This window comes from Vibrio sp. B172a (assembly GCF_030248355.1).
Taxonomy (GTDB): Bacteria; Pseudomonadota; Gammaproteobacteria; order Enterobacterales; family Vibrionaceae; genus Vibrio; species Vibrio owensii.
The window spans coordinates 57,672-115,342 of the sequence record NZ_JAHGAC010000006.1 but is presented as its reverse complement, the minus strand read 5'-3'; the positions used below and the strand labels follow the sequence as shown (position 1 = coordinate 115,342).

At 46.5% G+C, this 57,671-nt stretch carries 52 protein-coding genes (1 of these 52 only partly in view); 21 read left to right on the top strand and 31 right to left on the bottom strand.

Annotated features, from left to right (window positions below):
* Positions 1-35: 35 nt before the first annotated feature.
* The 4 genes from ribE to pgpA all read left to right on the top strand — a co-directional run bounded on the left by ribE (position 36) and on the right by pgpA (position 2,579).
* Positions 36-506, top strand: coding sequence for a 6,7-dimethyl-8-ribityllumazine synthase (gene ribE / locus KIT90_RS07910; protein WP_005440184.1), 471 nt, complete (start codon positions 36-38; stop codon positions 504-506).
* Complete coding sequence (gene nusB, locus KIT90_RS07905; RefSeq protein ID WP_005440182.1) at positions 506-973, top strand: transcription antitermination factor NusB; 468 nt, start codon at positions 506-508, stop codon at positions 971-973. The genes ribE and nusB overlap by 1 nt, the downstream gene beginning before the upstream one ends.
* 78 nt (positions 974-1,051) lie before the next feature.
* A complete protein-coding gene (thiL, locus tag KIT90_RS07900) occupies positions 1,052-2,017 on the top strand; it encodes a thiamine-phosphate kinase (RefSeq protein WP_285376114.1) in 966 nt (321 codons plus the stop codon).
* 58 nt (positions 2,018-2,075) lie between these two features.
* Positions 2,076-2,579: a phosphatidylglycerophosphatase A gene (pgpA, locus tag KIT90_RS07895; protein WP_005440178.1), complete on the top strand. Its 504-nt coding sequence runs from the start codon at positions 2,076-2,078 to the stop codon at positions 2,577-2,579.
* A gap of 90 nt (positions 2,580-2,669) precedes the next feature.
* On the opposite strand, the gene dxs is transcribed toward pgpA, so the two are convergent.
* From dxs to xseB, 3 genes are read right to left on the bottom strand one after another with little or no spacing between them, the layout of a single operon-like run.
* The gene (gene dxs / locus KIT90_RS07890; RefSeq protein WP_285376111.1) at positions 2,670-4,535 is read right to left on the bottom strand and encodes a 1-deoxy-D-xylulose-5-phosphate synthase; all 1,866 of its coding nucleotides are present in this window, start codon (positions 4,533-4,535) and stop codon (positions 2,670-2,672) included.
* Positions 4,536-4,555: 20 nt separating this feature from the next.
* Positions 4,556-5,440, bottom strand: coding sequence for a (2E,6E)-farnesyl diphosphate synthase (ispA, locus tag KIT90_RS07885; protein WP_005440174.1), 885 nt, complete (start codon positions 5,438-5,440; stop codon positions 4,556-4,558).
* A gap of 21 nt (positions 5,441-5,461) precedes the next feature.
* Positions 5,462-5,704 (bottom strand): exodeoxyribonuclease VII small subunit, encoded by a 243-nt coding sequence (xseB, locus tag KIT90_RS07880; protein WP_005427560.1) that lies wholly within the window; start codon positions 5,702-5,704, stop codon positions 5,462-5,464.
* Between the two features lie 265 nt (positions 5,705-5,969).
* On the opposite strand from xseB, the gene pomA reads away from it, so the two are divergent.
* The 7 genes from pomA (at position 5,970) to rlmM (ending at position 12,862) form a co-directional block, all read left to right on the top strand.
* Positions 5,970-6,731, top strand: coding sequence for a flagellar motor protein PomA (gene pomA, locus KIT90_RS07875; protein WP_005440154.1), 762 nt, complete (start codon positions 5,970-5,972; stop codon positions 6,729-6,731).
* A 15-nt stretch (positions 6,732-6,746) separates the two neighbouring features.
* The gene (locus tag KIT90_RS07870) at positions 6,747-7,691 is read left to right on the top strand and encodes a flagellar motor protein MotB (RefSeq protein ID WP_285376109.1); all 945 of its coding nucleotides are present in this window, start codon (positions 6,747-6,749) and stop codon (positions 7,689-7,691) included.
* A gap of 200 nt (positions 7,692-7,891) precedes the next feature.
* Complete coding sequence (thiI, locus tag KIT90_RS07865) at positions 7,892-9,340, top strand: tRNA uracil 4-sulfurtransferase ThiI (protein ID WP_032802606.1); 1,449 nt, start codon at positions 7,892-7,894, stop codon at positions 9,338-9,340.
* 521 nt (positions 9,341-9,861) lie between these two features.
* The gene (locus KIT90_RS07860; protein ID WP_009705628.1) at positions 9,862-10,782 is read left to right on the top strand and encodes a transcriptional regulator GcvA; all 921 of its coding nucleotides are present in this window, start codon (positions 9,862-9,864) and stop codon (positions 10,780-10,782) included.
* Positions 10,763-11,386, top strand: a complete 624-nt coding sequence (locus KIT90_RS07855; protein WP_285376106.1) for an alpha/beta family hydrolase — start codon at positions 10,763-10,765, stop codon at positions 11,384-11,386. Before KIT90_RS07860 ends, KIT90_RS07855 begins: the two co-directional genes overlap by 20 nt.
* Positions 11,376-11,774, top strand: coding sequence for a DUF423 domain-containing protein (locus tag KIT90_RS07850; protein ID WP_005440144.1), 399 nt, complete (start codon positions 11,376-11,378; stop codon positions 11,772-11,774). Before KIT90_RS07855 ends, KIT90_RS07850 begins: the two co-directional genes overlap by 11 nt.
* Positions 11,771-12,862, top strand: coding sequence for a 23S rRNA (cytidine(2498)-2'-O)-methyltransferase RlmM (gene rlmM, locus KIT90_RS07845; protein WP_020196461.1), 1,092 nt, complete (start codon positions 11,771-11,773; stop codon positions 12,860-12,862). Before KIT90_RS07850 ends, rlmM begins: the two co-directional genes overlap by 4 nt.
* Positions 12,863-12,939: 77 nt before the next feature.
* Here the strand turns inward: rlmM and xni are convergent, their stop codons facing one another.
* The 5 genes from xni to queF all read right to left on the bottom strand — a co-directional run bounded on the left by xni (position 12,940) and on the right by queF (position 20,329).
* Positions 12,940-13,722, bottom strand: a complete 783-nt coding sequence (gene xni, locus KIT90_RS07840; RefSeq protein ID WP_199483108.1) for a flap endonuclease Xni — start codon at positions 13,720-13,722, stop codon at positions 12,940-12,942.
* A gap of 58 nt (positions 13,723-13,780) precedes the next feature.
* Complete coding sequence (gene ppnN, locus KIT90_RS07835; RefSeq protein WP_038896248.1) at positions 13,781-15,157, bottom strand: nucleotide 5'-monophosphate nucleosidase PpnN; 1,377 nt, start codon at positions 15,155-15,157, stop codon at positions 13,781-13,783.
* Between the two features lie 219 nt (positions 15,158-15,376).
* Complete coding sequence (locus KIT90_RS07830; protein WP_009705632.1) at positions 15,377-16,942, bottom strand: diguanylate cyclase; 1,566 nt, start codon at positions 16,940-16,942, stop codon at positions 15,377-15,379.
* Between the two features lie 98 nt (positions 16,943-17,040).
* Positions 17,041-19,323, bottom strand: a complete 2,283-nt coding sequence (locus KIT90_RS07825) for a lipopolysaccharide assembly protein LapB (RefSeq protein ID WP_285376102.1) — start codon at positions 19,321-19,323, stop codon at positions 17,041-17,043.
* 160 nt (positions 19,324-19,483) lie between these two features.
* Positions 19,484-20,329 (bottom strand): NADPH-dependent 7-cyano-7-deazaguanine reductase QueF, encoded by an 846-nt coding sequence (gene queF / locus KIT90_RS07820; protein WP_285376101.1) that lies wholly within the window; start codon positions 20,327-20,329, stop codon positions 19,484-19,486.
* 107 nt (positions 20,330-20,436) lie between these two features.
* Here queF and syd point away from each other — a divergent pair, with 107 nt between their 5' ends.
* From syd to KIT90_RS07800, 4 genes are all read left to right on the top strand, one after another.
* A complete protein-coding gene (gene syd, locus KIT90_RS07815) occupies positions 20,437-20,982 on the top strand; it encodes a SecY-interacting protein (RefSeq protein ID WP_132697816.1) in 546 nt (181 codons plus the stop codon).
* Between the two features lie 2 nt (positions 20,983-20,984).
* The gene (locus KIT90_RS07810) at positions 20,985-21,761 is read left to right on the top strand and encodes a Zn-ribbon-containing protein (RefSeq protein WP_005440128.1); all 777 of its coding nucleotides are present in this window, start codon (positions 20,985-20,987) and stop codon (positions 21,759-21,761) included.
* A gap of 317 nt (positions 21,762-22,078) precedes the next feature.
* Positions 22,079-24,274 (top strand): bifunctional UDP-sugar hydrolase/5'-nucleotidase, encoded by a 2,196-nt coding sequence (locus tag KIT90_RS07805; protein ID WP_285376098.1) that lies wholly within the window; start codon positions 22,079-22,081, stop codon positions 24,272-24,274.
* Positions 24,275-24,365: 91 nt separating this feature from the next.
* Positions 24,366-25,556: a YibE/F family protein gene (locus KIT90_RS07800; protein WP_285376097.1), complete on the top strand. Its 1,191-nt coding sequence runs from the start codon at positions 24,366-24,368 to the stop codon at positions 25,554-25,556.
* A gap of 87 nt (positions 25,557-25,643) precedes the next feature.
* Here KIT90_RS07800 and KIT90_RS07795 read toward each other — a convergent pair whose 3' ends face one another.
* The 3 genes from KIT90_RS07795 to metN are packed head-to-tail and all read right to left on the bottom strand — an operon-like array spanning position 25,644 to position 28,187.
* Entirely contained in the window at positions 25,644-26,453 is an 810-nt protein-coding gene (locus KIT90_RS07795) for a MetQ/NlpA family lipoprotein (protein ID WP_285376096.1), read from the bottom strand.
* Between the two features lie 32 nt (positions 26,454-26,485).
* Positions 26,486-27,163, bottom strand: a complete 678-nt coding sequence (locus KIT90_RS07790) for a methionine ABC transporter permease (protein ID WP_009705638.1) — start codon at positions 27,161-27,163, stop codon at positions 26,486-26,488.
* On the bottom strand, positions 27,153-28,187 hold the full coding sequence (gene metN / locus KIT90_RS07785) for a methionine ABC transporter ATP-binding protein MetN (RefSeq protein WP_005440122.1): 1,035 nt from the start codon (positions 28,185-28,187) through the stop codon (positions 27,153-27,155). The genes KIT90_RS07790 and metN overlap by 11 nt, the downstream gene beginning before the upstream one ends.
* Before the next feature lie 343 nt (positions 28,188-28,530).
* Between metN and gmhB the strand changes: the two genes are divergently transcribed.
* The 4 genes from gmhB to treC all read left to right on the top strand — a co-directional run bounded on the left by gmhB (position 28,531) and on the right by treC (position 33,482).
* Positions 28,531-29,082: a D-glycero-beta-D-manno-heptose 1,7-bisphosphate 7-phosphatase gene (gene gmhB, locus KIT90_RS07780; protein ID WP_005381961.1), complete on the top strand. Its 552-nt coding sequence runs from the start codon at positions 28,531-28,533 to the stop codon at positions 29,080-29,082.
* A 74-nt stretch (positions 29,083-29,156) separates the two neighbouring features.
* Entirely contained in the window at positions 29,157-30,104 is a 948-nt protein-coding gene (gene treR, locus KIT90_RS07775) for a trehalose operon repressor TreR (protein WP_285376093.1), read from the top strand.
* Between the two features lie 175 nt (positions 30,105-30,279).
* Positions 30,280-31,704 carry a PTS trehalose transporter subunit IIBC gene (gene treB / locus KIT90_RS07770; RefSeq protein ID WP_005440120.1) on the top strand — a complete coding sequence of 475 codons (1,425 nt, stop codon included), beginning with the start codon at positions 30,280-30,282 and terminating at the stop codon, positions 31,702-31,704.
* Positions 31,705-31,796: 92 nt separating this feature from the next.
* Entirely contained in the window at positions 31,797-33,482 is a 1,686-nt protein-coding gene (gene treC / locus KIT90_RS07765) for an alpha,alpha-phosphotrehalase (protein WP_285376090.1), read from the top strand.
* Positions 33,483-33,576: 94 nt separating this feature from the next.
* Here treC and KIT90_RS07760 read toward each other — a convergent pair whose 3' ends face one another.
* From KIT90_RS07760 to KIT90_RS07750, 3 genes are all read right to left on the bottom strand, one after another.
* A complete protein-coding gene (locus KIT90_RS07760) occupies positions 33,577-34,476 on the bottom strand; it encodes a hypothetical protein (RefSeq protein ID WP_285376089.1) in 900 nt (299 codons plus the stop codon).
* Between the two features lie 131 nt (positions 34,477-34,607).
* Positions 34,608-36,134 (bottom strand): winged helix-turn-helix domain-containing protein, encoded by a 1,527-nt coding sequence (locus KIT90_RS07755; RefSeq protein WP_285376088.1) that lies wholly within the window; start codon positions 36,132-36,134, stop codon positions 34,608-34,610.
* Positions 36,135-36,224: 90 nt separating this feature from the next.
* The gene (locus tag KIT90_RS07750; RefSeq protein WP_009705643.1) at positions 36,225-36,827 is read right to left on the bottom strand and encodes a YitT family protein; all 603 of its coding nucleotides are present in this window, start codon (positions 36,825-36,827) and stop codon (positions 36,225-36,227) included.
* A 347-nt stretch (positions 36,828-37,174) separates the two neighbouring features.
* Between KIT90_RS07750 and glyA the strand changes: the two genes are divergently transcribed.
* The gene (gene glyA, locus KIT90_RS07745; RefSeq protein ID WP_005440106.1) at positions 37,175-38,425 is read left to right on the top strand and encodes a serine hydroxymethyltransferase; all 1,251 of its coding nucleotides are present in this window, start codon (positions 37,175-37,177) and stop codon (positions 38,423-38,425) included.
* 517 nt (positions 38,426-38,942) lie between these two features.
* On the opposite strand, the gene lipA is transcribed toward glyA, so the two are convergent.
* The 12 genes from lipA to leuS all read right to left on the bottom strand — a co-directional run bounded on the left by lipA (position 38,943) and on the right by leuS (position 51,514).
* Positions 38,943-39,908 carry a lipoyl synthase gene (gene lipA / locus KIT90_RS07740; protein ID WP_005438574.1) on the bottom strand — a complete coding sequence of 322 codons (966 nt, stop codon included), beginning with the start codon at positions 39,906-39,908 and terminating at the stop codon, positions 38,943-38,945.
* Positions 39,905-40,567 carry a lipoyl(octanoyl) transferase LipB gene (lipB, locus tag KIT90_RS07735; protein ID WP_005438575.1) on the bottom strand — a complete coding sequence of 221 codons (663 nt, stop codon included), beginning with the start codon at positions 40,565-40,567 and terminating at the stop codon, positions 39,905-39,907. Before lipB ends, lipA begins: the two co-directional genes overlap by 4 nt.
* 176 nt (positions 40,568-40,743) lie before the next feature.
* Positions 40,744-41,022: a DUF493 family protein YbeD gene (ybeD, locus tag KIT90_RS07730; RefSeq protein WP_005384135.1), complete on the bottom strand. Its 279-nt coding sequence runs from the start codon at positions 41,020-41,022 to the stop codon at positions 40,744-40,746.
* 126 nt (positions 41,023-41,148) lie between these two features.
* Positions 41,149-42,327, bottom strand: a complete 1,179-nt coding sequence (locus tag KIT90_RS07725; protein ID WP_005438576.1) for a serine hydrolase — start codon at positions 42,325-42,327, stop codon at positions 41,149-41,151.
* A gap of 92 nt (positions 42,328-42,419) precedes the next feature.
* Complete coding sequence (locus KIT90_RS07720; protein WP_009705646.1) at positions 42,420-43,223, bottom strand: septal ring lytic transglycosylase RlpA family protein; 804 nt, start codon at positions 43,221-43,223, stop codon at positions 42,420-42,422.
* Positions 43,224-43,226: 3 nt separating this feature from the next.
* Positions 43,227-44,348 (bottom strand): rod shape-determining protein RodA, encoded by a 1,122-nt coding sequence (gene rodA, locus KIT90_RS07715; RefSeq protein WP_020196475.1) that lies wholly within the window; start codon positions 44,346-44,348, stop codon positions 43,227-43,229.
* On the bottom strand, positions 44,348-46,273 hold the full coding sequence (gene mrdA / locus KIT90_RS07710) for a penicillin-binding protein 2 (RefSeq protein ID WP_020196476.1): 1,926 nt from the start codon (positions 46,271-46,273) through the stop codon (positions 44,348-44,350). Before mrdA ends, rodA begins: the two co-directional genes overlap by 1 nt.
* A 29-nt stretch (positions 46,274-46,302) precedes the next feature.
* Entirely contained in the window at positions 46,303-46,773 is a 471-nt protein-coding gene (gene rlmH, locus KIT90_RS07705; RefSeq protein ID WP_005447517.1) for a 23S rRNA (pseudouridine(1915)-N(3))-methyltransferase RlmH, read from the bottom strand.
* 4 nt (positions 46,774-46,777) lie between these two features.
* On the bottom strand, positions 46,778-47,095 hold the full coding sequence (gene rsfS / locus KIT90_RS07700; RefSeq protein WP_005425840.1) for a ribosome silencing factor: 318 nt from the start codon (positions 47,093-47,095) through the stop codon (positions 46,778-46,780).
* A 90-nt stretch (positions 47,096-47,185) separates the two neighbouring features.
* Positions 47,186-48,205, bottom strand: coding sequence for a DNA polymerase III subunit delta (holA, locus tag KIT90_RS07695; RefSeq protein WP_285376080.1), 1,020 nt, complete (start codon positions 48,203-48,205; stop codon positions 47,186-47,188).
* 5 nt (positions 48,206-48,210) lie between these two features.
* Positions 48,211-48,768: an LPS assembly lipoprotein LptE gene (gene lptE / locus KIT90_RS07690; RefSeq protein ID WP_054824351.1), complete on the bottom strand. Its 558-nt coding sequence runs from the start codon at positions 48,766-48,768 to the stop codon at positions 48,211-48,213.
* Positions 48,769-48,940: 172 nt separating this feature from the next.
* Positions 48,941-51,514, bottom strand: coding sequence for a leucine--tRNA ligase (gene leuS, locus KIT90_RS07685; protein WP_122068047.1), 2,574 nt, complete (start codon positions 51,512-51,514; stop codon positions 48,941-48,943).
* A 155-nt stretch (positions 51,515-51,669) separates the two neighbouring features.
* Between leuS and KIT90_RS07680 the strand changes: the two genes are divergently transcribed.
* Positions 51,670-52,140, top strand: a complete 471-nt coding sequence (locus KIT90_RS07680) for a zinc ribbon-containing protein (protein WP_005438586.1) — start codon at positions 51,670-51,672, stop codon at positions 52,138-52,140.
* Between the two features lie 51 nt (positions 52,141-52,191).
* Here the strand turns inward: KIT90_RS07680 and lnt are convergent, their stop codons facing one another.
* From lnt to miaB, 5 genes are all read right to left on the bottom strand, one after another.
* Complete coding sequence (gene lnt / locus KIT90_RS07675) at positions 52,192-53,712, bottom strand: apolipoprotein N-acyltransferase (RefSeq protein WP_027726720.1); 1,521 nt, start codon at positions 53,710-53,712, stop codon at positions 52,192-52,194.
* 37 nt (positions 53,713-53,749) lie between these two features.
* The gene (gene corC, locus KIT90_RS07670; RefSeq protein ID WP_005438590.1) at positions 53,750-54,649 is read right to left on the bottom strand and encodes a CNNM family magnesium/cobalt transport protein CorC; all 900 of its coding nucleotides are present in this window, start codon (positions 54,647-54,649) and stop codon (positions 53,750-53,752) included.
* Between the two features lie 106 nt (positions 54,650-54,755).
* Positions 54,756-55,220 carry an rRNA maturation RNase YbeY gene (ybeY, locus tag KIT90_RS07665; protein ID WP_005425552.1) on the bottom strand — a complete coding sequence of 155 codons (465 nt, stop codon included), beginning with the start codon at positions 55,218-55,220 and terminating at the stop codon, positions 54,756-54,758.
* Positions 55,221-55,222: 2 nt separating this feature from the next.
* Positions 55,223-56,320: a PhoH family protein gene (locus tag KIT90_RS07660; RefSeq protein ID WP_005438593.1), complete on the bottom strand. Its 1,098-nt coding sequence runs from the start codon at positions 56,318-56,320 to the stop codon at positions 55,223-55,225.
* Positions 56,321-56,393: 73 nt separating this feature from the next.
* Positions 56,394-57,671: the 3' portion of a tRNA (N6-isopentenyl adenosine(37)-C2)-methylthiotransferase MiaB gene (gene miaB, locus KIT90_RS07655; RefSeq protein ID WP_005438595.1), read on the bottom strand. Its footprint extends 147 nt past the window's final position; the window shows 1,278 of its 1,425 coding nt (coding positions 148-1,425); the start codon falls outside the window, past its right edge; the stop codon is at positions 56,394-56,396.

The window sequence follows — 57,671 nt, the reverse complement described above, 5'->3', positions numbered from 1 at the left end:
AATTTTCACTTATAAATAGAGTTAAAGGAAAGCTTATGAAAGTGATCGAGGGTGGCTTCCCAGCGCCAAATGCAAAAATTGCTATCGTTATTTCTCGCTTCAACAGTTTTATTAACGAAAGCCTACTTTCTGGTGCGATCGATACACTAAAGCGTCACGGACAAGTAAGCGAAGACAACATCACTGTTGTTCGTTGTCCAGGTGCCGTAGAACTACCTCTAGTAGCTCAACGTGTTGCTAAAACTGGTAAGTACGATGCTATCGTATCTCTAGGTACAGTAATCCGTGGCGGTACTCCACACTTTGATTATGTTTGTAGTGAATGTAACAAGGGTCTTGCACAAGTTTCTCTGGAATACAGCCTTCCAGTAGCATTTGGCGTATTGACTGTTGATACTATCGATCAAGCGATTGAACGCGCAGGAACCAAGGCTGGTAATAAAGGTGCAGAGGCTGCACTAAGCGCACTTGAAATGATTAATGTACTATCTGAAATTGATTCCTAATGGGGGCCAGTGTGAAACCAGCCGCACGTCGTAACGCACGTCAATTCGCGCTACAAGCGATCTATTCATGGCAAATTACTAAAGATAATGTTGCCACGATCGAAGAACAGTTTTTGTCTGGCGACAAATACGATGAAGAAGAACTTCACGCATCTGAGCCTGCACTAGCTGCTCCAGAAACAGACGTAGCTTACTTCCGTGAACTACTAAGCGGTGTTGTACTTAGCCACTCTGAGCTAGATAGCAAAATCCGTCCATACGTGTCTCGTCCAATGCAGGACCTAGACATGATGGAACTTGCTCTTCTTCGCCTTGCTATGTACGAGATGACTCGTCGCGAAGATGTTCCTTACAAAGTGGTAATCAACGAAGCGATTGAACTTGCTAAAGTATTCGCGGCAGAAGACAGCCACAAATTTGTGAATGGTGTGCTAGATAAAGCGGCGCCACACGTACGTAAGAAATAACGATTTCTTCATTAAAAAGGTCAGCACATGCTGACCTTTTTTGTATCAAAAACTTTTACATCAAAAAGTCAGTGAACAATGTCTGGTGAATTCAGTTTAATCGATAAGTATTTTGTTGGGCGTCAAAGCCAGCGTAAAGACGTACACCTCGCTGCGGGTGACGATTGCGCGTTAGTAAAGGCCCCTGCGAATGTGCAGATAGCTATTAGTACCGATACGCTGGTGGCGGGGACTCATTTTCTCGCAGAGGCGAATCCTGCTTGGGTCGCTCACAAAGCGCTTGCCTCTAATATCAGTGATTTAGCGGCAATGGGAGCAACGCCGGCTTGGGTCAGTTTTGCATTGACGATGCCAGAGCCTGACGAAGCATGGTTAGCGCCTTTCTGTGATGCGTTTTTTGACCTAGCTGATTACTTCGGGATTCAGTTAATTGGCGGTGACACGACAAAGGGGCCATTAAGTCTAACCTTGACGGTGCAAGGTTTTGTACCTGAGGGTAAAGCTCTTACTCGCTCAGGGGCAAAAGTCGGAGATTGGGTCTACGTGACGGGTAACCTTGGCGATGCGAAAGCGGGGCTCGATGTTGTGCTCGACAACACATTACGCACTCGAGTTGCTGCGCCAGAGTTAGAGAAGGCACATTATCTCAGTACGCCTCGAGTTTTAGCAGGGCAAGCGTTAGTTGGACTCGCTTCGTCGGCGATTGATATCTCTGATGGTTTGATTTCTGATATTAAACACATTCTTAAGCGTTCCGAGGTTGGAGTCAGTTTGGATGTTTCCCAACTGCCAATATCTTCAGAATTGGTTCAGTTTTTAGATGATAAGGTGAGCGCGCAGCAGTATGCTTTATCCAGTGGTGAAGAATACGAACTGTGCTTTACCGTGCCAGAACAAAACCATGGCTCACTAAAAAGTGCTTTGTCGCATACTGGGTGTAAAGTAACGTGCATTGGTCAGATACGACCAAAAGGTACGTTTGAGCTGCATGATAACAATCAACCTCTTGATTGGGATCTCAGTGGCTTTGACCACTTCAAATGATCTGAGCTAGGCTCTAGCCTAAGATTGAAACCAAACTCGTAGTATAGGTTTAAAGGAAATGACCAACCCTCTCTCTCTGATTTCATTAAAGAACCCGTGGCACTTATTAGCGACAGGTTTTGGTAGCGGCTTATCGCCTGTTGTTCCAGGCACCATGGGGACGCTTGCGGCGGTTCCATTGTTCTTGTTGCTTGCTCAATTGCCTTTCCCTATTTATGTGGTTGTTGTGCTTATCTCTTGTTTGGTTGGCATTAAAATTTGTCAGGTGACATCCGATGATATGGGTGTGCACGACCATGGTTCGATCGTGTGGGATGAATTTGCAGGTTTTTGGATTACCATGAGTTTAGTACCTGCATTGAATATTCCGCTAACAGAGTGGAAATGGTTACTCACCGGTTTCATCTTGTTCCGCTTCTTTGACATGGTAAAACCGTGGCCAATCGGTTGGTTAGATAAACGTGTTCACGGCGGCTTAGGTATCATGATTGATGATATCGTGGCGGGCATTATGGCGGGTATCGCGCTGTTCTTAGTGGCGAAATACGCAGGTTGGATGTAATACCTATCTTTAAAGAGCTAAAGCGACAGACAAACAAAAGGGATGCTATGGCATCCCTTTTCTGTATTTACTTCGTTGTATTACGTTCGCTTATTTGGCTAAGTAATCGTTGATCGACTTCTCGATGCCTTTCGTATCTAAGCCAAGCTCTTCGTGTAGCTCGTCTTGTGTGCCTTGAGGAACGAAGCGATCTGGCAAGCCAAGGTTGAGTACTGGCTTGATGATCTTATCTTTCATCATAAACTCAATCACACCCGCGCCAGCACCACCTGCAATCGCGTTTTCTTCTAGTGTAACTAGAACATCATGCTCTGCGGCTAGTTGACGAATCAAGGCTTCATCAAGTGGCTTCACAAAGCGCATGTCTGCTACCGTTGCGTTTAGGTTTTCAGCCGCTTCTAACGCGTTACCTAAGAAGGTACCGAAGCTGAGAATTGCCACTTTTTCACCTTTACGAACGATACGACCTTTACCGATTTCAAGTGCAGTGAAGTCTTTTTCGATTTCTGTGCCCATACCGCTACCGCGTGGGTAACGAACGGCACTTGGGCCTGTATGCTTATGGCCTGTGTACAGCATCTGGCGACATTCGTTTTCGTCGCTTGGAGCCATGATCACCATGTTTGGGATACAACGCATAAAGCTTAAGTCGAACGCACCTTGGTGAGTTTGACCATCTGCACCAACCAGACCAGCACGGTCGATAGCGAACATCACCGGCAAGTCCATAATCGCAACGTCGTGGATCAATTGGTCGTAACCACGCTGTAGGAAGGTTGAGTAGATCGCAACGATTGGGCTATCACCTGCAATCGCCATACCGGTAGCAAGTGTCACAGCGTGTTGCTCTGCAATGGCAACATCGAAGTATTGGCTTGGGTACTCTTTCGAGAAACGCACCATGCCAGAGCCTTCACGCATCGCTGGTGTGATTGCCATTAGCTTAGGATCTTGAGCGGCCATATCACATAGGAAATCACCAAAGATCTTAGAGAAGGTAGGCTTACCGCCGCTGCTCTTAGGTAGGCTGCTATGTGATGGGTCAAATTTTGGTACGCCGTGGTAGCCGATCGGATCCTTCTCTGCTGGCTCATAACCTTTACCTTTCTTGGTCATGATGTGCAGGAATTGAGGGCCTTTTAGCTCACGCATGTTTTTCAGCGTTTTGACGAGTTCATTCACATCGTGACCGTCGATTGGGCCGATGTAGTTAAAGCCAAGCTCTTCAAACAGAGTTCCTGGTACCACCATGCCTTTCAGATGCTCTTCAGTACGACGCACCAACTCTTTAATTGGTGGAACGCCAGACAGCACTTTCTTACCGCCTTCACGGATAGAAGTGTACAAGCTGCCAGAAAGCACTTTAGCAAGATGGTTGTTCAGTGCACCGACGTTTTCTGAGATCGACATTTCGTTGTCGTTCAGAATCACTAGCATGTCCGGATGAACGTCACCAGCATGGTTCATGGCTTCAAATGCCATACCTGCTGTAATCGCACCATCACCAATCACACTCACGACTTTACGACCTTCACCTTCTTTTTGCGCACTGATGGCCATGCCAAGACCAGCACTGATAGAAGTTGAGGAGTGACCAACAGAAAGGGTGTCGTATTCGCTCTCTTCACGCCATGGGAATGGGTGAAGACCGTCTTTCTGACGGATAGTTGGCATCTGATCACGACGACCAGTGAGAATCTTGTGTGGGTAAGCCTGATGGCCCACGTCCCAGATCAACTGGTCAACAGGGGTGTTGTAAACATAATGCAGAGCTACGGTTAGCTCTACCGTGCCTAAGCCAGACGCTAAGTGTCCGCTAGACTGACTCACTGAATTTAGCAGATACGTGCGTAGTTCATCGCACAAAGTTGGCAATGTTTCTTTCGGAAGAAGACGCAACTCCTCCGGTGTATTTGCTAACGCCAGTGTTGGGTACTTTGAAATATCAAGAGTCATATAAATGCGCGCTTATAGTGTTAGTTCTTGCGCTCGATGACATATCGGGCGAACTCTTCGAGTAACTGAGTATTGTATGGGATTGCTTCCAATGCTTGAAGCGCTTCCTGTAGCAGAGTGTGAGCTTTCTCCATTGCTCCCTCTAAACCCAGCAACGATGGATAAGTGCTCTTGTTCAACTCTTGGTCTGAACCTTGAGGCTTACCCAGTGTTTCAGTGTCACTGATGATATCAAGAATATCGTCTTGAACCTGAAACGCCAGACCGATCGCTTTTGAGTAACGTTCTAAGTGTGGCAAAACTTCTAGGCCTTTTTCACCAGCGGCTAAAGCACCTAATTTTACCGCACAGTTAATCAGCGCTCCGGTTTTATTGCGATGAATTTCTTCCAAATCTGCGAGAGAAACACGACGATTTTCTGCACCTAAATCCAACGCTTGTCCAAGACACATGCCGCTCGCGCCAGACGCTTGCGCAAGTGCCTGTACCATTTTTATACGCTGGCTTTCAGCGTTCGGATTCAGTTCACCTTCTGCAAGGATAGTAAAGGCAAGAGTTTGGAGGGCATCGCCGGTGAGAATTGCTGTCGCTTCATCAAATTTGATGTGGCAAGTAGGTTGTCCACGGCGCAGTTCGTCATCATCCATCGCAGGCAGGTCGTCATGGATAAGAGAGTAGGCGTGAATGCACTCAACCGCAGAAGCGGGAGTGTCGAGATCTTCTGGCTTACAACCCAGCATTTGACCTGTGATGTACACAAGAAATGGACGAACACGTTTTCCGCCTAGCAACAGGCCGTATTTCATCGCTTGAATCAGCGGCTGTTCTTGATGAGGAAGTTGCTCCAGCCACAGGTTTAATTGTTGGTTATTTCTTTGTTGATAAGACGTCAATGTCTCTTGCATCACATTGCTCACTACTGATAATTATTCTGACTCAGGGTTGAAGTCACTCAGTGGTGCTTCATCATCTTCGCTAAGAAGAATGCTTACGCGCTGCTCGGCGTCGCTCAGTTTAGTTTGACCAGCACGAGCCAGTGCAATGCCACGTTCAAATTTACGTAGAGCATCATCTAGGGCAAGATCGCCATTCTCTAGTTGATCAACCAAGCTATCTAGCTCTTCAATGGTCGCTTCGAAGGTCATGTTTTCTGGTTTCTTGACCGCCATCTTTTATCTGCCTTAATCAAGCCTCTAATAGAATGCACGCAAGTTACCTTAGCCTACTAAGTTGGTCAAATTTAACCTTACATAATTGTCACAAAATTAGCGCTCAACGGGTCTGATAAGACAATCTCGATCATTTAGTTCGAGCCTAAACGATCATTTTGTGATGTATTGACCAAGATTTTTCTAAAAAAACTGTTCTAGTTGTCGATACAAGTAATAATTCGCCTGACTAGGCAATATTTGAGTATAGCGAGAGGAGTGCTTTGTGGATTTAGCAACCCTAATAGGTTTGATTGGTGGTTTTGCATTCGTCATCATGGCGATGGTGCTAGGTGGCAGCATCAGCATGTTCATCGACGTCACCTCAATCCTAATCGTCGTTGGTGGTTCAACGTTTGTAGTATTGATGAAGTTCACCATAGGGCAGTTTTTCGGCGCAACCAAAATTGCGGGCAAAGCATTCATGTTTAAAGCGGACGAGCCGGAAGACTTGATCGCGAAGATTGTAGAAATGGCAGACGCAGCACGTAAAGGCGGCTTCCTTGCTTTAGAAGAGATGGAAATCAACAACAGCTTTATGCAAAAAGGCATCGATTTGTTGGTGGATGGCCATGATGCAGACGTGGTGCGTGCCGCGCTACAAAAAGACATTGCGCTAACTGACGAGCGTCACACCCAAGGTACTGGTGTATTTCGCGCATTTGGCGATGTAGCGCCAGCGATGGGGATGATTGGTACGTTAGTTGGTCTGGTTGCCATGCTTTCGAATATGGATGACCCAAAAGCGATCGGTCCTGCGATGGCGGTTGCCTTGTTGACCACGCTTTACGGTGCGGTGCTTTCTAACATGCTGTTTTTCCCGATTGCGGACAAATTGTCACTGCGACGTGATCAAGAAACGTTAAACCGTCGCTTGATCATGGACGGAGTGCTCGCCATTCAAGATGGTCAAAACCCGCGAGTTATCGATAGTTACCTGAAGAACTACCTCAACGAGGGCAAGCGCGCCCTTGAGATTGACGACTAATCTGGAGGTCATCTGATGGATGAAGATAATAAATGTGATTGTCCGCCACCCGGTCTCCCCCAGTGGATGGGGACATTCGCTGACTTGATGTCATTGCTGATGTGTTTCTTCGTACTGCTGCTTTCGTTTTCGGAAATGGACGTACTGAAGTTCAAACAGATCGCGGGGTCGATGAAGTTTGCTTTCGGTGTTCAGAACCAACTTGAGGTGAAGGACATTCCAAAAGGCACCAGCATCATTGCCCAAGAGTTTAGACCGGGTCGCCCGGAACCAACGCCAATTGATGTCATCATGCAGCAGACCATGGACATTACCCAGCAGACGTTAGAATTTCACGAGGGGGAATCTGACCGAGCGGGTGGCACTAAGCGCGACCAAGGCAAGTTAACCGGTGGTCAATCACCAGAAACGTCAACGCAAAACAACCAATCGGCGGAATCAGACATGCAACAGCAGCAGTCTGAGCAAACTTCGCAAGAGATGGACACCTTGATGGAAAGCATCAAGAAAGCGTTGGAACGTGAGATTGAGCAAGGAGCCATAGAAGTTGAAAACCTTGGTCAGCAGATAGTAATTCGAATGCGTGAGAAAGGTGCTTTCCCAGAGGGTTCTGCGTTCTTACAACCGAAGTTTAGACCGTTAGTGCGTCAAATCGCGGAATTGGTCAAAGATGTCCCGGGAATTGTTCGAGTATCAGGTCATACGGATAATCAACCGCTGGATTCTGAACTGTACCGCTCTAATTGGGATCTGTCGTCGCAGCGTGCGGTGTCGGTTGCCCAAGAAATGGAGAAGGTTAGGGGGTTCTCGCATCAACGCTTACGCGTGCGTGGCATGGCAGATACTGAGCCATTGGCCCAAAACGATTCGGATGCAAACCGAGCGCTAAACCGCCGCGTTGAAATCAGCATCATGCAAGGCGAGCCACTCTACAGTGAAGAAGTGCCAGTAATTCAATAACCAAACATTTGTTCTTATACTAAAAGCGAGCGTTGGCTCGCTTTTTTTGTCTTTCCATTTCGCTTGGGTGTATAATCTTGCGCCTTTAAAAGTGAGCTCACAAAGCTGGGTGTGAACAACTCATGATGTTGTTGCGTATGAACACCTAGTGCGGAGTTTTCACTCATTGTTGATTGCGAACCTAACCTGCGAACTAGACTATGAAATTTATTGTAAAGCCCCATCCAGAAATTTTTGTAAAAAGTGAATCTGTGCGTAAGCGCTTCACAAAGATTTTAGAGTGCAACATTCGTAACATCGTTAAGAGCCGTACGGAATCTGTCGCGGTATTCAACCGTCGTGATCACATTGAAGTGACCTCTGAGAGTGACGAGTTTCACGCTGAAGTTTTAGAAATCCTGACGCACACGCCAGGTATTCACCACATTCTTGAAGTAAAACAAACCGAATTCAAAGACTTGCACGACATCTTCGAGCAAGTGTTGGAGCTAAGCGGTTCACTGATCGAAGGTAAAACTTTCGTTGTGCGCGCTAAGCGTCGTGGCAAACACGATTTTACTTCTATTGAACTGGAGCGTTACGTAGGTGGCGGTCTTAACCAAGCGGTAGAAAGCGCTCGAGTTAAGCTAAGCAAGCCAGACGTAACAATCAACGTTGAAGTGACTAACGACAAGCTAAACCAAGTGTTGGCGCGTCATAAAGGTCTAGGTGGTTTCCCACTAGGTACACAAGAAGACGTACTGAGCCTTATCTCAGGTGGTTTCGACTCTGGTGTTTCAAGCTACCTACACATCAAACGTGGTTCAAAAGTACATTACTGTTTCTTTAACCTAGGTGGTCCAGCACACGAAATCGGCGTTAAGCAGGTCTCTCACTACCTATGGAACAAATACGGTTCTTCAGCAAAAGTACGTTTCATCTCGGTTGATTTCGAACCAGTAGTGGCAGAAATCCTAGAGAAAGTGGATGACGGCCAAATGGGCGTGATTCTGAAGCGTATGTTCATGCGTGCAGCTGGCATGATCGCTCAAAAGATGAAGATCGAAGCTTTGGTAACCGGTGAAGCGCTAGGTCAGGTATCAAGCCAGACACTAACGAACCTACGCCACATCGACAACGTGACAGACACGCTGATTCTTCGTCCGCTAATCAACTGGGACAAAGAAGACATCATCAACCTAGCGCGTGAAATCGGTACAGAAGACTTTGCGAAGACAATGCCAGAATACTGTGGTGTTATCTCTAAAAAGCCAACTGTGAAAGCGGTGAAAGGCAAGCTAGAAGCAGAAGAAGAGAAATTCGACTTCAGCATCCTTGAGCAAGTGGTTCAAGAAGCTCGCATGATGGACATCCGTGACATCGCGAAAGAATCTGAGCAAGCGGCACCAGAAGTTGAGCAAGTACAAGCAGTAGAAGGCGATGCAATCGTATTGGATATTCGTAGCCCTGAAGAGGAAGACGATAGCCCACTAGAAATCGATGGCGTTGATGTGAAACACATTCCATTCTACAAGCTGGGTACTCAGTTTGGCGATCTAGACCAAGCTAAGACATACCTACTGTACTGTGACCGTGGTGTGATGAGCCGTCTGCAAGCGCTTTACTTGCAAGAACAAGGCTTCAACAACGTGAAGGTTTACCGCCCATAATCGTGTTGTAAAACAGACAGTCACAAAAGCGCAAATTGAGAAATCAGTTTGCGCTTTTTTCGTTCTAGCGCACGCAAAATTATTCTTTGTGAAGTGATAAGATTGACCTCAATCGCATCCTTCGGAATTTGTATTGATATAACGATAATTAATCCGAAATGAGAACGGAAAAGTGATGCTGATGCCATTTTCTGAAGGAAGAAGAAGGTGAGATTTTTTAGATAAAAAAACACCGCCTAATAAGGCGGTGCAAGAAATTTGACAGACAGGTCAAAATAAATACAGGAAGTATCTGTTTTGTCACAGGGAGTGTGGACAAAACATATGGTAGAAATCTACCTAACTCGAAATACGAGTTTGCAAACACAACATCGCAACAACGAAGCCAATTGATTCACAAATGGAATCAAGCCGTTCAGGCTCGTGTTGCGGGATGAAATATAGAATTTATCTGGCTGTTCGGCAACGGACATTTTATAATGTTTCAGATAAAAAAAACTAATCCTACTTGAGGTCCCATAATGTCTCGCAGATTGCCTCCGTTGAATTCGCTTCGCGTTTTTGAAGCGGCTGCTCGTCATCTCAGTTTTACCCGTGCTGCTGAAGAGCTATTCGTTACCCAAGCGGCAGTAAGTCACCAAATAAAAGCGTTAGAAGAGTTCTTATCTTTGAAGCTTTTCCGTCGCCGAAATCGCTCTCTCTTGCTTACCGAAGAAGGGCAAAGTTACTTCCTAGACATTAAAGATATCTTCACTTCGATTGCAGAAGCGACCGATAAGGTATTGGAACGTAGTGAAAAAGGTGCATTGACCATCAGTTTGCCACCAAGCTTTGCTATTCAGTGGTTGGTTCCGCGCTTGGCTGATTTTAACGCGCAAGAACCGGACATTGATGTACGTATTAAAGCGGTAGATATGGACGAAGGTTCACTGACCGATGATGTCGATGTTGCTATCTATTATGGTCGCGGTAATTGGCCTGGTTTGCGTGCCGATAAACTCTACCAAGAGTTTTTGATCCCACTTTGTTCACCTTCGTTACTTTTAGGTAACAAACCATTAGAATCTCTAAGTGACCTTAAATTGCATACCTTGTTACATGATACCTCTCGTAAAGATTGGAAGCAGTTTGCTCGTCAGCACAATATTGAAGGTATCAATGTAAATCATGGCCCTATTTTCAGCCACTCGACCATGGTGCTTCAAGCGGCTGCGCACGGACAAGGTGTCGCACTTGGAAACAACGTATTAGCCAAACCTGAAATGGAAGCGGGACGCTTAATTGCGCCATTTGATGAGGTGTTGGTGTCAAAGAATGCCTTCTATGTAGTGTGTCACGAACAGCAAGCGGACATGGGACGTATCGCAACGTTTAGGGACTGGATGTTGGCCACTGCAAGAAAAGAACAAGAGGAAGTATTGGATGAGCCATTGGATAGTTGAGGGACCTGAAAACGGACCGCTATTTATTTTTGCTCACGGCGCTGGTGCGGGCATGGAACACGATTTCATGTCTGCCGTTGCCAAAGGATTAGTTGAGCAGGGCATACGCGTGGTGCGTTTTAATTTCCCTTACATGGTTAAGCGAGCGGAAGACGGCAAGAAGCGTCCACCCGATCGTGCACCAAAGCTTCTGGAAGCTTATGAAGAAGTGATCACTCACTTTGCTTCTCAACCTATTGTTATTGGTGGCAAATCGATGGGTGGTCGCATGTCGAGCTTGCTTGCCGACAATGAGCTGGTGGCGGGCATTGCCTGTTTAGGTTTTCCTTTTCACCCTCCAGGCAAGCCAGAGAAATACAAAGGCGAGCATCTGGCCAAAATTGAAAAGCCAACCTTAATTCTACAAGGTGAGCGCGATACATTCGGCAAGCGCGAAGAATTCGACGGCTTTGCGTTGTCAGAGCAAGTGCAAGTGCGCTTTTTGCCCGATGGTGACCACAGCTTTAAGCCTCGTAAGAGTTCGGGTTACACAGAAGCAGGCAACATTGCCTCGACGGTCGAGCAGTTAGCGGCATTTATTAAAGAGGTGTACCGTGAAAAGTAAGTGGTTACTCTCGTTTACTGGTCTTTCTGGCTTAACCTCGGTGGCGTTAGGTGCATTTGCAGCGCACGGTTTGAAAGCTAAGTTATCCCCTTATTTGTTGGGCGTGTTTGAAACCGGCGTTTTGTACCAATTCATCCATACTTTAGCTATCGCATTGTGTGCCATCTTGCTGCTGTTGAATTTGGGACAAAAAGCACAAAAGTATTTTTTCATCGCCGCGATTTGCTTTATCATCGGCATCTTTTGTTTTAGCGGCAGTCTTTACGCGCTGGCGCTGACGGGCATTAAGTGGTTTGGACCTATCACTCCTATGGGAGGGTTCTTGTTCATGATCGGTTGGTGTCTGTTCTTTTTTGCTGCGTTTAATATCAAAGAGGTCTCCAAGTGAAACAACTAATGCTCTATTGCCGTTCTGGCTTTGAGAAAGAGTGTGCTGGTGAAATTCAGGACAAAGCGACACAGTTGGAAGTGTATGGCTTCCCTCGTGTGAAGAAAAACTCAGGTTATGTTGTCTTCGAGTGTTACCAAGATGGAGACGCAGACAAGCTTGCTAAAGGTTTGGACTTTAGCGCCCTGATTTTTGCACGTCAGATGTTTGCTGTGGCGGCTGAGTTTGAAGCGCTACCAAGCGACGACCGCATCAGCCCAATCCTTGCTGAACTGTCAGAAATCGAAGAATTCCCACGTTGTGGCGATCTGCGCATTGAAACCCCAGACACGAACGAAGCAAAAGAGCTGTTGAAGTTCTGCCGTAAGTTCACGGTACCAATGCGTCAAGCGATGCGTGGTAAAGGTCTGATGTGGAACAAAGACAACGCGAAGAAGCCTGTGCTGCATATTTGCTTTGTGGCTCCGGGTCATTGTTACGTCGGCTACTCATACCCGGGCAACAACTCGCAGTTCTTTATGGGTATTCCTCGCCTTAAGTTCCCAGCAGACGCGCCAAGCCGTTCTACTTTGAAACTAGAAGAAGCATTCCACGTCTTCATTCCTCGTGAAGAATGGGATGAGCGTTTAGCGCCAGGTATGTGGGGTGTTGACCTAGGTGCTTGTCCGGGCGGTTGGACTTACCAATTGGTTAAACGTTCGATGTTCGTTCACTGTGTGGACAACGGCATGATGGCGGATAGCCTAATGGAAACGGGTCAAATCAAGCACCACATGGTGGATGGCTTTAAGTTTGAACCAGACCGTAAGAACGTTACTTGGATTGTGTGTGACATGGTTGAGAAGCCAGCACGCGTTGCGCACCTTATGGGGCAATGGCTGCTAAAAGGTTGGGCGAAAGAAGCGATCTTCAACTTGAAGCTTCCAATGAAAGGTCGTTACGATGAAGTGCTGCAAGATCTTGAAAACCTAAAAATGTTCCTGATTGAGAACAAGGTGAAATTCAAGCTGCAAGCTAAGCATTTGTACCATGACCGCGAAGAGATCACGATTCACATTCAGTGTTTGTCCAACATCTCTCCGCACTAATCTACGCATTAGTATACGATAGAGTAGAAGCAAAAAAGCGCCTGTAATAGGCGCTTTTTAATGTCTGAAGTTGGCTGCTATTGCGCTTTATTTGGTCCGGTAAAGCGAATGTCTTGTAGGTTAAAGCCGAGTTCGATATCGCATTTCAACGCCGCAACTCTTTTACATAAGCGGGCTGACTCAATATGTTCATCAAACTTCTTACGATATTTCGGTACCAGCTCTTCGCTCGCGTACGCGGCTTCAATGTCTTCGAATTGAGTTAAGATCTCTTTGGCTGCTTTAGGGCCAACACCCGGAATGCCCGGAACTTGGCTTGAGCTGATTCCCGTCAACCCCCAATAATCCGCAAGCTGAGATGGTTTTACGCCAAACTCTTTTTCGATAAACGGTTCATCTAGCCAGCGGTGTTGGAAGTAATCTCGGATCTGAAGAGTCGGGGAGAGCAGCTGGCAATAGCCTTTGTCGGTCGAGACAATCGTGACTTTTTCACCGTGACTCGCGACTTTGGTTGCAAGGGTCGCAACGAGATCGTCTGCCTCATCACCTTCAGACAGCAGTGAATCAATGCCTTGTTCCCACCACGCTTGTTGAATGGCGTCTAAGCCTTGCATCAATGGTTCTGGCATAGGTTTACGGTTCTGTTTGTAGTCTGGAAGGATTTCTGCGCGCCAACCTCGGTCTTGTTCGTGATGATCGAATACCGCAATGATGTGCGTCGGCTGCGCTTCAGACAGAATGCGAGTCAGGGTTCTACCTGTAGTGGTGATGGTTCTTGCTATGTCAGTTGGATCAGGTTGCGCTGAGTGCACGCGGCGAATCAGGTTTAGGGCATCAATGATAACAAGATGAATAGACATAATGACTTAGCAATAAAAAAGGGGCGTAATGCCCCTAGTGTAACCAAAGCTGAGTTATCTATCGACCACCATTTTCCTTATGGGCAATACGGTAACATGGCTCGTAAGCAGTACCGCCTGGTAGTTTCATGCGGTGTTGCTCTACGAAGTCTTTCAATAGCTTGTCGAGTTTGGTCATCAGTACCGGGTCACCGTTGATGGTGAATGGACCTTTGCGTTCGATCTCTCGAATCCCTTCCGCTTTGACGTTACCCGCAACGATGCCAGAGAAGGCTTGGCGAAGACTTGCAGCCAGTACTTGCGGTTGTTGGTTCAAATGCAGATCTAGACTTGCCATTGCCTCATGAGTTGGTTCGAATGGTAGCTGGAACTCAGGCTCTATTTTCAACGACCAGTTAAAGCTGTATGCGTCGCCTTTCTCTTTACGATGTTGGCGAACATCATCCATTGAACGTTTCATGATGCGCGCCACTTCCGCTGGGTCATCAATCACGATTTGGTAGTGCTTCTGACCTTCTTCACCTAATGTATCGGCAATAAACGCATCGATAGAGCGGAAGTAAGCTTCACTCTCTTTCGGGCCGGTTAAGACGATCGGCATAGGTTGGTCTGCATTTTCTGGGTGCATCATGATACCCAAGATGTACAGCAGCTCTTCGGCAGTACCAGGGCCACCCGGGAAGATCACGATGCCGTGCGCCATACGAACGAAGGCTTCGAGGCGTTTCTCGATGTCTGGCATGATCACCAGTTCGTTCACGATTGGGTTTGGTGGCTCAGCCGCAATGATTGAAGGCTCTGTTAGGCCAAGGTAGCGTTGCTCACTGTAACGCTGTTTCGCGTGACCAATTGCCGCACCTTTCATTGGGCCTTCCATCGCACCCGGACCACAACCAGTACAGATGTTTAGTTCACGCAGGCCAAGTTCGTTACCCACTTCGCGTGTGTATTGGTATTCGGTCGCGTTGATCGAGTGACCACCCCAACACACCACTAGGTTAGGTTCAATGCCCGGCGTTAGTGCACCAGCATTGCGTAAAATACCGAACACGAGGTTGGTAATGTGCGTGGCATTGGTGAGGTTCAGACGCTGGTTATCCGCGAGGTGCATGTTGACATACACGATGTCACGGAGAACCGAGAACAAGTGCTCTTGAATGCCTTTGATGATCTCACCATCGACAAATGCGTGTTCAGGTGGGTTGGCTAGTTCAAGTTTGATACCGCGCTCACGACGTACGACGTTAACATCGAACGAAAGGTATTTGTCTAATAGCTCTTTTGAGTTATCGGTGTGGCTGCCGGAGTTGAGGACCGCAAGTGTACAGTTACGGTAGAGCAGATAAAGCTCACTTGATGCGGTTTTTTTAAGACGTTCAACTTCCAGTTGTGATAGCAGATCCATGCTACCTGCGGGGCTTATATGGGTAATCATAAGGCCTCCTTGCTAATGCGTTCTTTTGAGGGAATAAACCAACTCACCTACTTAGCTTGTACGTATCGTTCTACTCAGTGGTTGGCAGACTTTGTTTTATAGCGTTTAAACAGCTTAGCAGACTAAAAGAGGAGAAACGTGATAACCCGTTGAAAATTTGAGGCAATATGACAGAACAAGACGTAAAAAGCGTTTGTTTGGTTGTTTTTTAAACGCTTTTTAACCCCAGTTCACCTGATTACCGCCGCGCTGCTTGGCGTCTTTGAGCATATTGGCAAGGCGATCTAATACGTATTCAGGGTTGTCCGCTTCTTTAAAGCAAGTAGAGACGGCCGTGAGGGTGATCATGATGTTCTGTTCACGGAACTTGAATGGTAATTTGCTGATGTCGCGCTGGATGTTTTTCATCAGCTCAAGTGTGTACTCTTCTGTTTGCTCTGGGATGAGTAAGATAAACTCTTCACCACCAAAACGAGCCACGGTTTCTGTATCAGCGACGCGTTTACTCATGGTGCGAGCAATGATCTTGAGTGCTTTATCGCCAGCGGTGTAGCCATAGCTGTCGTTAACCGCTTTAAAGTTATCAACATCAAACAGAACCACACGAAGATTTTGCTGTGAGCGAATCCAACGACGGTATTCCAACTCTAAGCGATCATTGAAAGCGGCACGGTTGTATACCTTCGTCAAAGGGTCTAACAGCATGCGTTGTGCTTGGTCTTCCAAGCGGCGACGGTAGTCTTGAGTTGTTTCAAATACCGCTTCCAGCTGATTTTTGCTGTAGCTTAAGCGTTCTTGAAGGGCTTGTTCGCGCTCTTCGGTCATTCTTAAGCGTTCAGTCAAAGAGGCCATCTTAGCCAGCAATGGTGATACTTCACCTTTCAACTCTTCGAGATCTTGCGCGTGTTCGAGAGATTCTTGGCTGCGTTCAACCAAAGTGGTCATCTCTGAGTTCAGCTCTTGGCGATGTTCAAAGTAGGTTTGATGCTGGTCGACGTTTTGATGAACCGTTTTTAGGTTGCTAGACAGTGAGGTGTTCAACTGCTCTAAGAACTGCTCTGATGATTTGCGCTCGTACTTAGTCGCTTCTACGACCAATTTGAGGGTGTTTAAAGTCAGTTCGATCAGAGATTCTGCGTTAACCCCCAACAGCAACTTCGCTCGGATATCCAACAGTTGGTCGCCAGACTCACCTTCAAAATCGAGTTCGGTGATGGTGTGCTGCAAGTCGCTTGCAAGACACTCTAGTTGGGACTTATCTGGGCCGTGTTCTAATTCACCAAGGTTAAGGCGAGAATTGGAAGTGATGATCTTGAGCGCGCGCTCGTAGATGCTCAGTAGCTTGGTGGCTTGGTCAACTTTCTTGCCTGCATGAACTTCAGAAAAGCTCATCAGATTGCGCAATTCACGTTTTAGCTGCGCAGGCAATCCGGTGATACGTTGAAGCGTTTCACCACTGTGTTTGATTTGTTCGTCGAGATAACCGTTTTGTTTTTCCATCGCCTTAGACTGCTGTTTGAGCATTCTTTCTAGCACTGCTAAGCGAGGTATCAGCGTACTGACATCTTTTTGATGTTCCAGTTCTTGCTGAATTTCGCGCAGGTAGTTGGTTACTTGAGAGTTTGAACCCTGACAAGCAGAAGACAATGATGCCACAACTCGCTTAAGAACTTGCTGCTCACGTTGAAATTTGAGCGAAGTATCACGATGAGTCAGCCTGAGTTGGTCAAGTTGACAACTCAGCTGATGAAGCTGCGACTGAATATCGGATTCCAAGATTCCCATGAAGTGACTACGGTTAAGTCCATGTACTACTGACGATTATTTGATAATAACAAAAAACTTTATAGCGTCATCACTGATCACGCTCAACCGTTGGTTAATTATCCGTTTTTTAATATTTTTTTGATGTCGTCCTCATTCTTGTACGAAGAATGAATTTTAATTAGCCCTTGGTTGATGGCGTGTTGGCATGCAGTCCTTATGTCACCGGTTGCAAAGCTCGCTGCCGGAGCATTATCAATGGCCTTCAAGAACACCCAATGACTGTGTTTATCTTTTAAGCTGACTTCACGCGCAATGTGTGTGGCGAGCAGCAATAGATCGAGTAATTCTTCATCGTTAATTGCCGTGTATGCACGTGGTAAGAATGGGTAGTCACTGATGCCCATTCGGATGATGCGGTTGACGTTGTGCTTGGCCGCGAACTCATCCACCCAGCTTTGGAATTTTTCGAACGTTGCTTCTGCTGATGCGTCACGATCGGCATTTGGTTCGATGTACAACAAGTTTGCATCGGAGAAATGGTACAAACGTGTCGGCTTCTGAATACGTTCTGCTAGGAACTCACCAAAAGCACGTTCTAACTCTAAGCCGGCTTTGTAACCATGCTGAACGTACATACTGCGCAGGAATGGCAGATCGATCATCACGAAGCGCAAACGGTCGTTCAAAGGCTCGTGAATCAATTCACCCATTTGCCATTGTTCGAATGTGTCGCTCGATTTCTTCAATGAGCGGGACAATTTCACATTCAGCATGCGTAGGTTACGCAGACGAGAACGAGAGTGGGTGAACAGGTCATTACGCAGTTTTTCAATCTCAGCGGTTTGGCGTTGATTGATGACACCACGGCGCATGATGAACAGGAACATGACCAAGACAGTAATGAACAACGCAAACGAGATTTTTTGGAATTTGCGATGCTCCATTTCGACTTGTGCCAATTTCTCAGCTTGGCCTACGTGATGAATACTTTGCTCTGCAAATTCTTTTTGTTGGCGGAACGCATCTTCACTGATTTGGTTGAGCTGCTTTTGTTCTAGGCGTACTAGGCTGGCGTATTTCTTATACGCTTGTAATGACAGTTGGTACTCGCCAGCTTGTTCATAGCCCAGACCCAATAAACGATAAGATTGTTGTTTGATAAAGCCGGTATCATCTGGGGCTTTTTCAATTAAATCGAGCGCTCGTTTAGCGTTTTCAATGACGTCTTTACTGTCGTTTTGGTGGTACGCCAAGCCAGACTGCAACAAGGCTGCTTTGGCTTCCAGTTGAGGCAGGTCTGCGTACTCCAACAGATCGGTTGAGCGGTCTAGGTATTGTTCCGCTAATGCATAGTTGTAGAGCTGTAAGTAAGTGGCCGCTAAGCTCAGACGAATCTTAATGATGCGGTTGATGTTTTTACTGGTGCTGTCATGGTCCAGTACGTTGAAGTAGTGCACCAAAGCCAGATTAAACTTGCCTTGGTAGAAATAGATGTCGCCCATTTGCTCTAGCACGTCGGCCAAAATCGGTGAACTTGGGTAGCTATCGTAATAATCAGCCGCCTGAGAGAGGTATTCTATTGCTTTGTCATAGACTCGGCGCTCTTGGAACAGGCGAGCCAGTAAGCGATTTACTTTCGCAAGGCGCGCGCCGCTATCGCTTTCAATGGATTGCCAGTAACCATAGAGCAGCTCTGAAAGGGCAAGGTTGTATTTCTTGTCGTTCAGATAAAACTCGCCAACAGCGGTGTGGTAATCAATCAGAGTCAGATCAGAACGGTTGTCTTCCAGCATGGTTTTCGCTTTTGTGTATAAGCGATCGGCATTAACGCTATCACCACTGTTGGCTGCTAATAGTGCTCGTTGCATGACCAAGCGATAACGAACACTGTCGGTTCGTTGTAATACTGGATTGGCTTCTTCAATCTGCTTTTCGATTTGGTCGAGCTTTTCTTCTGCGGCTACATAGTTTTTGTCGTACATCCAAATCATTTGGTTGCGCATCAGTTGCACATCAAGATTCATGTACGGCAATTGATATTCGTTGGCGAGGCGTTCTGCTTCATCAAGGTTATTGATGGCAGAGCGAATGTTGCCCATTGTGTAGTCGGCTTGCGCGATGATTTTGTGTGCTTCAATCGTGCTGCTTGGCGTGCGGATGCTACGGTCGGTCTCTTCACGAGACATTGAAGAAGGGCTGCCGTTGTCTTGGCGCTCTGTCAGTTCGCGTTGCAAAAGGTAGTTTTTGGCCGCTTGTTTTGCCTGTACAGGGTCGATCTCAGCCAGTTGCTGAGCTTCATTAAGCAAAGCGGAAGATAAAATGGTCGCGTGAAGTGGCTGTGCTAACAATAAGCAAAGAAAGCCAATCAGCCTAAATAGACGCGAACTGTCCCAAAACATCCTTTTCGTTCCCTCGAACTGTGTCGTAATTTACGTGTTTTTGAATAAACAATAGTAGAGAAAAACGCCCAGCAATCCAACAGATAGCTGAGCGTTTTTGAGTATTTAAGCAATTAGTTTTTGAGTGTGGAACTCAAGCACTTTTGATTCTCAACTCAGATTACTGACGCGCCATGCGGTTATTGTGCGCGGGCTTGTCTTGTTGCGTTGAGCGGTAAGGGTTGATATCCAAACCACCACGACGTGTGTAACGTGCAAATACCGTCAGTTTCGTTGGCTGGCAGTACTTCATCAGGTCAGTGAAAATACGCTCCACACATTGCTCGTGGAACTCGTTGTGCTCACGGAATGAAACGAGGTAACGAAGCAACTTCTCGCGATCAAGCTTAGCGCCTTGGTAGTGAATCTCTACGCTGCCCCAGTCTGGCTGGTTGGTGATCAGACAGTTAGATTTCAGTAGATGGCTGTGAAGAATTTCTTCTACTTGCTCATCACCAGCCGCACCTTCAAGCAGTGCAGCATCAAAATCGTAGCTGGTGATTTCGATGTCTTGGTCGTCAATACACTCACCTTCCATCGTCACGATAGGTTGGTTGGTGTAATGCGTTACTGGGTTTACTTCCACAAGTACTTGCTCACCTGCGCATGTCGATAGGTCTTGCGTCAAACGCTCAGTCACTTCTTCCCAAGTAGCGAAACGCGTTTGGTTGTAGCTGTTTAAGTACAGTTTGAACGACTTTGACTCAATCAAGTTTGCGCTGGTCGCTGGGATGTACACTTCGCCAACCGCAACTTGAGGCAAGCCTTTGCTGTTTAGCCAAGATAGCTCGTACAGCGTCCAAATGTCGTGGCCCATAAACGGCAAGCTGTCGCCAAGTTCAAGGTCATCACGGTTTAGGCTGCGAGGTACAGGTTGCAGCAAGCTTGCGTCGTATTGGTTTGCGTACTCGGTCTTTTTACCCAGAGTCAGGCCAGCAAGCTCTTTAGCGTCAGAATATTTGCTCATACTTTGTGGTCATTTTCGATTAGAATGGCGAGAATTTTACTGAATCCGCTGATTAATTGCCATCCGGCAGATACCGCAACCTGATAAAAACAAACCAGGAGACCTTCATGACCCAAACCGTTCCTCAGGCTCTACAGGACTTTAGCCTGCGCTACCAACAAGCTTGGCAAGACAAACACAACGAACTGCCACGCAGTGAAGAGCTTGCTGATCTTGTTTCTCCGTGTGTAGAAGAGAAACGTGATGAGGTCGTTTTGTGGAAATCGGTTCCACGTGAAGAGATGGCAGATTTCACCAACGTTGAGAACGCTATTGAATTGACGTTGCATGAAGACATCAAGCTTTTCTATGGTTCGCAATACAGCGCGGATATGGAAGCGACTTGGCAAGGCAATGAACTGACACTGCTGCAAGTATGGAGTGATGATGACTTTACTCGTCTGCAAGAGAACATTCTTGGTCACCTTGTGACTCAGCGTCGTCTAAAACTAAAACCGACGGTATTTATTGCAGCGACCGATGCCGAGCTGGATGTGATTTCAATCTGTAACTTAACTGGCAATGTCATTCTTGAGCGCTTGGGTTCTGATAAACGTGACGTATTGGCTGAAACACTGACCGAGTTTCTAAGCAAACTTGAGGCAGCGGTGTAAGCATGTACGTTGTTGAGTTGCAGTTTGAGTGTTTTGATAACACCACCGTAAGCGCGGTTGATAAAGCGATTAATGGTCTGATGGACGCATTGCGCTACAACGGTCAGGTGCTTGGTCGTGAGTTTCCTATCGTGATGGGTGATGGCGAGTTTTATGTTCGCGTCGTTTGCCCAGAGCAAGACAGTTTGCATCCTCGCTACCATTCTGACTTCGTCAAAGTGTGCATGAATCGTTTGTCGGAAGCGTCGCTGCTTGCGCCGAAAATGCGTATGTTGGGTCGTGATTTGAACTCAGAAGAAGCGGCGGAAGAAGAAACACCAAGCTGGCAAGTGCTCTACACCACGTACGTTCATACTTGTTCTCCACTGCGCAGCGGCGAGACACTGTTGCCAATTCCACTGTACCGCAATGGGGCAACACTGAATGGTGACCACAAAGCAGTGGTGAAATGGCAAACCGAATGGCAAGCGTGTGATGAAATCCAAATGGCTGGCGGGTGTCGTGCAGAACATGCGGCATTGCACGAAATTTGCGATGCTGACAGTGTGCTGTTCCGCCGAGGTTGGGATTTGCGAGGTCGTATTGAATACCTCACTAAGATTCCGACGTATTACTACCAATACCGAGTTGGCGGTGAGTCACTTGAAGCTGAAAAAGCGCGCAAGTGTCCAAAGTGTGGTGGTGAGTGGTTACTCGATGAACCGCTGCACGACATCTTCTACTTTAAGTGCGACGATTGCCGAATCGTTTCCAACATCTCTTGGGACCACATCAAGTAGTCTATTTTCTAAAGCTGGCGTCTATGCCAGCTTTTTTCTATCGCGATAAATGGATCGAAGCCGCGTAGTCAAATTATCTATTATTGATTTTGTCAATATATTGATTCAAAAAGCATTTTCACTGACCATTCCTCTCATCCCCTTGATTGTGATCTTTGTTCACATTTAAAGAAAAATGTAACTCAGTTGCATGCTTTATAAGCATTGAAACGTTTGCTTCTCAAAAATTTCAAATAATATCCATATCCTTTTTGAGGTTTTGGGAAGAGGGCCCCTTCCGAAAATATATATAAAAAAATAATCTGGAAGGAATTGAGATGACTTTATTTAAACGAAGCCTAGTCTGCATTGTTGTTGTCGGCTTAATGGCTGGTTGTAACGATGATGACACCAAGTACGTAGAAGTACCGTCGGATTACAGCCCTGTAGTCGCAGAAGGTAAAACACTAACCAACACGCCAGATGTGGTTGTGAAAGGTGAAGCAACACAAGCGGATGAAGTAACCATTGCTATCGCAGCAACATCGGATCTACACGGTCGCTTGTTTGGTTTTGACTACGCGCTGAACGCAGAAGACGATGACGCGGGTATTACTCGTGTGGCCACTTTGCTTGCTGATCAAAAAGCGGCACATCCAAACATGATCCTGATTGATATCGGTGATACGGTTCAGGGCAACTCCGCGCAACTATTCAACGATGATCCAACTCACCCAGTGGTCGAGAGCATGAACTCTCTTGGCTTTGACGTTTGGGTACCAGGTAACCATGAATTCAACTTTGAGCGTTCGTTTGTCGATCGCAACCTCGATCATTTTAATGGTGCGGTACTGTCTTCAAACATCAAATGGGAAAGCAACGATGTGAACTACATTCGCGCGTTCCAAATGTTTGAAGTGGAAGGTGTGAAAGTGGCGATCGTTGGTCTAACGCCATCGAACGTGCCGAACTGGGAAGCGTCTGCACCGGATCACTTCAAAGGCTTGAAGTTTGAGAACGAATTGGATGCAACCAAAGAAGCGGTTGATCAACTGGTGTCTAAGTACAATCCAGATGTGATTGTGGGTGCGCTTCACCTTGGCCGCCAAGAAGACGGTGGTGTGGGTGTTTACGAAATCGCGTCTGCAATGGCGGATAAATTCGACGTCATCTTAGCGGGTCACGAACACGCAAACTACATCGAGCAAGTGAATGCTGACGGCACTGTTACACCAATCAGCAAATCCACATCAGAAATTGGCGGTGAAAATACGCTGATTGAAGATAAAGCGAAGTCTGGCGAATACAACCAAGATAATCGCGCGCAAAGCGTGAAAATCATTGAACCAGGCAAGTGGGGGGCTTACCTAGCGAAAGCTGAAATTCAATTGAAGAAAGTCGATGGTAAGTGGACGATGGAAGACACCACATTGACCAATATTGGCACGAAGAAAGTGGAAGAAGATCAAGCGCTGCAAGCGAAATTCCAATACGTGGACGATATCTCGATTGAAGACGCAACTCGCGAACTTGGCCGCGTAACGGGTAACTTCACACCAAGCACAACAGGTTATCCTGATGAAGCGACTGCGACGGATTACAACTACACGGCAGAGCGTTTGTACTCGACGATTCACCTTGCGAAAGTGGTGGATACGCCATTAATGGACGTGATTAACCAAATCCAAATGCAGAAAATCGAAGATGCTGTCGGTAAAGGTAATGGTGCGGTTGTGTCTGCTGCGTCGCTTTTCTCTGATCAATCTAACCTGATCGATGGTGAAGTGTACACCAAAGGTAAATCGACCAACTTGTACAAGTACGATAACACCTTGCTTGGCGTTGAGATGACAGGTGCGAACCTAAAACGCTTCATTGAGTGGTCATACTCTTACTTCAACCAGTATCAACCGGGTGACATTACGGTGTCGTTTAAGAAAGGCGCGCCAGCTTACCTGTACGATCAATTCGATGGTGACATCGAGTTCACTGTGGATCTGAGTAAACCGTCTCTAGAGTTGGATGAAAACAACACGGTGACGAATGAAGGTAGCCGCGTAAACATCACCAGCATTGGTGGCGAGCAGTTCGATCCAAACGCAACTTACAAAGTGGCGATGAACAGCTACCGCTTTGGTTCGCAAATCCAGAAGTTTGGTTGGGCGAGCAAAGACGACGTGTTCTATGACTCAGTGAACGAACAAGTGTACGCAATTCGCGACATGCTGACGGCTTATGTTGAAGAGAACAAAGGTATCAACGTGGCAGATTTCAGTGGCAGCGTTGGTAACTGGTCATTCACTCAATACCTACCAAGCGGTGATATCACGACACTGCGTGAGGGCGAAGGCAAAGCGCTTTGGGATCAATTGAAGAACATGGAAATCTGTGTCTCGATTGACTTGGAAAACCCGAAATACCCAGCGATTGTTAAGTCTGTGAACATCAATGATTCGTCTAGCTACTTTGTTAACCCTAACAAAGACGCGGCGACCCTTGATGAGAAAGTCGCAGGTTGTAACCCAACTCATTAATCCTGCATGTGGGCGCGGTAATCTTTACCGCGCCTAATTTTACTCACCAGAGGCAAAGCCTGTTTGAGTGAGTGATGTAGAAGAGTGCTTCATGATCAAAAGAATCTATAACCGATGGGGTTTCACCCTACTGATTACCCTTATCTCCACGCTTATCTTTCAGTTTTCTTCTTCGTGGAGTGAAGATTTCCGTCCTAAATCTCGTCAGCAACAAGAGTTTGTTGAAGCGACCGTCACACGTTCGATTTCCAACCATGTTGCGCCAGACCCGCTCGTGCCAGATGTGATGACAGGCAAACAAGTTTTCATGGCAAAAATCCTTGAGGGAGAGAGCGAAGGCTTAGAGGTGGAAGTCACCAATCCTCTTAGTCGCCAGCACAATGTGTATGTCAGTGAAGGCGATAGTTTCATTATGATGATCCGCGAAACCACCAATGGTACGGTTTATTGGGCGTATAACCACAAACGATCAGACGCGATTTACCTGATGCTTGCGCTGTTTTGTGCGTTGCTGCTGAGCTTTGGTAAGAAAGAGGGCATCAACTCAATGGTCGCGCTCTATTTTACAGCGGCCTTGATCGTTGGCGTGTTGGTGCCGAGTATTTTTGCGGGTTGGAATCCGATGTTGGTCAGCATCTTATTGATGGTGGTGATCATCGTGGTCAGCTTTATTCTCGTCTCTGGCTATAACCGGAAGAGTTTATGCGCCATGGGCGGCACGTTATTGGGCGTAATCGCTGCGGGTGTAATGGCGCAGTGGTTTGGTGAAATGGCACACTTGTCAGGCATTTACCTCGACAAAGGCGAAGACGTGATTTACCTAACGTCGGTGAAGATGGGCATCCGTTGGTTGATGTTCGTGACGATTGTCGTTGCGGCACTTGGCGCTGTTATGGACGTTGCGATTTCGATTGCATCTGCGTACGCGGAGCTGCAACAAACCGACCCGAAACTCAAACCAAAGCAGTTGGTTAGAGCGTCGATGAACATTGGTCGAGACATCATGGGCACCATGACTAACACCTTGATTTTGGCGTTTGCTGGTGGCTCATTAACGACCATCATGATGGTGTGGGGACTTAACATGCCAGCAAGCCAGTTTATGAACATGCCGCTGGTAGGACTCGCAGTGGTGAATGCGTTAGCGGGCAGTGTAGGCATTGTGCTTACTATCCCTTTTACTGCGTTTTTAGCGCCTTATGTGTTTAAACATCCGCAAGTGGATACGCAGCCAGAACAGGAGCAAAAGAAGGTTGAGCAAGACGAAGTTCAGCTGTTCTAGCGATATAAAACCGCAACGAAAGCAAATGCAAAAAGGGCGCTCCGATGAGCGCCCTTTTTAAGTTTCAAGTCTTGTAGAAAGAGGGGATTACCAACCTTTCACTACGCCACCTTTGAAGATGTCTTTCGCTGCTTCGTAAACTTCATCAGTTTGGTATGCTTTGACGAAGTTTTGTACGTTAGCTGCTTGAACGTTGTCTTCACGAGCAACGATAAGGTTTACGTATGGAGACTCTTTGTCTTCTACGAAGATACCGTCACGCTCAGGTGTTAGGTCGATTGAGCTTGCGTAAGTCGTGTTGATGATAGAAACCGCTACGTCATCAAGAGAACGTGGAAGTTGTGCTGCATCTAGCTCTACGATAGTGATGTTTTTCGGGTTACCAACGATGTCACGTACTGTTGCTTGTAGACCAACGCCATCACGCAGTTCGATCAGACCTTGTTGCTCAAGAAGTAGAAGTGAACGACCAAGGTTGGTTGGATCGTTTGGTACCGCGATACGAGCGCCATCTTCGATCTCATCCACTGATTTTACTTGCTTAGAGTAACCAGCAATTGGGTATACGAAAGAGTTACCAGCCGTTACTAGTTTGTAGCCACGGTCAGCAACTTGCTGGTCTAGGTATGGCTTGTGTTGGAACGCGTTTGCGTCGATTGAGCCATCATCTAGCGCTGCGTTTGGTGTTACGTAATCAGTAAAGGTAACAAGCTCAACATCCAGATTGTATTTCTCTTTAGCAACTTTTGCTGCAACTTCAGCAACTTGTGCTTCCGCACCTGCCATAACGCCAACTTTTACTTTGTTCACGTCAACTTCTTTTTCGCCACAACCAGCAAGAACCAGTGCAGAAGCGGCAGTTGCAATAGTCAAAAGACTCTTAAGGCTAAATTTCATCTTTATCTCCTTATAATTGGTATTTTCAATTCTTATCTGTGGTCTACGCGGCGTACGATTGCATCACCGATAGACTGAATAATTTGTACTAGCACAATCAGCATCACGACAGTCACGGCCATGATGACTACATCATAACGGTGGAAGCCATAACGGATGGCTACGTCACCAAGACCGCCGCCGCCTACTGTCCCCGCCATTGCTGAATAGCTTACTAGTGTTACTAGGGTAATCGTCACTGAGTTAACAATAGTCGGCATTGCTTCAGGAAGCAGAACTTTTGTGATGATTTGTGTTGGTGTCGCACCCATAGACTGCGCGGCTTCAACCAAACCTGATGGAACTTCCAGTAGTGCGCCTTCAATTAGACGCGCCACAAATGGGATAGCACCTATGGTCAAAGGTACGATTGCTGCTGTTGTACCGATAAAGGTACCAACCAACAGTTTGGTTACTGGGATAATCGCAACCATCAATACTAGGAAAGGAACCGAGCGGCCCACGTTGACGATCGCGCCAAGAATGCCGTTGAGTTTGGTGTTTTCCAGCAGGCCACCTTTCTTAGTGGTATGCAGAATCACGCCAAGAGGAATACCAACCGCGAAACCAACGATGCCTGCAACCGCCACCATGTAAAAGGTTTCCCACGTTGCGCCCAAAAGTAGGTTGCTGTTTAAGCTCAGCCATTCAGAAATCGTATTAAAGGACATAGCCAAGTACCTCTACTTTCACGTTGTGCTCACGCAGGAATTCAATTGCTGCGTTATCGTCTTCTTCACTACCAAACAGTTCTGCGACCATCATGCCGAACTTCACGCCGCCAGCGTAATCGAGATCAGAACTTAGGATGCTCACGTCGATGTTGTACTTACGAGCGATTTGCGTCATCAGAGGAGCATCCACGGTTGCGCCAGTAAACTCTAGGCGAACCAATGGGTAGCTGTTTTCTACGCGCGTGGTTTGTAAGCGTGCTTGGTAATCTTCTGGGATAGAAAGATCCAAAGTAGAGCGAATGAACTCGTGTGCCAGCGCAGTCTTCGGATGCGCGAAGATTTCACCAACGGTGCCTTTTTCCACTAGTTCACCATCACCGATGATCGCCACTTCGTGACAGATGCTCTTAACCACTTCCATCTCGTGAGTGATCAGAAGAATGGTGATTTCTAGCTTGCGGTTGATTTCTTTTAGTAGTTCTAAGATGGACTGAGTCGTTGCTGGATCCAGCGCACTGGTTGCTTCGTCACACAGCAGAACGCTAGGGTCTGATGCCAGTGCACGTGCAATTGCCACACGTTGCTTTTGACCACCACTTAGGTTTGCTGGGTAGCTTTCATGCTTGTCTGAAAGACCAACAAGCTTAAGTAGCTCAGTCACTTTTGTTGTGATTTGCGATTTGTCTTTGCCTGCTAGCTCAAGAGGGAGTGCGACATTGTCGAAAACGGTGCGAGACGACAACAGGTTAAAGTGTTGGAAGATCATCCCGATATTACGGCGAGTTTCTCCCAATTGCTTTTTGCTTAATTTGGTTAGATCAACGCCATCTACGATGATGGAACCCGATGTTGGGGCTTCCAGCATGTTCACACAACGGATCAGGGTACTTTTACCCGCGCCCGATGAGCCGATAACACCAAAGATGGTGCCCTTCGCGATATCTAGATTAATGTCCTTAAGGGCAAGAATTTCCTTACTGCCTTGGTAGAACACTTTATTGACGTTTTTTATTTCTATCATGTTTCAACCTGCACAGAGATACTGGGAACTTCGCTGTTAAAAACGGCTTTTAACAGGAGTAAATTTTGAACTCTATCTCAATTCTCAGTTGATGCTATGGGTTAAGCAGTAGTAAGTCAATAGATATTTTTACGTCTAGACGTCTAAATGTATGGATGTTCTGTTGGGAAAATAAAACAGAGGATGTTTGGCGGAAAGGAATATAAAAGAGGGATATTCAAGATTTACCGATTCTCGGGCGACAAATCAACTGTTTTGTCGCTCACTCACGCCAATTAGATAGTGTGAGTGCTTATAAGGTATGTAATAATCTGATGAAACCGAGTAAATAGAGAAATACGTTTTGGCAAAACCTGCTGTTTTTATCGATCGTGACGGCGTGATCAACGTTGACCACGGCTACGTTCATGACGAACATGATTTTGAGTACATTGACGGTGTCTTTGAAGCGACAAAAGCGCTGAAAGATAAAGGCTACCTGTTGGTGCTTGTGACCAATCAATCTGGCATTGCACGTGGTAAATTCAGCGAAGACCGTTTCTTATCTCTGACTCAGTGGATGGACTGGAACTTCGCTGATAATGGCGTGGAGTTTGACGGCATCTACTACTGCCCACACCATCCAGAGCATGGTATTGGTGAGTACAAGCAAGATTGTGAGTGCCGTAAGCCAAAACCGGGCATGTTCATTTCTGCACGTGACTTCTTGAAGATCGACATGGAGAAATCTGTGATGATCGGCGACAAAGCCGAAGATATGATGGCAGCAGAAGCAGCAGGCGTTGGCACTAAGATTTTGGTTCGCACTGGTAAGCCAGTAACAGAACAAGGCGAAGCGATTGCAACGGTAGTATTAGATAGCATTGCAGACGTGCCTGCGTACCTAAACAAGTAATCTTCATTACTGACTGAGATAAGGGAAGCCGCTGCTTCCCTTTTGTTTGATTCCTTCTTTTAGTCTGAACACTTATGAGCAAAAAACTCACCATTCTTGATATCGCGAAATTGGCTGGCGTGGGCAAATCGACGGTTAGTCGTGTACTTACCAATGATCCCAAGGTAAAACCGCAAACGCGTGAGAAGGTAGAGCAAATCATTCGTGAATCAGGCTACGTCCCATCAAAGTCTGCGCAGTCGATGCGTGGTGGCAGTCAAAAAGTGATCGGCGTGATCATCTCTCGTTTGGATTCACCATCAGAAAACCGCGCTGTTGGGACCATGCTCAACGCTTTGTACTCAGCAGGGTATGACGTGGTGATCATGGAGAGCCAATTCGACCGCGATAAAACCAATGAGCATTTGGATGTGCTTAAGCGTCGCAATGTCGATGGGGTGATTGTGTTTGGCTTTACTGGATGTGATGAGCAAGCTTTGGCGGAGTGGGGCAATCGCATAGTCGTGATCGCGATGGACACGAAAATGGTTTCCTCGATCAACTACGATAACCAAGGCGTTATCGATATGGCGCTCTCTCATCTCGAACAACAATCTATTTCTCGTATTGCCTACATTGGTGTTGATCCAGAAGACCGTACTACGGGTCTTGCTCGCCTTAATGCTTACCAATCTTGGTGTGAAAAAAAGCGCATCGAACCTTGCTTTCAAACTGGCAAGCTCAACCACGAAAGTGCTTATCAGCTAGTGGATCAAGTCCTTCAATCCGATACACAAGCCATTGCTTGTGCCAGTGACACTATCGCTCTCGGTGTAATTAAACGTCTGCAAGAAGTGGGACGTGAAGATGTGGTGGTTACCGGTGTCGGTGGTAACGAATTACTTTCATTCCTCTTCCCTAATGTTTTCAGTGTGGATCCAGGCTACTCTCACGCTGGTGAAAAGGCTGCTAACATGCTGATTAATCAATTAAATGGTGATGAGTCTGTGGTGCATTTTACCCAGCAGCCTATCCGTCATTAATCCACCTTTCGATGATCTGCTCTAAAATTATACTGTGATCATTCTCAATTAATGGGACTGTTCCCATTTTGTTTTTGAATGCGAAATGGCACTATTAAAATCATCAAATGGGAATGTTCCCATTATAAAAATAAAACGATGAATTGAATGTATCCAATACAGGGTGGACAAAGTTATGAGTAAGATTGCGCGTCAAGATGTACAGCGTCTTATTGAGCTGGTCGGGGGATCGGACAATATTGCCAGTGTAAGCCACTGCTTAACTCGCTTGCGTTTCGTGTTGAATGACACTGACAAAGCCGATACAAAACAGTTAGATGCACTGCCTATGGTGAAGGGCTGCTTTACCAACGCAGGTCAATTTCAGGTCGTCATCGGCACTGAAGTTGATGAAGTTTACAAAGTACTGATCGAGCTAAGCGGCAAAAGTGAATCGAGCAAAGATGAATCTAAGAACGCTGCTCGTCAAAACATGAACATCGTTGAGCGTGGTATTTCCCACCTTGCTGAAATCTTTGTACCACTGCTACCTGCGATCATCACCGGTGGTCTGATTCTTGGCTTCCGTAACGTGATTGGCGACATCAAGATGTTTGATGGTCAAACGCTAACGGAAATCAGCCAGTTTTGGGCTACGGTACACTCTTTCTTATGGCTGATTGGTGAGGCGATCTTCTTCTTCCTACCGGTTGGCGTGTGTTGGTCGACAGTGAAAAAACTCGGCGGTACTCCAATTCTGGGTATCACATTGGGTGTCACGCTGGTTTCGCCACAGTTAATGAACGCCTATCTAATTGGTAAGCAAGTGCCTGAAGTATGGGACTTTGGCCTATTCGCCATCGAGAAAGTGGGCTACCAAGCGCAAGTGATTCCGGCAATGCTCGCTGGTATGGCACTGGCGTTTATTGAAACCAACTTAAAACGCATCATTCCGTCTTATCTTTACCTAGTGGTCGTGCCGTTTGTTTCTATCATTGTGTCTGTGATTCTTGCGCACTCTATTATTGGCCCATTCGGTCGTATGTTGGGTGACGGCGTTGCTTTCGCAGCAAAAGCAGCCATGACAGGTGACTTCGCAATGATTGGTTCAACCATCTTCGGCTTCCTATACGCGCCATTGGTAATTACCGGTATTCACCACACCACCAACGCGGTTGACCTTCAACTGATGCAAGAGCTAGGTGGTACGCCAATTTGGCCTCTGATTGCACTTTCAAACATTGCTCAAGCGTCTGCAGTAGTTGGCATCATTATCATCAGTAAAAAACATGGCGAGCGTGATATCTCAGTACCTGCGGCTATCTCAGCTTACCTTGGTGTGACTGAGCCAGCGATGTACGGCATCAACTTGAAATACAAATTCCCAATGTTAAGCGCGATGATCGGTAGTGCGATTGCAGCTGCTATCTGTGGCAGCGCAGGTGTGATGGCGAACGGTATCGGTGTGGGCGGTTTGCCGGGCATCTTGTCTATCCAACCGCAGTTCTGGGGCGTATTTGCTCTGGCGATGTTGGTGGCGATTGTGGTTCCTGTAGCGCTGACGCTTGTGTTGTATAAGCGCGCACAGATGAAAGGCGAGTTAGAAACCGCTAACGCGTAATTCAAACCGAGGCGGCTATTTGGCTACCTCGTTTATCTCCTCTATTTTTTAAGATTTTTAAAGTTCCGTTTAATGGTAAGTGAGCGTTAGAAATGGCAATGACCAAGCATGATGAGAGCTGGTGGAAAACCGCAACCATCTACCAAATTTACCCAAAAAGCTTTTGTGACAGTGGAAGTAAAGGCACGGGCGATATTAAAGGGATCATTTCTAAACTGGATTATCTAAAACACCTTGGTGTGGATGCGATTTGGCTGACGCCGGTTTATCAATCGCCAATGATCGACAACGGTTATGACATTTCCGATTACTACGCGATCAACCCAGATTTCGGCACCATGCAAGATTTCGATACCCTGTTGGCTGAGGCTCACCAACTGGGTATTCGAATCATCATGGATATCGTGGTCAACCATACTTCGACAGAACACAAGTGGTTCCAATCAGCACTGGGTGATAAAAACAGCCCGTACCGTGATTACTACATCTGGAAAGATCCGGTAGATGGTGCAGAGCCAAACAACTGGCAATCTAAGTTTGGTGGCAACGCTTGGGCGCTGGATGAAAAAACGGGTCAGTACTATTTGCACCTTTTTGCTAAAGAGCAAGCGGACCTAAACTGGGAAAATCCGGTAGTGCGTGAAGAAGTGAAAGAAGTCATCAGCTTCTGGGCAGAGAAAGGTGTCGATGGTTTCCGTCTTGACGTGATCAACCTGATTTCCAAGCAGCAAGATTTCCCAAGTGACGATATTGGTGATGGTCGCCGTTTCTACACGGATGGTCCACGTGTGCACGAATACCTTCAAGAGATCAGTGAAGCCGTGTTCCAAAAATATGGCAGCGTGACGGTAGGTGAAATGTCTTCCACCACGCTAGAGCATTGCCAGCAGTATTCAGCGCAAGATGGCAAAGAGCTGTCGATGGTGTTCAATTTCCACCACCTGAAAGTCGATTACCCGAATGGTGATAAATGGACGAAAGCGCCGTTTGATTTCATCCAACTGAAACAGATCTTCAACCACTGGCAAACCGGCTTAAATGGCAAAGGGTGGGGTGCGCTGTTTTGGTGTAACCACGACCAACCACGCGTTGTGAGCCGATTAGGTAACGACGAACAATACCGTGTTGAATCTGCCAAAATGCTTGCGGCATCGGTACACATGATGCAAGGCACGCCTTATGTTTATCAAGGTGAAGAGATCGGCATGACCAACCCGGGTTACACCGAAATCAGCCAATATCGCGATGTTGAAAGCACGAACATGTACGACATTATGGTCAATCGCGATGGCGTATCTCACGATGACATGATGGCGATTTTGGCACAGAAGTCGCGTGATAACTCACGTACGCCAATGCAATGGAACAGCGCGAAACATGCGGGCTTTACTGAAGGTAAGCCGTGGCTAGAGGTGGCTCAGAACTATTCTGAGATCAACGCGGAAGCCGCGATTGCCGATTTGAACTCGGTGTTCTACTTCTACAAGCGCTTGATTGAACTGCGTAAACAGGTTCCGGTGATCACTGATGGTCGTTACGAGGACTTGCTGCCAGAGCACAAACGTATTTTTGCTTACGCTCGTCAGAACGACAAGCAAACGCTGTTGTGTATTAACAACTACTACGGCGAAGAAGTGGAGTGTGTGTTACCAGAGCGCTTTGATATGAGCAAAGCCAAGAATCTGCTTTCCAACTATCAGAATACTACCAGCGCGATTGCTTCCAATCACCAAGTTCTGCGTCCTTACGAAACACGCATCTTGCTGATTGAATCTTAAAGGCAAATAAAAAATACCCCTAAGGATCTCGATCCTAAACAAAAGGCTTTGGAGTGCTCCCCAAAGCCTTTTTTTTATGAGATGAGATTGTGGTTTATGCTTTCTCGATCTTGCTCAGAGTTGCTTTCTCTTCACTGATTTGAGTCTGTTCGGCTTTCAACAGTTCAACTTGCTCAATCAAGCCTAGTGCAGGGTTAAACCAACGCTCTGCTGATGTTTCAAATTCCATTGAATCCATACCATCACATCTTAGGTTGTAGGTGTTCTTCTCGGTTAGGTATGCCGCTTCAATCGATTGACCAGATACAGAGAAGGTTTTACGCGCACCTGTCTCAGTGATTTGTTGGCTCCACCAAGCTTTGCAATTTGCGTTATCCGGCAGCTGTTCTACCCATTCGTGATCCTCAAAATCATTCAGAAGGTTAGCCACTTGTTCACCATTCAGCGATAAATCAATAGAGATGGTGTTTACGCTAATATCAATGTTCGGATCTTTCTCCTTAACCGTCGAACCTTCCACGCGAAACACAGGGCTGCTATCCATAAGCATTGCGATAGAGATACGGTTAACAAGGTAAGCATCGGTAATTTCGTGTAGTGCGCCATCGGTGCCGGTAAAGTAGATCGACTTATCGTCTTCGCCATTCTCTTCAACTTGCTCAGACAGATAAAATTGAGTGATACCGTTGTTAACCAGATCGTGGATGATTTGAATCACAGGTGCCGATTGTGGAATGTTAGACAAAGCATCAATAAGCTCTTGACTGCTCATTGCCTCAAAGTCCATCGTCACTGTACCGATTTGCTGTTCATCAGAAGCAATGTCATAGCGCAATTTTGTAGTTGATACTGGTGCAAAAGATGAGTTTGAAATCGGGTAATCAAAGCTGTTTTGTGGACCTTTATTGCCGCTTGAAGAGCCAGAAGAAGAGCCGCCACCACAGCCGTAAAGTGCGATCGTAGCTGCTGCGATAAGCGTCATTTTTTTAAGCATGAGTTTACATTCCTAATTTTAGAAGGCTGATAAATCGAGCCGTTATTTGAATGTCGCCATGCTAAGTTTTGTGGCAGAAAAAGGGCAAAAAACAAAAGCTAACAGAGTTTAATGAAAGCTTAATTTTATATTTAGGTCTTTGTTTTATCTGGAGTAATTTCAGCGTCGATATTCGTGCAGTATTCTTCGATTAGCGCCTTCCAACGCATCACAATCTCTTTCTCTTTAATGCTGACACGCAGTTTCGTCCAAGGTTGTAAGCAGGTCTCTTTTGATTCTGGTTGTGACAAGCGACTGAATAATTCTTCAGAAGGCATGACGCGTAGCAGAGCCACCAAAGACTCCATGTAATTGAGACGGAATTGGTCGAGCTTATTCTGCTTGTAAGCGATATGAGAAACGAAGGTGTACACCAAGGCGTTTTGAATTCGTGAGTCGCCAGCTGGTGTCGTCAGTAACGTTTTGGCTTTATCGAGGTTACCTAACTTGTAGTGCAAGATACCAAGCCACAAACTCAGCTCGTCGGGGAGGACATCAAATTCCGATTGAGCCTGAGTGAGGTATTCCTCTAGCTTGGTTTTATCTTGTTCGTACAACGCAAGATGACGAGCGATGGTGATAGCAGTGAACTCGTCCATGTGCTCAATTGGTGCGTTGGAAAACTGCTCGTCGAGCAACATCTTTTCGTGTGTGTCAGTAAAGTGCCAAGTGCTTTTTGAAGGTTCTGGTAGATTGAAGTACTGAGCAATGTCGCTGTGTAAGCGGAATAAGTCTGATTGCAGGTGGTCGATACGTAGGACGTACTGATTTCGAAACGCTAATTTTCCTGTCGCTGGGTAAATCAGGTTCATCTGCGCTTTTATCATGCCCTCTGTCGGGCTGTCTTTGAGTTCGATATTGAGCTGATAATCACTGGTCTGCATGTTGCGGGCGCCGGGGAAATAAGGCGTCTCGTTGATTGGATCGAGAAAGTAGCTCGGAGCATCTTGGTTAGCAATATCAGTATAAGGGTATTCGACTTGCTGTTGGAGCAAAATGGCTTTCACCACGGTACGATACTCACGTGCCGCAGTGCCTATCGCATCGACACGATTTAGGAGAAGCTCGACTTTCGGGATCAGCAGTTGGTTACGCGTTTGCTGAGTGGAAATGCCTTGTTGTTGCCAGAGAGCCACACTCAGCCCAATACTGATCAGCGCGAATAAAGCACATAAGCCATAAACAACCCCAAGTTTACGTGAAGAGGGGGCTTCACCCTCATTGGCGAGTTTGGCTTTGCGCTTGCTCGACTTTGCTGGTGGCAGCAGTTGAACGTTCGCTGGATTGAGGAAGTAGCCTTTACGTGGGTAGGTCACCAATAGCTTAGCGGCATCATGCTCTGGCAAGTGCTCTTGTAGCAAGGCTCGAAGAGTACTGATTCGATTGGTAAGTACATTCTTTGAAATGAATTTACTTTGCCAAATGGTCTCTATGATGGTTTCTGCAGACAGCGGGTGGCCAACACTGGTGAGCAACAGCTCTAATAACTCGATGCTACGCGGCTCAAGATCGATAACGACCGCTTGCTTGTGAAGCGTTTGAGTCTCTGGGTTGTAGATCAGTTCGCCAATAACAATCTGACTGTTGGTTTGTTTGGCTTGTTGTAGGAAGTCGCGCATACCATCGTGAGTGATTAGGAAATGGCGAGATATTATATAGGCATTGGAGCGCAAAATCTTATAAATTGCGCTCCAATTATTATAGAAAGGTTATGAACCGTAGCTCACAGAATAGCGATGTGGTTTGTGGTTCATCGCAAGCACTAGGTTCAGTGCGAATGCACCAAGAATCGATAGGCCGATAACCCAAGGTGTGACGAAGAAGAAAGACGCAAATAGGATACAAGCATCAATCGCCATCTGAGATTTTCCGACTGAGATACCGAACTTATCTTGAATGAATAAGCACAATACGTTGAAGCCACCCAAACTTGAGCGATGACGAAATAGGATCAGCATACCCAAGCCCATAAGCAAGCCACCTGCCACGGCACAGTAAATCTCGTTAATCGACTCGAGTGAAATCAGTAAATACAGATTATCTGCAAAGATAGAAACCAAAGCGCCAGAAATTGCACTATTAATCGCAAAACGACGGCCAAAGCGTTTCCATGCGAGCAAGTAAAATGGACAGTTGGCTAAAAAGTAAAGCACACCAAACGTAAAAGGTGTAAATTGGCTAATAAGCAGAGCCAATCCTGTTGTGCCTCCAGTTAAGAGGTCTGCGGATTGGAGAAAGAAAACGCCTTGAGCTACCAAAAAGGTACCTGTAAGAATTGCCATCCAGTCTTCTTTTCTTGAGTGTTTTTCCATCTAATATGCAGTCGTTAATGATAAATAGGGCGTGCATAGTAGTAAAAAGATGATCTTTTCGGTAGCTAGAGGGTAAAATTTGCGGTAAACCTATGTAATTGTTGTTTTACAGGGTGTAAAGCACAAATTTGACAGTTAGTGGATCTTGGTTAAACGATTGCAACATCGCCATGATAATCCTTACTTGTCATCATGAAAAAACTGCATGAGAAAAATTGTAAATTTCTCTTTATGACCTAGATCAAATTATGTAGAATGCGCGCCATTACGGTGACGAAAACGTTTGCGTTAGGTCATTCGTCGGTTTTTTTGCAACTTTCAGTACTAATCTGAGTCAGGAGATACAGATGCTTAAGCGTGATATGAACATCGCAGATTACGATGCGGAACTGTTCGCAGCTATCCAGGAAGAAACACTTCGCCAGGAAGAACACATTGAACTTATCGCTTCTGAAAACTACACAAGTCCACGTGTAATGGAAGCACAAGGTTCTCAGCTAACGAACAAATACGCTGAAGGCTACCCAGGCAAGCGTTACTACGGCGGTTGTGAGTACGTAGATAAAGCTGAAGCACTAGCAATTGATCGTGCATGCCAACTATTCGGCTGTGAGTACGCGAACGTACAGCCTCACTCAGGTTCTCAAGCAAACAGCGCAGTTTACATGGCGCTTCTAAACCCAGGCGACACAGTTCTAGGTATGAGCTTAGCGCACGGTGGTCACCTAACTCACGGTTCACCAGTAAACTTCTCTGGTAAGCACTACAACGTTATTCCTTACGGTATCGACGAAGCAGGTCAAATTAACTACGACGAGATGGAACAGCTAGCGCTTGAGCACAAGCCTAAGATGATCATCGGTGGTTTCTCTGCTTACTCACAAATCGTTGATTGGAAACGCATGCGTGAAATCGCAGACAAAGTTGACGCTTACCTATTCGTAGACATGGCACACGTTGCTGGTCTAATCGCTGCAGGCGAGTACCCAACACCAGTTCCACACGCTCACGTAGTAACAACGACTACACACAAAACGCTAGCGGGTCCTCGTGGCGGTCTTATCCTTTCTAACGAAGGTGAAGAGCTGTACAAGAAGCTGAACTCAGCAGTATTCCCTGGCGGTCAAGGTGGTCCTCTAATGCACGTTATCGCTGGAAAAGCAGTAGCGTTCAAAGAAGCGATGGAACCTGAATTCAAAGCTTACCAAGCTAACGTAGTGAAAAACGCGAAAGCAATGGTTGGTCAATTCCAAGAGCGTGGCTACAAGATCGTTTCTAACGGTACTGAGAACCACCTATTCCTAGTTGACCTAATCGACAAAGACATCACTGGTAAAGATGCAGATGCAGCGCTAGGTGCAGCAAACATCACAGTAAACAAGAACTCTGTTCCAAACGACCCACGCAGCCCATTCGTAACGTCTGGTATCCGTGTAGGTACGCCAGCAATTACTCGTCGCGGCTTTACTGAAGATGACGCGAAAGAGCTAGCAAACTGGATGTGTGACGTTCTAGATAACATCGGCAACGAAGAAGTTATCGAAGCGACAAAACAGAAAGTTCTAGAAATCTGTAAGCGTCTACCAGTATACGCATAACATTTTTTGAAAATAACTCAGGCGAACTCGTTCTATTTCTGCGATTCGGTTTGATTATTTGATTGATGAAAGGTCCTCATTTGAGGGCCTTTTTGTTTTTCTAGCGTATGGAAATATCAGCTTAGAGTGTGTTTAAACGAGATTCCTGATATCGCCTAGGCTCTTCGGAATGGCGAGCTTTGGTTTCTGAGAGACAAGTTGTTATATGTGGACGCTTGAGAGTATTTGAGTGGAAAACGAAAGAGGTTATTAGGCTCTGAATATACTTTTGATTTGCTCAGGAGCCCAACGTCGTCATTCCCTACAAGCGAGGGACGAGCGGGATAGGGAATCTCTTGTTGTCACTGTTGTTTAGAGTGCGCTGAAATCTGATTCCTGATATCGCTTAGGCTTTTCGGAATGGCGCGCTATTGGTTTTGGGAAGCTGGTTCGTTATCGGAATGAGAGTGGTTTAGACTCACCAAATACAAAAAAGGTTGGCACTGAGCCAACCTTTCTTTTCAAAACAAGCGAGTGCTTATTTGATCTCGATACCTTGAGCCTGCATATCGGCATGGTAAGAAGAACGAACAAATGGACCACACGCTGCGTGAGTGAAGCCAAGCTCTAGTGCGATTTCTTTTAGCTCGTCAAACTCTGAAGGTGGAACGTAACGTTCTACTGGTAAGTGGTGACGGCTTGGCGCTAGGTACTGACCAAGAGTCAACATAGTTACGCCATGTGCACGAAGGTCTTTCAGTACTTCAACGATCTCTTCTTTGGTTTCACCAAGACCCATCATTAGACCTGATTTCGTCGGTACATTTGGATGCTGCTCTTTGAATTTTTGCAGCAATTGAAGTGACCACTTGTAGTTCGCGCCAGGGCGAGCTTTACGGTACAGACGAGGTGCTGTTTCTAGGTTGTGGTTGAAGACATCTGGCGGGTTGTCTTTCATTAGATCAAGTGCTACATCCATACGACCACGGAAGTCAGGAACCAGTGTTTCAATCTTGATGTGCGGGTTCAGCTCGCGGATTTCACGGTTACAGTTGGCAAAGTGCTCTGCACCGCCATCACGCAAATCATCACGGTCAACAGAAGTGATTACTACGTACTTCAGTTTCATGTCTGCGATGGTTTTCGCTAGTTTCTTCGGCTCTTCAGCTTCAACAGCAAGCGGACGACCATGGGCAACGTCACAGAATGGACAGCGGCGGGTACAGATCGCGCCTAGGATCATGAAAGTGGCCGTACCGTGGTTAAAACATTCAGCTAGGTTAGGGCAAGATGCTTCTTCACATACTGAGTGAAGGTTGTTCTTACGCATTGCTGATTTGATGTCTTGAATACGTTGGCTGTCTGCTGGTAGCTTGATTTTCATCCAATCAGGCTTACGTAGCACTTCTTTCTGCTCTGTAGGCATGTTCTTTACGGGAATCAATGCCATCTTGTCGGCGTCGCGGTATTTAACGCCTTTTTCCATCTGGATTGGTTTGCTCATGCTTTGTTACCTTGAGAAGGTGCTTCTGTGCTGAATTCTACTTGCTCGTAATCAAGCAAAGTAACGAGTTCTTGTATTAGTTGTTTTTCCACGGCTTCGATGTCTTCTGGCCCACCAACTTGGCTAACCTGAACCATCTCCATTCCTTCATAGCCACATGGGTTTATACGTAAAAATGGACCTAAGTCCATATTGACGTTCAACGCTAGGCCATGGAATGAGCATCCTTTTCGAATGCGAAGTCCGAGAGAACATATTTTTTTACCGTCGACATAAACGCCCGGAGCGTCAGGTCGCGCAGCAGAATCGATATTGTATGCCTTAAGAGTGTTAATAACGAGGTTCTCGATGTGCGTAACGAGATCTCGCACTCCTAATTTCTTGCGACGTAGGTTGATCAAGAAGTACGCGACTAATTGACCCGGGCCATGATAAGTCACCTGACCACCACGATCGCTTTGAACAACAGGAATGTCACCCGTATTAATCAGGTGCTCGGCTTTACCCGCCTGACCCTGTGTGAATACTGGGTTGTGCTCTACCAACCAAACTTCATCAGGCGTGTCGTCTGTGCGTTGGTCAGTGAACTCATGCATCGCCTTCCATACAGGCTCATAATCTTGGCGTCCAAGTCGTTTCACAACAAGTTGGTGTTGCATGGGAATTCCTGTCGCTAATAAATAAAGTTTTTGGATTATAAACCGGATGAACCCGATGCTCTACAGCTGAGTAACAGATTTTTAACTGAAAGATGAGTTGGTTTGCATTATCTATATGATAAATAAAAAGAAAGCAGCCGAAGCTGCTTTCAAAAAAAATTTAATTTATCAAAAAATTATAGAACCATGCGTACGATGTCGATTTCACCCAGTTCTTTGTAAAGGGTTTCAACCTGCTCGATAGACGTTGCAGTGATGTTGATAGACACCGAGTGGTAGTTGCCCTTAGCACTTGGTTTTACTGTTGGGCTGTAGTCACCTGGAGCATGGCGCTGGATAACTTCTAGAACTAGCTCTGGAAGCTCAGGCTTTGCATGACCCATTACCTTGTATGTAAATGAACAAGGGAACTCAAGCAGGTCTTTCAATTTTGCATCAGAGTTGATGGTTAGCATATCGGTAACTCCAGTTGGTATTCGTTGCGGTGCGAAATAGTACAGTCAAATTAGGGTGAACTCAAGATTAACAAAGCCGCCCTAGTTGGCGGCTTTGCAGACTTGTTTGTTGGTCAGAAGCGACTGTTAGAAGAAGCTCTTAAACAACAATACGATGTAGTCCCACATGCGGCTAAATAGGCTGCCTTGGTCTACTGTTTCCAGTGCCATTAGTGGGTACTCAGCAATATCTTCACCATCAATCTGATAGTATAGCTTACCAACTACATCACCTTTCTTAATTGGGGCTTCTAGCTCTTTTTCAAGTACGAAGCTTGCTTTTAGGTTCTTCGCTTCACCGCGAGGCAGCGTCACGTAAGTATCTTGGTCAAGACCCAGTGCTACTGTGTCTTTGTTACCCATCCATACTTTTTCTTCTACGAAGGTTTCACCCGCTTTGTGTGGTGCTACTGTTTCGAAGAAGCGGAAACCGTAGCTCAGTAGCTTTTTGCTTTCTGATTTACGTGCGTTTGCATCTTTTGTACCCATTACAACAGCAACCAGACGCATCTGACCTTCTGTTGCTGAACTTACTAGGCTGTAACCTGCATTGCTCGTGTGACCTGTTTTGATGCCGTCAACGTTCATGCTCTTATCCCACAGTAGACCGTTACGGTTGTACTGAGTGATGCCGTTGTAAGTGAACTTCTTATCTGAGTAGATACGGTACTCGTCTGGTACGTCACGGATCAGTGCTTTACCAAGTAGCGCCATATCGTAAGGCGTTGAATATAGGTTCGGGTTGTCTAGACCGTGAACGTTTGCGAAGTGCGTGTTCTTCATGCCTAGTGTGTTTGCCCATGCGTTCATTAGATCAACGAATGCGTCTTCTGAGCCAGCAATGTGTTCTGCCATTGCTACACAAGCATCGTTACCCGATTGGATGATGATGCCGCGGTTTAGGTCGTGAACCTTAACCGTTGTGCCTACTTCGATGAACATTTTTGAAGAATCAGGGAAGTTTTTCGCCCAAGCATTCTTGCTGATGGTCACATCATCGTCTTCTGAAATATTACCACGCGCTAGCTCTTGGCCAATTACGTAGCTGGTCATCATTTTTGTCAGACTAGCAGGAGACAATTTTGTGTTCATCTCTTTCTCAGCCAGAACTTTACCTGAGTTGTAATCCATAAGGACATAGCCTTTAGCTGCGATTTGAGGCGCATCTGGGACAACAACTGGTGAAGCAAAAGCAGATTGAGCGATGGTTGCAGATAGGGCAACCGAAGAAACGAGAATAGATTTCACAAACTTATTTTTATTCATGGTAATTCAAATTTTTTGGTTAACTGTCGACATCTTACCAGAATCCCCACTTATGTAAGAGGGGCTCTGCATAGAAAATCATGACACCAAGGTCATTTGCCAGTTTTGTGTTTTTTAATAAATGCGGACGAATAGCCGAGCAACTTTACTTTATCCAGAGTGGCTTGCGTCAGGGAATAGTCAGTATATGGACCCAACAACAAGCGATACGTATCTTTCGTTGATTCCAAGAAAGTTTCCGTATCCAGCTTTTGACCAAGCTCTTGGCCTAAAGTTCGCGCTCGATCTTCATATTTTGAAGAAGCAACTTGGATGACATATCTCGGGTGCGCAGCGAGTGACTTTTCATCGGTTGGTTTGTCTACCGTGATGACTTCAATCTCTACGTTCGCAGTACCGGTTTTTACGACATCTAGCTTATGTGCCGCGGCGTAGCTCAAATCAATGATGCGACCTTCGTGGAAAGGGCCACGGTCATTAACACGTACAACGGTTGATTTGCCATTGTCGGTATTAGTTACTTTCACGTAGCTTGGCAGTGGCAGCGTTTTGTGTGCCGCTGTCATCGAATACATGTCGTAGATTTCACCGTTCGATGTTAAGTGGCCTTGGAATTTCTTGCCGTACCAAGAGGCACGGCCTTTTTCTGTAAAGCCTTTCGCATCACGAACGATTTTGTAATCCGAACCGCGTAGGTTGTAATCGCTGTTACCGCCTAAGCTGTACGGCTCATATTTAGGATGCGCATCCTCAATGTGCTCGACCGAAAGTGGTTTGTCAGGAGCCACGTCGGATTCAAGTTCATAACGGCCGTCTTGCTTTTTTTGGTCGGTAGAAGAACAGCCGGCCAAAATCACAGCAGAGAAGACTAAGGAATATAAAGCGCGTTTTTGCATGGTCTAGGTTGCCTTAGAGAATGCTTTTCGATGCGTATGGATCGACATTAGAATGCCAAAACCAGCCATCAGCGTCACCATTGAGGTACCACCATAGCTGATCAACGGTAAAGGTACGCCTACTACAGGTAGGATGCCACTCACCATGCCGATATTTACAAAAATATACACAAAGAAGCTGAGTACAATACTGCCTGCCATCATTCGACCAAACGCAGTTTGCGCTTGGCTCGCGAGGTAGAGACCTCGGCCAATAATAAATAGATAGATGGTTAGTAGGCAAAGAAATCCAATCATACCCCATTCTTCTGCAATTACTGCAAAGATAAAGTCAGTGTGTCGCTCTGGAAGGAATTCCAGTTGTGATTGAGTACCTTGCAACCAACCTTTGCCGGAAATACCACCAGAGCCAATCGCGATTTTACTTTGGATAATGTGGTAGCCCGCACCAAGCGGATCTGATTCTGGGTTAAACAGAGTACGTACGCGAACTTTTTGGTATTCGCGCATCAAGAAGAACCACAGAATAGGAATGAAACCACCGAGTGCGATTGCAGCGCCCGCAATGATCTTCCAGCTGATACCTGCCAAGAAAATAACGAAAATACCGGAAGCAGCAATCAGAATCGACGTACCTAAATCAGGCTGTTTTGCGATAAGAATGGTCGGTAAGCAGACCATAATTAGCGCGACGATGAGTGTTTTGAATGTCGGCGGAAGTGGTTGGCGGCCGATGTAACGCGCGACCATTAATGGCACCGCGAGTTTGAGAAGTTCGGAAGGTTGGAATCGAACGAAGCCAAGGTTCAGCCAGCGCTGAGCACCTTTGGAGGCTTCCCCAAAAAACAGCACACCAAACAGCAGAACCACACCACCAACGAACATCAATGGGGCAAGGCTTTCATAGGTTCTGGGCGAGATTTGCGCCAGAACGATCATCACAACCAAAGACAGCACCATACGCATAGCTTGGCGATCCATCATCGCCAAGCTTTGGCCACTTGCGCTGTACATAATAACTAGGCCAAAGCCCATCAATGCAAAGATGCCGAGCAATAACGGCAAGTCGATATGGAAGCGTTCAAACAGGGCGCGGTTTTTACCTGTAGAGGGATCCATTTTCATTACTGCGTTACCTCTTCTTTCGCGTTGTTTTGCTCTTCATCAGGTTCTATTTTTTCAGGGCCGATAATCACTCGGTCGAAGATCTTTCTCGCGACTGGCGCACCATTACTAGAGCCACCACCGGCGTTTTCTAGTACAACTGATACCACAACTTCGGGGTCTTCAAATGGGGCAAAGCCAGTGAACAAGGCGTGGTCGCGTAAGTGTTCTGCGACTTCATCTGCGTTGTACTCTTCGTCTTCGCCAAGGCCAAATACCTGAGCCGTACCAGACTTACCTGCGGTTTGATAATCCATGTTGTAGAAAGAGCGGCGAGCGGTGCCTTTCGTGCCATGGTTTACTAAACGCATGCCTTCTTTCGCCATATTCCAGTACTTGTCTGGGACATTTTGAATCGGTGGGTAGGTGACGTATTCTGAATTTTCTTGCTCTTCGAAATCACCGCCGTTATCTATGGTGGCTTTCAATAAGTGAGGAGCGGTCACAGCGCCTTCGTTGACCAGTACTGAGGTTGCTTTGGCAATCTGCATTGGCGTTGCTGTCCAGTAACCTTGACCAATACCAACCGGAATCGTGTCACCCTTGTACCAAGGCGTTTTATGACGAGCCATCTTCCACTCACGAGTCGGCATGTTGGCCTTACTTTCTTCGTAAATATCGATGCCTGTGTAGTCACCAAAACCAAACATCATCATCCAATTCGAGATGCGGTCGATGCCCATGTCATAAGCCACTTGGTAGAAGAAGGTATCTACGGACTCTTCAATCGATTTAATGATATCAACGCGTCCATGGCCCCAACGTAACCAGTCACGGAATGGACGAGTGTCTGAATTTGGAATGCGCCAGTAACCCGGGTCATTACGCGTTGTTTTTGGTGTGATAACACCTTCTTCCAGCGCTGCCACTGCCATAAATGGCTTGATGGTTGAGGCTGGTGGATAGATACCTAGCGTCGTTCGGTTTACCAACGGACGATTCTTATCGTTCAGTAGGGCGCGGTATGCTTTGCCAGAAATACCGTGAACGAAAGCGTTCGGGTCGTAACTTGGGCTCGACACCATCGCAAGTACGCCGTTGTCTCTTGGATCAAGTACGACAGCGCTGCCACGTCGACCATCAAGTAGTTGGTGTACGTAGAGCTGTAGGTTGATATCAAGGTTCAATACGATGTCTTTACCCGGGATCGGTGGTACGTACTTTAAGGTGCGGATCACGCGGCCACGACTGTTGACTTCAACTTCTTGATAGCCCGCAGTCCCGTGCAATAAATCCTCGTAGTACTTTTCAATACCTAACTTACCGATGTCACGAGTCGCTTGGTAGTTGGCATCTTTCTCTTCACGGATCAGACGCTGCATATCGCGGTCGTTAATGCGCGATACGTAGCCGATAACGTGGGTAAGAACTTCACTGAATGGATAATAGCGTTTCAGTGTTGCGCTGATTTCCACACCTGGGAATCGGTATTGATTTACCGAGAAGATAGCCACTTGGCTTTCATCTAATTGAGTCAGTAATGGTACCGATTTGAAGCGGCGAGTACGCTTGCGCTCACGATGAAAACGCTCGACCTGTTCTGGCGTGATCTCAAGGATGGTTTGTAGCTCTTTGATCGTACCGTCAATGTCTTTGATTTTTTCTGGAGTCAGTTCCAGGTTGAAGACAGGGCGGTTTTCAGCGAGCAAAATACCGTTGCGGTCATAGATAAGACCACGGTTAGGTGCAATTGGCACCACTTTGATGCGGTTGTCGTTAGAACGGGTTTGGTAGTCTTGGAACTGGTTCACCTGAATGTTGTACATGTTGGCGACCAGCAAGCCCATCAAAATGACGATACCCAGAAAAGCAAAAATAGCGCGACTAGAAAATAGGCGCGCTTCTGCTTGGTAATCTCGAATTTGACTGCGGCGTTTACGAATCATTAACGCTTGTCTCTACAGCTTAGTAGCGATTATTCGCGGTGGTAAGGGTGGTTAGCAGTAATGCTCCACGCTCGGTATAAACTTTCCGCCATCACGATACGCACAAGTGGGTGCGGTAGCGTCAGGGCTGACAGTGACCAACTTTGGTCTGCAGCGGCTTTACATGCTGGAGCTAAACCTTCAGGGCCACCGATCAGAATCGATACGTCACGTCCATCGAGTTTCCACGCTTCCAATTGCTCTGCCAGTTGCGGGGTGTCCCACTTTTTGCCCGGGATATCTAAGGTGACAATACGCGCACCTTTCGGCACGGCTGCCAACATCGCTTCGCCTTCTTTTTGCAAGATACGCGCGATGTCTGCGTTTTTGCCGCGTTTGCCCGCAGGGATTTCAACCAACTCAAGTGGCATATCATGTGGGAAACGACGACGGTATTCTTGAAAACCTTCTTCGACCCATTTTGGCATTTTTGTGCCGACGGCAATTAGTTGAATTTTCAAACGATTAACCCCAGAGTTTTTCTAGTTGGTATAGCTCGCGGTGCTCTTCTTGCATCACGTGAAGCATTGCGTCACCCATATCTAGGACAACCCATTCGCCTTCATTTTCGCCTTCCATACCTAGCGGCTCTAGACCTGCTTTCTTCACTTCAGATGCGACGTGATCAGCGATAGATGAAACGTGACGCTTAGACGTACCAGTACAAATGATCATGTAATCTGTCACGCTTGATTTGCCTTCTACATCTAGAATAACAATCTCTTCCGCTTTCATGTCGTCGGCTTTATCGGCTAAAAAGTCTTTAAGTTCTTCGCGAAGCACTCGGTTTTCCTCGGTATTTTCTTTTCTGTCTGTGGGCGTTTTGAATAATGGTTATCAAAACTGGTCGCGCACTATATCACGCTTTGAATTTTAAATTGCCAGCTTAATATCAGGAGAGCAGGTTTCTAAGCTCAACTGGTGGATCGTTGGCCACACAGATTCATCATATTGGGTTTTGGCTTTTATCTCGGCGTGCGCCAAAAGAGATAAAAGTGCACATATTCGTGAGGCTGACAGACGAGTCAGCGCAGCATTGTAGAGTGGACGTTTGTTTTGCCACACTCGATGCTTTTCAAACACCTGACTCATGCCCATTTGGGTCAAGTCGTGGTGCATATTCAGTAGTTGGTTGAACTCTTTTTGGATGCTACGGATCAGAATAACGGTTTCTACGCCTTCTGCTTCCAGTTGGCGCAGAATGCGTTGGGCACGGTTGCCTTTGCCAGCAAGTAGAGCATCAATCCAGTGGAACGTTGTAAAGTGGTTATGGCGGCTCAGAGCCTCTTCTAAGCGTACAACGGTCAGTTCACCATCAGGATAGAGTAGAGCAAGTTTCTCTAAACTTTGCGATAGCGCGAACAAATTACCTTCGTGCCACTGTGCCAACATTTGCAGTGATTGTTGATCAGCGTTTAGCCCTAAAGCTCGGCATCGTGCTTGCACGAACATTGGTAGACGCTGTAAATCCGGCGTTAAGCAGCTTACCCAATCGCCTTTGCCGCTCAGAGCTTTAAACCACTTTGCATTCTCTTGCGCTTTGGTCAGCTTGCTACCCACAACCACAAGCATGATGTCGTCGTGCAGCATTTCGCATAGGTTGACCAGCTCTTTACTGATCGCTGCGTTAACTCCTGCCTCTGGCAGCTCCAGTTCAATGAGCTGACGGCTAGAGAATAGGCTTAGCGCTTGGAAGCAGTCGTACACTTGATTCCAATCTAAGCTGACATCGACAGCAAAACGATGTCTTTCTTCAAAGCCTTGTTGACGAGCCATGTTTTGGATCGTTTGACGGCTTTCTTGAATCAACAGAGGTTCATTACCAAAGATCAGGTAAACCTGCTTAATGTGTTTCGCTAGATGGTCAGCCAGCTTGTCGGCAAAAATTCGCATTCTGATTAAGAGTTTGTGTTCGTAGAGTTAGCGTTTGTCGCTTCTGGAGTAATGTGGCCTTGTTCGTATTCCGCTCGAACACGACCAAGCTGGCGCATCATTTGGCTCGCCGCTTGTTGACGCATTTCGTCTTCGATAACGTCACGTTCTACCGATTTTGCTAGTGCAGTTAGCGGGTTGTCTAGGTAGTTACGGTTTACCGTTGTCGTAAAGTCTTTTGCGCCGAAGCCTGGAATAGTCACGCGGTATTTCACTACGTAAGTCAGTTCTTTTTCTGCCGCACGGCTGTTTTGGTACAGAGATAGCGTGCGCTCGTCGATGGTTGCTTCAATGAGATGCAGGTTTGGTGTGTTCGAAGATGGTTGAACCAAGTCGACTTTATTCAATTCAAGTTGATCGCGGATGTAGCGCGTAAGTGGGCTGTATTCGTCGTAGCTCGTGAAAGACATTGTGTGCAGTTCTTCCGGAACGGAGTACTCACCACGAAGGTGAAAACCACAGGCAGAAAGAAGCCCCGCTAATACCAATACCACTGGTAGTTTAATCAAAGAGAAAAAGCGCATTGATTGTATTCATCCTAAATTGAAGAGGTTATTTACCTTAAACCACTCGACGTGAATGGTTTGAGGTAAATAAACAGGGTGATGACTCACCCTGTTAAAAAGACTCATGCCGAACGAATAAGTTCGCTCGGCGTTGAGTTTTTGCAAGCTGCGTTTCGTTAATAGCGATCGGCTAGTTTGCAACGATGTTCAATAGTTTACCTGGTACGTAAATGACTTTACGGATAGTTAGGCCATCTAGGAACTTCTTCGCGTTCTCATCGTTTAGACCAAGCTCACGAACTTGCTCTTCTGAAGCGTCAGCAGCAACAATTAGTTTCGCACGTAGCTTACCGTTGATCATTACAACGATAGTCTTCTCGTCTTCAACCAGTGCTTTCTCGTCAAACGTTGGCCAAACTGCGTTATCGATGTCTGATTCACCTAGCGCAGTCCATAGCTCGTATGAGATGTGCGGAGTGATTGGGTAAAGCATTGCAACTACGGCTTTAAGTGCTTCATCAAGGATCGCACGATCTTGTGCTGACTCTTGAGGCGCTTTCGCAAGCTTGTTCATCAGTTCCATGATAGCGGCAATCGCAGTGTTGAATGTTTGACGACGAGCGATATCGTCAGTCACTTTTGCGATAGTCTTATGAACGTCGCGACGTAGCGCTTTTTGGTCACCAGAAAGTGCAGCTGTATCAACAGACTCAGCAGCGCCTTTTGAAGCGTGAGTGCGAACCAGCTTCCAAACACGTTTCAGGAAGCGGTTAGCACCTTCTACGCCAGACTCTTGCCACTCAAGTGTCATGTCTGCTGGTGAAGCAAACATCATGAATAGACGTACTGTGTCAGCACCGTACTTGTCTACCATCTCTTGTGGATCGATACCGTTATTCTTCGACTTAGACATCTTGATCATGCCTGAGTGTTCAACGTTGCGACCTTCGTTGTCCGTAGCAGAAGTGATGCGACCTTTACCGTCACGCTCAACTTTAACGTCAGTTGGAGCAACCCACTCTTTACCACCTTTCTCGTTCTCAAAGTAGAACGCGTCTGCTAGTACCATGCCTTGACACAGTAGTTGCTTGAACGGTTCGTCAGACGTTACGTAGCCCGCATCACGTAGCAGTTTGTGGAAGAAGCGAGAGTACAATAGGTGCATACAAGCGTGCTCGATACCACCGATGTACTGATCTACTGGTAGCCAGTAGTTTGCTTTTTCTGGATCTAGGATGTCGTCAGCTTGTGGTGAACAGTAACGTGCGTAGTACCAAGACGATTCCATGAACGTATCGAACGTATCTGTCTCACGTAGAGCAGGTTCGCCGTTGAAGGTTGTCTTCGCCCACTCTTTGTCTGCTTTGATTGGGCTTGTTACGCCGTCCATTACCACGTCTTCTGGAAGAATGACTGGTAGTTGGTCAGCTGGTACTGGGTGAACTTCACCGTCTTCAGTCGTTACCATAGGGATTGGCGCACCCCAGTAACGTTGACGAGATACACCCCAGTCACGTAGACGGAAGTTAACTGTCTTAGTGCCTTTGCCTTCTGCTTCTAGCTTCGCTGCGATTGCATCGAATGCTGCTTGGAATTCTAGGCCGTCAAATTCACCTGAATCGAACAGTACACCTTTCTCTGTGTATGCTGCTTCAGAAACGTCTAGCTCGCTGCCATCAACTGGCTTGATAACAGGCACGATATCTAGACCGTACTTAGTTGCGAATTCGAAGTCACGTTGGTCGTGCGCAGGTACTGCCATTACAGCGCCTGTACCGTAGTCCATCAATACGAAGTTTGCTACGTAAACAGGAACTTCACGGCCGTTCAATGGGTGAATAGCAGTAAGGCCTGTTGCCATACCTTTCTTCTCCATTGTCGCCAATTCAGCTTCTGCTACTTTAGTGTTCTTACACTCTTCGATGAACGCTGCCAGTTCTGGGTTGTTCTCTGCTGCGATAGCCGCTAGAGGGTGGCCTGCTGCGATACCAACGTAAGTCACACCCATTAGTGTGTCTGGTCGTGTTGTGTAAACTTCTAGGTCTTGTTGACCCTTAACTTCAAACTTAAGCTCAACACCTTCAGAACGACCGATCCAGTTGCGCTGCATGGTTTTAACCATTTCTGGCCAACCTTCAAGTTTGTCTAGATCGTCTAGCAGCTCTTGAGCGTATTCTGTGATCTTGATGAACCACTGAGGAATTTCTTTTTGCTCTACTGGAGTGTCACAACGCCAGCAGCAGCCGTCTTCAACCTGCTCGTTTGCAAGAACAGTTTGGTCGTTTGGACACCAGTTAACAGAAGAAGTCTTTTTGTAAACCAGACCTTTCTCGTAAAGCTTAGTGAAGAACTCTTGTTCCCAACGGTAGTACTCAGGTGTACATGTTGCGAATTCACGGTTCCAATCGTAACCAAAGCCAAGAAGCTTAAGTTGGTTCTTCATGTATTCGATGTTTTCGTAAGTCCAAGGTGCAGGCGCGGTGTTGTTTTTAACCGCTGCATTTTCTGCAGGTAGACCAAACGCATCCCAACCGATTGGTTGCATTACGTTTTTGCCTTGTAGGCGTTGGAAACGAGATACTACGTCACCGATGGTGTAGTTGCGCACGTGACCCATGTGCAGTCGGCCACTTGGGTATGGGAACATGGATAGACAGTAGAATTTTTCTTTGTTTGGGTCTTCACTTACAACAAAGGTCTTGTTGTCATCCCAGTGCTTTTGAACTTTCTGTTCAAGGTCTTGTGGATTGTATTGTTCTTGCATCGATGGTATCCGGTTATCTTGGAATTTGTGAGTTCGGTTAGAACAGACTTAAATAGATCGTCATAGAATACCTAAAGCTAGGGATCACAACAATAGCCAATCTATACCCATGCGCCTTGAAGTGACGCTTGGTAGTGGAAAGATGGAGGTCAGTTATGCCTAAACGTAAAGCAGGTTATGAGGAAATGCTCGAGGATGTGATTGAAACCTTGAAGCACAGTCCGGATGAAGTTAACAAAGTATTCGAAACGTCGGGCAAAGTGGTGGATGCTGCCAACGACATGACCAAAGACGAGCTCTCACTGATATCCGCTTATGTAAAAGCCGATTTAAAAGAGTTCTCCGACAACTATGAAGAAGGTAAGAGTGGGCCTTTCTATCTCACGATTGCTGATTCAATTTGGCAAGGTCTGCTCGATATTACCGACCGTACCAAAGTGGAATGGGTCGAGCTATTTGATGATTTGGAACATCAAGGGCTTTATGAAGCGGGTGAGGTGATTGGCCTTGGTACTTTAGTCTGTGACGAGTGTGGTCACAAGACGACATATAACCACCCAACTGTGATCATTCCATGTATCAAGTGCAACCACACAGGATTTAGCCGTCAGTCACTCAAGCCATAACATTTGTAGTCGAAAGAATAAAAAAGAGGCCCTAGAGCCTCTTTTTTGCGTTTATGACTTTTTCTTTCTTGGTAACCACCAAGCAAGCAGCAAACTCAGCGCCGACCAAATGTACAGCGGCCAAGTGCCGACAACACGGTATGGTGTTTGTCCATCAGTTGGAACAAGTTCTGCACGAAGTACGGCAGTTTCAAACTGAGGGATCTGTTCAATCACCTTGCCTTTGTGGTCTGTTACTGCGGTTACGCCATTGTTGGTAGAGCGAATAAGTGGCTTACCAAGCTCAAGGGCACGCATACGCGCGATTTCCATGTGTTGCAATGGACCAATCGAATGACCAAACCACGCGTCGTTGGACAGCGTTAGGATGAAATCAGTATCGTCAGTGACGTTTTGGCGTACTTGTTCGCTGAAGATGATCTCGTAGCACAGTGCTGGGTCCATATGCTTACCGTTCGCCACGATATTTGGCTGAACAAAGTCACCACGACTGAACGATGACATCGGTAAGTTGAAGAATGGTGCTAGTGGACGCAGTACATCTTCAAACGGAACAAACTCACCAAATGGTAATAGGTGGTGTTTGTGGTAGCGCTTATCCATATCAAAGCTGTAGTCGCCGTATGGATTCACACCCAGCGATAGAATACTGTTGTAGAACTGGCCGTCTTCACCTTGGTTCACGACACCGGTAATGATGGCGCTGTTGTTCATCTTCGCGGCAGCATCAATGTTTCTTAGGAAAGATGGTACTTCGATTTCAAACGCAGGAATGGCAGCCTCTGGCCATACAATGATGTCCGCATCCCAGTTTTCACGAGTCAGGTCTGCGTACTTCATGATGGTTGGCCAACGTTGGCTCGGTAACCATTTTAGATTTTGGTCAACGTTGCCTTGGATCAGAGCCACTTTGGTGGTGTCTTCAACACGAGGGGTTACCCAGTCGTATTGGCGAATACCAAAGCCCGCACTTAATAGCACCACAGGGATGACGATCATCAACCACTGTTTGTGAACCCAAGCGTAAGCGAGCGCACCGGCGCTGATCATTATAAATAACGTTAGAAGCTCTACACCACCAATAGGTGCGAAGCTTGCGAAAGGCGCGTCGATTTGGCTGTAGCCAAGCCATAGCCAAGGGAATCCTGTCATCACCCAGCCACGCAGCCAATCAGTAACGAGCCATAACGCGGGAGCTGCTAGAAGGGCTTTGCTTATCGTGAACTCAGGGAAGAACTTATTGCTGAGCCAAGCGAACAGGCCGGTATAAACCGACAGGTAAGCGATCAGTAGGCCCATTAGGAAGACGTTTGCAATCAGCGGCATACCGCCAAAGCCAGCAATGCTGACGTAAACCCAACTTACACCCGTAGCGAATTGTCCTAAACCCCATGCATAACCGATCCACAGCGCGCGCTTAGGTGACTGGTTTGCAAGAAGAATAAGTAGGATAGCAGGGCTGAGTATGGCGATTGGCCATAACTGGTAAGGGGCAAATGCTAGGGTAGTGGAGGCGCCAACAAAAGCGGCCACTAAGGGCCGCTTGAGGCGATGAAAGAGTACATTCATCATTATATTTTTCTGATATTCCCGTTGTTAGGGTATCGCGTTACTCTTGAGTGGCTTCAACCAGCGTTTCTTCGTCTGGAATCGTCACTTGTAGTTGAATGACACGACGGTTGTCGGCAGCCGTTACTTTGAAGCTGTATGCATCAATTTCTACGACTTCGCCACGCGATGGTAGGTGACCAAAAGCAGTCATTACCATGCCGCCAACGGTATCCACTTCTTCATCGCTGAAGTTGGTACCGAATGTCTCATTAAACTCTTCAATGGTTGTCAGAGCTCTGACAGCAAACGTGTGTTTGCTTAGCTTACGGATATCGGTTTCTTCATCGTCATCGAACTCATCTTCAATATCCCCTACGATTTCTTCAAGGATATCTTCGATAGTCACAAGACCAGAAACGCCACCGAATTCATCGACAACAATCGCCATGTGATAACGTTCTTCACGGAACTCTTTTAACAGACGGTCGACACGTTTACTTTCCGGTACAACCACTGCTTGTCGAATTACTTCTTCGATATCAAATGGGTTACTGCCTGAGCCCAAGTATTTGAGTAAGTCCTTCGCTAGTAGAATGCCTTCCACATGGTCTTTATCTTCGCTGATCACAGGGTAGCGAGAGTGTTGAGCATCAGTAATTAGCGCGATCAAAGTATCAAGATCGTCTGTGCGCTCAACGGTAACCATTTGCGAGCGCGGGATCATGATGTCACGCACGCGCATTTCGGAGATTTCCATAACACCTTCAAGCATGTCGCGGGTGTCGTGGTCAATCAGGTCATTAATTTCAGAGTCGCGGATTACATCTACAAGCTCTTGGCGGTCTTTTGGTTCGCCTTGAAATAGTTGACCTAGACGTTCAAAGAAGGACTTTCTACTCGGACCTTCTGCCTTTTCTTTCTTGCCTTCATTAGAAGAGGGAGAATTATCTTCGTTCATTGTTTCTCAATTAAGTAACGCTATCAGATGTGTGATAGCTCACATAGAAAGACGAGCACGAGATGGTTATCTGGGTGGTTCGCCTTTCCCTGTCGAGCAACCAAAGTTACTCTTTTTCAGCAATATACGGGTCTTCGTAACCCATACCTTGCATGATTTCTGTCTCGAGGGATTCCATCTCTTCAGCTTCATCATCCTCGATATGGTCATAACCTAGCAGATGCAAGCTGCCATGTACAACCATATGCGCCCAATGTGCTAGTAGAGGCTTGTTCTGCTCTACTGCCTCTTTTTCAACGACTTGGCGACAGATAATCAAATCGCCCAGTAGATCCATCTCCATACCTGGTGGTACTTCGAATGGGAAAGACAGCACATTAGTCGGCTTATCTTTACCACGGTATTCGTGGTTTAGCTCGTGACTTTCTTGCTCGTCGACAATACGAATCGTCAGTTCCGCTTGTGGTTGGAAAAGAGGAATAGTCTTATCTAGCCACAATTGGAAATCTTGCTCAGAAGGTAAGCCTTCTTCATTTTCGACTGCCAGTTGCAAATCAAGTTCAATTGCCATGGTTATTCCTTAGTCGCCGCGACTTGTGCGCTCAGTTCTGCTTTTGCTGCTTCTAGCAGTTTGGCATCACGTTCTTCACGACGGCGTTTTTCAAACTCTTTACGTTCTTTCTGGTCTTGCGCTTCCCACTTCTCATAAGCGTTAACGATGCGAGCAACCACTGGGTGGCGCACTACGTCGTCAGCTTGGAAGAAGTTAAAGCTGATGTCGTCAACTTCGCTCAGTACTTCAATTGCATGACGAAGACCCGATTTTGCACCACGAGGCAAGTCAATCTGTGTCACGTCACCGGTGATAACTGCACGAGAGTTGAAGCCGATACGCGTTAGGAACATCTTCATTTGCTCAACGGTGGTGTTTTGGCTCTCATCAAGAATGATGAAGGCGTCGTTTAGAGTACGACCACGCATGTAAGCAAGAGGTGCTACCTCAATCACGTTACGTTCAATCAGCTTTTCTACGCGCTCAAAGCCCAGCATTTCAAATAGGGCATCGTACAGAGGACGTAGGTAAGGGTCGACTTTCTGGCTCAAATCACCAGGTAGGAAGCCCAGTTTCTCACCCGCTTCAACCGCAGGACGAGTAAGTAGAATACGACGGATCTCTTGGCGCTCTAGTGCGTCAACGGCTGCTGCAACCGCTAGGTAAGTTTTACCTGTACCTGCAGGACCGATACCGAAAGTGATATCGTGCGTCACCATGTTCATCAGGTATTGACCCTGATTTGGTGTACGAGGCTTGATCACGCCTTTCTTCGTTTTTACGAAGACTTCTTTACCGTGTTCGATGTTTGACTCGGTATTTTGCTCCAGCACACCTGATTCTTTGATCGCCAGATGGATCTGCTCTGGTTCGATATCAGGCGTTTCGCCGCGGACAGGAGCGGTGTCTACATAAAGGGTTTTCAGAATATCCAGCGCAGCTGCTGCGGTATGAGGTTTACCGACAATGGTGAAAAGGTCGCTACGGTGGTTAATTTCAACGCCTAGACGACGTTCTAAATGCTTGATGTTGTCATCGAATGGACCGCACAGGCTTGCTAGTCGGCGGTTGTCTGAAGGTTCTAGATTGATTTCTAGCGTTACGATTTTATTGCTCAATGTTGCCTCTCATTTTATGCCATTTAACGAGAGCCTGATAACGACCAGGCTCTCAATGGCTATTTGTACGAGCTTATGGCGTAAAAGTAGCTACACCTAGCTCATCTTCGCGACGCGTTTTCGCCATCATTTGCGTTGGTGAAATCACGCTACGAAGGTCCATGTCTTTTTCTGTACGTACTAGCTCACCACGTAGTGAGTTAGCAAATACATCCGTAATCTTCACGTCAACGAACTGACCGATTAGGTCTGCGCTACCTTCAAAGTTTACTACACGGTTGTTTTCTGTACGAGCACGAAGCTCCATTAGGTTCTTCTTAGAAGGACCTTCAACCAGAACACGTTGCTCAGTGCCTAGCATTAGGCGAGAGTAGCGCATTGCTTGTGCGTTTACGGTTTGTTGTAGCTCGTATAGACGCTCTTTCTTCACTTGCTCTGATAGGTCACAAGGGTAATCTGCCGCTGGCGTACCTGGACGTGGAGAGAAGATGAAGCTGAAGCTCATGTCAAAGTCTACGTCTTTGATTAGCTTCATTGTGTCTTGGAAATCTTTGTCTGTTTCACCAGGGAAACCAACGATAAAGTCAGAACTGATTTGGATATCAGGACGTGCTTTACGCAGTTTACGGATGATCGACTTGTACTCAATCCCAGTGTGAGGACGTTTCATCATAGTCAGCACTCGGTCACTACCACTTTGTACTGGTAGGTGAAGGAAGCTCACTAGTTCAGGTGTGTCTTCGTAAACTGCGATGATGTCATCAGTAAACTCTAATGGGTGGCTTGTTGTAAAGCGGATACGATCAATACCATCGATAGACGCAACCAAACGAAGCAGTTCTGCAAATGAACAGATTTCACCGTCGTGCATAGGACCACGGTACGCGTTTACGTTTTGACCTAGTAGGTTTACTTCACGTACGCCTTGATCTGCTAGCTGTGCGATTTCGAACAGTACGTCATCCATTGGACGGCTTACTTCTTCACCACGAGTGTACGGTACTACACAGTAAGTACAGTACTTAGAACAGCCTTCCATGATAGAAACGAATGCCGTTGCGCCTTCAGCACGAGGCTCAGGTAGACGGTCGAACTTTTCGATTTCTGGGAATGAAATGTCCATTACTGGTGCTTCATCCGATTGAGATTGTTTGATCATCTCTGGAAGACGGTGAAGAGTTTGTGGACCAAAAATTACATCAACGTATGGAGCACGTTGACGGATGTGGTCACCTTCTTGAGTTGCTACACAACCACCTACGCCGATAACTACGCCAGGCTTTTTATCTTTTAGTGTCTTCCAACGGCCAAGCTGGTGGAAAACTTTCTCTTGCGCTTTTTCACGGATCGA

Excerpts from the sequence above, each read along its gene's own strand:
- KIT90_RS07860 (WP_009705628.1), top strand. The coding sequence starts at position 9,862 with ATGTCTCGCAGATTGCCTCCGTTGAATTCGCTTCGCGTTTTTGAAGCG.
- thiL (WP_285376114.1), top strand. The coding sequence starts at position 1,052 with ATGTCTGGTGAATTCAGTTTAATCGATAAGTATTTTGTTGGGCGTCAA.
- glyA (WP_005440106.1), top strand. The coding sequence starts at position 37,175 with ATGCTTAAGCGTGATATGAACATCGCAGATTACGATGCGGAACTGTTC.
- KIT90_RS07795 (WP_285376096.1), bottom strand. The coding sequence starts at position 26,453 with ATGAAATTTAGCCTTAAGAGTCTTTTGACTATTGCAACTGCCGCTTCT.
- lipB (WP_005438575.1), bottom strand. The coding sequence starts at position 40,567 with ATGCAACACCAACTTGTTGTGAAACGACTTGGACGCCAAGATTATGAG.
- KIT90_RS07750 (WP_009705643.1), bottom strand. The coding sequence starts at position 36,827 with ATGGAAAAACACTCAAGAAAAGAAGACTGGATGGCAATTCTTACAGGT.
- KIT90_RS07680 (WP_005438586.1), top strand. The coding sequence starts at position 51,670 with ATGCCTAAACGTAAAGCAGGTTATGAGGAAATGCTCGAGGATGTGATT.
- pgpA (WP_005440178.1), top strand. The coding sequence starts at position 2,076 with ATGACCAACCCTCTCTCTCTGATTTCATTAAAGAACCCGTGGCACTTA.
- KIT90_RS07790 (WP_009705638.1), bottom strand. The coding sequence starts at position 27,163 with ATGTCCTTTAATACGATTTCTGAATGGCTGAGCTTAAACAGCAACCTA.
- ybeY (WP_005425552.1), bottom strand. The coding sequence starts at position 55,220 with ATGGCAATTGAACTTGATTTGCAACTGGCAGTCGAAAATGAAGAAGGC.
- xseB (WP_005427560.1), bottom strand. The coding sequence starts at position 5,704 with ATGGCGGTCAAGAAACCAGAAAACATGACCTTCGAAGCGACCATTGAA.
- metN (WP_005440122.1), bottom strand. The coding sequence starts at position 28,187 with ATGATAGAAATAAAAAACGTCAATAAAGTGTTCTACCAAGGCAGTAAG.
- KIT90_RS07810 (WP_005440128.1), top strand. The coding sequence starts at position 20,985 with ATGTACGTTGTTGAGTTGCAGTTTGAGTGTTTTGATAACACCACCGTA.
- KIT90_RS07825 (WP_285376102.1), bottom strand. The coding sequence starts at position 19,323 with ATGTTTTGGGACAGTTCGCGTCTATTTAGGCTGATTGGCTTTCTTTGC.
- queF (WP_285376101.1), bottom strand. The coding sequence starts at position 20,329 with ATGAGCAAATATTCTGACGCTAAAGAGCTTGCTGGCCTGACTCTGGGT.
- ribE (WP_005440184.1), top strand. The coding sequence starts at position 36 with ATGAAAGTGATCGAGGGTGGCTTCCCAGCGCCAAATGCAAAAATTGCT.
- syd (WP_132697816.1), top strand. The coding sequence starts at position 20,437 with ATGACCCAAACCGTTCCTCAGGCTCTACAGGACTTTAGCCTGCGCTAC.
- KIT90_RS07800 (WP_285376097.1), top strand. The coding sequence starts at position 24,366 with ATGATCAAAAGAATCTATAACCGATGGGGTTTCACCCTACTGATTACC.
- KIT90_RS07755 (WP_285376088.1), bottom strand. The coding sequence starts at position 36,134 with ATGCGCGACTTCCTACAACAAGCCAAACAAACCAACAGTCAGATTGTT.
- KIT90_RS07720 (WP_009705646.1), bottom strand. The coding sequence starts at position 43,223 with ATGCAAAAACGCGCTTTATATTCCTTAGTCTTCTCTGCTGTGATTTTG.
- mrdA (WP_020196476.1), bottom strand. The coding sequence starts at position 46,273 with ATGATTCGTAAACGCCGCAGTCAAATTCGAGATTACCAAGCAGAAGCG.
- KIT90_RS07760 (WP_285376089.1), bottom strand. The coding sequence starts at position 34,476 with ATGCTTAAAAAAATGACGCTTATCGCAGCAGCTACGATCGCACTTTAC.
- KIT90_RS07725 (WP_005438576.1), bottom strand. The coding sequence starts at position 42,327 with ATGAATAAAAATAAGTTTGTGAAATCTATTCTCGTTTCTTCGGTTGCC.
- leuS (WP_122068047.1), bottom strand. The coding sequence starts at position 51,514 with ATGCAAGAACAATACAATCCACAAGACCTTGAACAGAAAGTTCAAAAG.
- xni (WP_199483108.1), bottom strand. The coding sequence starts at position 13,722 with ATGTCTATTCATCTTGTTATCATTGATGCCCTAAACCTGATTCGCCGC.
- KIT90_RS07855 (WP_285376106.1), top strand. The coding sequence starts at position 10,763 with ATGAGCCATTGGATAGTTGAGGGACCTGAAAACGGACCGCTATTTATT.
- treR (WP_285376093.1), top strand. The coding sequence starts at position 29,157 with ATGAGCAAAAAACTCACCATTCTTGATATCGCGAAATTGGCTGGCGTG.
- KIT90_RS07805 (WP_285376098.1), top strand. The coding sequence starts at position 22,079 with ATGACTTTATTTAAACGAAGCCTAGTCTGCATTGTTGTTGTCGGCTTA.
- lipA (WP_005438574.1), bottom strand. The coding sequence starts at position 39,908 with ATGAGCAAACCAATCCAGATGGAAAAAGGCGTTAAATACCGCGACGCC.
- corC (WP_005438590.1), bottom strand. The coding sequence starts at position 54,649 with ATGAACGAAGATAATTCTCCCTCTTCTAATGAAGGCAAGAAAGAAAAG.
- lnt (WP_027726720.1), bottom strand. The coding sequence starts at position 53,712 with ATGATGAATGTACTCTTTCATCGCCTCAAGCGGCCCTTAGTGGCCGCT.
- lptE (WP_054824351.1), bottom strand. The coding sequence starts at position 48,768 with ATGCGCTTTTTCTCTTTGATTAAACTACCAGTGGTATTGGTATTAGCG.
- nusB (WP_005440182.1), top strand. The coding sequence starts at position 506 with ATGGGGGCCAGTGTGAAACCAGCCGCACGTCGTAACGCACGTCAATTC.
- holA (WP_285376080.1), bottom strand. The coding sequence starts at position 48,205 with ATGCGAATTTTTGCCGACAAGCTGGCTGACCATCTAGCGAAACACATT.
- thiI (WP_032802606.1), top strand. The coding sequence starts at position 7,892 with ATGAAATTTATTGTAAAGCCCCATCCAGAAATTTTTGTAAAAAGTGAA.
- dxs (WP_285376111.1), bottom strand. The coding sequence starts at position 4,535 with ATGACTCTTGATATTTCAAAGTACCCAACACTGGCGTTAGCAAATACA.
- KIT90_RS07870 (WP_285376109.1), top strand. The coding sequence starts at position 6,747 with ATGGATGAAGATAATAAATGTGATTGTCCGCCACCCGGTCTCCCCCAG.
- ispA (WP_005440174.1), bottom strand. The coding sequence starts at position 5,440 with ATGCAAGAGACATTGACGTCTTATCAACAAAGAAATAACCAACAATTA.
- ybeD (WP_005384135.1), bottom strand. The coding sequence starts at position 41,022 with ATGCTAACCATCAACTCTGATGCAAAATTGAAAGACCTGCTTGAGTTC.
- treC (WP_285376090.1), top strand. The coding sequence starts at position 31,797 with ATGGCAATGACCAAGCATGATGAGAGCTGGTGGAAAACCGCAACCATC.
- treB (WP_005440120.1), top strand. The coding sequence starts at position 30,280 with ATGAGTAAGATTGCGCGTCAAGATGTACAGCGTCTTATTGAGCTGGTC.
- rodA (WP_020196475.1), bottom strand. The coding sequence starts at position 44,348 with ATGAAAATGGATCCCTCTACAGGTAAAAACCGCGCCCTGTTTGAACGC.
- ppnN (WP_038896248.1), bottom strand. The coding sequence starts at position 15,157 with ATGATTACCCATATAAGCCCCGCAGGTAGCATGGATCTGCTATCACAA.
- KIT90_RS07830 (WP_009705632.1), bottom strand. The coding sequence starts at position 16,942 with ATGGGAATCTTGGAATCCGATATTCAGTCGCAGCTTCATCAGCTGAGT.